Raw genomic sequence first — 57,671 nt, 5'->3', positions numbered from 1 at the left:
CACCCACACCGCAGGCGAGTTGTTTTGTGCTTTTACAGCCGCTCGCCGAACGATGGGCGCGCACCGCTGTGGAGTCGATCATCACCTGGGCCGGTGGGCCGCCCGCCGCCAACGCATGGAAGATGTCCTCCCGTACGCCCTTGGCCGCCCAGCGGACGAAGCGGTTGTAGAGCGTCTTGCGGGGGCCGTAGACCGGCGATGCATCCGCCCAGCGCCCGCCCGACTTCAGCACATGGACGATTCCGCTGATCACACGGTGATCGTCCACCCGCAGCTTGGCTCGGGTGTCGCGAGGAAGGTGCGGCTCAAGCCGTCCGAACTGCTCCACCGCCAACCAGAACTCACCGTCGCTCATCGCGCGCAACGTTGATTGGGACCTGATCCGCGGATCTCACCATGGCCCGCGGTCAATGGCGCCGCACCTCTGGAGGCCGGACACATGACCGCACCCGACCACTTCGCCACTTACTTCACTTTTCTTCTTGCACAGAGGCGGTCGTCCACACATGAATCACAACGGTTCCCTTCAGGAAAGGCTCTTTATGGGTCCGGACCCTAACGCATGGTGTAGGACCACGGCTCCGGCAAAAGATCATAGCCATCACGCCGCTGTACGACATGCGCAAACCCGGGGAAATCAATGTGGGAGCCGGCGATGAGAGTTTTCCTCGCAGAAACCTCTTCGAAGAGCTTTTTTCTCGTCTCCGCGGCGAGTTCCTGATCACAGTCAAATGTGAGCGTCACTTCCGGTCTGGAAATCTGTATTTCGGGAATATGAATTGTGTCGCCCCAAATCAGAAGCTCTTCCCCCTTCGATGAGATCGTGAAGCCGGAATGCCCGGGTGTGTGCCCCAGCAAGGGCCTCGACAGAACACCTGGGAATACTTCCGTGCGGCCTTCGAAAGCTTGAACGACGTCTTTATAAGGGGTGACTTGCTCGCGAGCGGTGTCGAAGAAGAAGCGCCGGTCCTGGTCGCTTGCCTTGGCCATCTCGACATCATCGAACCAGTGAGCCAACTCGTTCCGGTGGACCGCAAGTCTGGCATTCGCGAAGATGCGACGCCCGTCTGCCACGTCCGTCAAGCCCGCTGAATGATCTGGATGGATGTGCGTCAGAAGTATTGCATCGATTTCATCGCTCCTGATGCCGATGGCGCTGAGATTTCGCTGAAGCTGTCCGGCGGTCGGGCCGAAATAAGGGCCGCAACCGGTATCGATCAGAGCGATCTGTCCTTCCGAGTGAACGAGGTAGCAATTGATCGACGCCCGTCTGACCGGACGAAGCTTTTCCTCGAACAACAGCAGAGCTTCAGAAAGATCGATATTCCTCAAAGGTTCGATGCCTGCATCGGCATATCCGTCGGAAATCGCGGTTACGACGATATCACCGATTGCGCGATGATAGATGCCAGGAACCTGACCAAGCGGCTTTCGCGACATCATTTCCTCCTGCCATAATTTGAATCGCTCAGAACACGTTTTTGCTGTGCATGGCGGGAGTCCAGGTTCGGCGATCCCGCCACCCCCGGATTGTTACGGAGCTTCAGGCTCCGATGCTTTCCTTTGACTGCCCACTTCGGTGGCGGAGCGTGCCGCAAACCTTCTGACGCTCCGTTCCGCCGGCAAAAACGCGGGGTTGCCGTGCCACACCGACCAGCCCCAACACCGGGTTACAGAATGCGACCTTTCGGGCCTTTCCATCGCCTTGTCAGTGCTCTACGGACCATCGACCGCCGGGTTGGACGAACCGGTCCCGGTACATTGCTTCATAACTTTGTGCGGCGCTGAGAACGGACCTGTCGTCTCCTCTGGCCCCTATGATCTGAAGACCGATTGGAAGCCCCTGATGACTGAAACCGCAAGGCAGCGAGCAGGCGGGCTGTTGACTTAAGTTGATCGGGAAACTGAAGGACGACCACTCGACCCAGCTCCGCTTGTCGCCGTCTGGCGCGTTCCTCCCTGCTTCGAACGGCAGGATCGGCACGGTCGGCGAAACGATGAGATCATACTCGCAAAGCAAAGCGTCCATGGCACTGCCGAAACGGCTACGGCCGGCTTCAGCATTCATTCTCTGAGCGCCGCTGTATTTCTGGCCGACTTGCGCTGCGGCGACGAATCCCGGATCGAGTTCCGAAATTCGTCCGGAGTCGATTGTTGAAAGGCGGTTCGCCGCACCGACGCACCAATGCCGTGTATAGATTTCCAACAGATCGTCTTGATCGGGAAGACGCAATTCCTCGACGTGCGCGCCCTCCCTCCGCAGATCGGAAATGACGCCGTCTACGGCGTTCAGCACCTCGACATCCACATCTCCCACGCACGGTGTTCGCCAATAGCCAATCCGCTTTCCTTTCCAACCGTATTCGAAGACATCGAGATCGGGAAAAGGCATGGGAGGCTGGGTCCAGTCGCGCAAATCCCTGCCTGACATGATTTGCAGCATCACCGTGGCATCCGCGACCCTGCGCGCCATTGGCCCGATGTGGGCGACGGTGCCAAAGGAACTCGGAGGAGCGAACGCCACCCTGCCGTAGGAAGGCTTATGTCCGACGATCCCGGTGAAGGATGCAGGGATTCGCACCGATCCCCCACCGTCCGTGCCGACGTGGAGCACACCTGCGCCGCAGGCCGCCGCAACCGCGGCCCCGCCAGACGAGCCACCCGGTGTCAGTTTCGGGTTCCAGGGGCTTCTCGTGACGCCAAACGCAGGACTGTCGGTGACGGCTTTCCATCCATATTCCGGGGTGGTGGTTTGCCCGATGAAAACCGCTCCCGCTTGCCGCAACCTTTCAACTGCCGGAGCGTCTTTTTCGAAGGGGGCGGGATCCGTCACACGACTGCCATAACGAACCGACCAGCCCTCGACATGCAGGATGTCTTTGACCGTCGTCGGCACGCCATCGATGGGCGAGCGCGGTTCGCCTTTGCACCAACGACGCTCTGACGCTTCGGCGGCTCGCATCGCCCTGTCGAAATCGAGAAAGGTGAATGCGTTCAAATGGGAGATTTCCTCCGCGCGCACCAGCGCTGAGCAGACGACCTCCACAGGGGACAGCTCGCGCTTCCGATAGGCCGCGGAAAGCGTTGCGACATCCATCGCGTATAATTCCCCGGATCGGGAAGACGATTGATTTGGATTCTGGCACATGTGCCGCTTCCTTTACTTTTGGGGACGTCAGGCTGTTCGGATTGACAAAACCGAGACCTATGGGGCTATAGATCTCGGCATCACTACGAACGAAGTTACCGTTCGGCCAGCTCGGTCGCGTGCATGTTGGAACCGCCAATTTCGGTACCATCGGCCCGCGCACTGGAGGTGCCGATTTCCGCGAGATCCACTCCGGCCGTTTCGCGGATGATCAATCCGGCGGCAATCGCCACCAACCCCAAGAACATAACGTAGTAGTGATAGAGATTCTGTTGCCCTATGTCGGTAAGGTAAGCATTGAGATAGGGAGCTGTTCCCCCGAAAATTGCCACGGAAACCGAGGACACGAAGCCAACGCCCTGGGCCCGCGCCTGGGTGGGGACCTGTTCCGACAACACAGCGGGGAATATCGATGCAATCAACCCCCACGCCCCCAGCGCCATCAACTGGGCGAAGAACAGAGTGTGCGGTTCCGTCGTGACCATTGTGGCAATGGGGTAAGTGAGCGCGACGACCGATAGTCCCCAGGCGACCATCACGGGTTTCCGCCCGAAGCGATCCGATATCATCCCGCAGACCGGCAGCCAGAATACGCAGAGGGCCATGGCGATCAAGCTGGCGCGATAGGCTCCGCCAGGATCCATGCCGTTGGAAATTGCGGTCGCGGGTGCGAACGTCACCCAGGTGTAGTAAGCGACGTTCGTCGTGCAATTGAGCATGACGAGGTTGCGGGCGATGCGAAACATGTCGCCTCGCGACAATTTCTTCTCGGCAACCTTCTCCTGTTGCTCGAAGACGCGCGACTCTTCTACCGATTTCCGCATGAAGATGGCGTAGATGCCGAGAACGCCGCCGATCGCAAAGCCGATGCGCCAGCCGTAGCTGTTCATCGCGCCCGCATCCAGAAGCGCGGTCAGGGCGGCCGCAACGAGCGTGGCGGCGATCACACCGACGATGACACCAGCATAGACGCAACTCGACCACAGGCCACGGTGTCTTCTGGGCGCGATTTCGGCCACGTAGGTATAGGATACGCCCGTTTCTCCGCCGTGGGCCAGGCCTTGGAACATGCGGAAGACCAGCAGGGTAAAGGACGAGAACAATCCGCTGTTTTCATAAGTTGGAATGAGCGCAATTCCAAGGCTGCTGAAAGCCAACAGCAGCATCGTAGCGACCAGAACACCCTTGCGGCCCAATCGATCGCCCAGCCGCCCGAAGACGAGGCCGCCGACCGGCCGCGCGAAGAAGCCGGCTGCGAAGACTGCGAGCGTGGATAGCATCGCTGATCGCGAATCGGATTTGTCGAACAGGTTGTTGGCCAAGTATACAGAAAAAGTCGCATACAAGGTCCAGTCGAACCACTCCAGCGCATTCCCGACAGAGATTGCGCTCAGCGACCTCCAGTTCGTTGCATTTTTTGTCTGTTTCATTGTTGTCTCCCATCCTCGTCCGCAAACCGATGCGATCGGTCCGCCTTGGGTCCGAGCGAATTCGAACGCCATCCACCATTGCCCGTTTGCGCTGGACAACCTCAGGTGGTTTCGAACAAATATGGTAAAAAGTCGGTGATCATTCATACGCACCGACTTCGGCCGGCACGCATGAGGGTGACGATCTGCCCTATCGTCTTCCCGAAATCAGGAGGCGCAGCTGTTCCGCCAGGACGGCCAGAACAAGAAGTCCACCCAAGATGATCATCTGATAGTAGGAGGAAATATTCTCCAAATTCATGCCGTTGCTCAGTACGGCAATGAAGAGGGCGCCGAGGGCCGCACCGAAAAGCGTACCCTCTCCTCCGCGAAGCGAAATTCCACCGAGCACGCCCGCGGTGATGGATTGAAGGACGAAATTTCCGCCCAGGTTGGTGTCGCCGGTCGATACGCGTGCGCTCAGGAGGATGCCGGCAAGCGAGGCCAGCATGCCGCTGGTGATGAAGACGAGAACGATATGGCGCCTGACATTGATGCCGGACAATCGCGCAGCAACAGGATTGCCGCCCACAGCGTAAATGTAGCGTCCCGCCCGCGTTCGCGTCATCGTGAGATGCAGAGCGACGGCGAAGAGAACCGCAATGTAGACCGATGTGGAAATGCTGCGAAGATCGGGCGTTCCAAAGACCGCTATGAAATCCTCGGGAAGACCGGTGACCGGAGCACCCCCGGAAATTTGGTATCCTGCGCCAGCCGCTATTCCTGCAATGCCCAAAGTCACGATGAACGATGGAACATTCAGGTAGGCGACGGCGACACCGTTCACCATGCCGAGTATCAGTCCGACCGATAAGCCGCATGCGACGGAGATCGCGATGGCAAGCGGGAGATCGACCCCATTGGCCGCCAGAGCGATCATCAGCGTGGCCGAGACCACACTCGTGAGGCCGAGCAGAGCGGCCACCGCCAGGTCGAAACCTCCGCTGATCAGAACCAGACCCTGCCCGAGCGAGACGATCATCAGGTATGAGGACTGATTCAGGATATTGATGAGGTTATTGCTGTTCGTGAACCGGGAATTCGCCACGGCAAAGAAAGCAAACACCACAAGAACAAGCACGCTGATGATGCCGGTCGTTTTGAGGCGCGAAAGCATCCGGTCAGCAACGCGGCGCAGAGCAAACGGTTGGGCCGGCCGGGAAATTTGCTGCAAAGGCGTCATGCCGCCGCTCCTGTCTTTATGTCGCCTTCTTTCCGACCGACCGCGAAAAATGACGATAAGATCGCCGCTTCGCTGATCTCTTCCTGCTGGAACTCCGCGGTCTGTCGGCCGAAGGCCAGCACGTATGTCCGGTGCGTGAGGTGAAGGATTTCCGGGAGGTCCGATGATATGAGAAGGATGGCGGCCCCCGCCTCGCACAACTGCTTGAGAATCCCGTAAAACTCGAGCCTGGCTCCCACATCCACACCGACCGTCGGCTCGTCGACGATGAGAACCTTCGTTTCACGCAAGAATGCCCTGGCGAAAACGACCTTCTGCTGATTGCCTCCGGAATATGCCGAAACGTTCCGATCGAGAAGTGGCGGGCTGAGGTTCAAGCGGTTCAGAACCCGCTGCACCGCGTCGTCTTCGGATTTCTTCCTCAGCCATTGCCCGAAAGCAAAAGACCGCAGGTTGAGGCACGAGAGTGTCGCATTCTCCCGAACCGATCTGTTGAGAACGAGTCCTTGCCTGCGTCTGTCGGGCGGCAGGTAGACGACCCCGGCATCGAGCATCGATTGAGGCGATGGGGATCGCAGAGACTTGCCAAAAAGCTTCACCTGGCCGGCCGCCAGCCGCTCTTCGCCGAACAGGCTGCGACCGACCGCCGACTTGCCGCAACCGACCAACCCGGCTATGCCGACAATCTCACCGGCGCGGACGCTGATCGACACATTCTGGAAACGCCCCGACGCGGCGCTTGCCCCTTCCAGTGCGATGGCTTCATCCGCCGGTTTGAAAGCGATTGTCGGGTAGACATTCAGCGTCTCACGGCCGGTCATGAGCTGGATGAGTTCATCTTCATCCGTTTCCGACACGAGCTTGGTGGCGATGCGGCGACCGTCACGCAATATGCTGATGCGGTCTCCGATTGCCTGGATCTCCGCCATGCGGTGGGTGATGTAGATGATGCCGACACCGAGGCGCTTGAGTTCCGCTACGATCGCGAACAGTCTTTGGGTTTCGACATCGGTGAAGGCGGTGGTCGGTTCATCGAGGATCAGAAGCCGGGGATCGTTCTGCAGCGCCTTGGCGATCTCGACCATCTGCTGTTCGGCGCGCGAGAGGCCGGCAACCGGAGCCTGCGGATCGATTGCGATGCCGAGCCGAGCAAAAATCGCCGCGGCTTCCCTCGACATGGCGCCTTCATCGAGCAATGCCGACTGTCGCTTTTCCCGTCCAAGAAAGATATTGGCGCAAGCGGAAAGGGTCGGAATCAGACTCAATTCCTGAAAAACCACGCTGATTCCGGCATCACGCGCCGCGCGTGGCGATCCCGCCGGCAGGACCTTTCCATCGAAACGGACCGTGCCACCCTCGGGCGCGTAGTTTCCGAGGATGATGTTCACCAGAGTGGATTTTCCGGCGCCGTTTTCGCCGAACAGGACATGGACCTCGCCCGCTCGCACATCCAATGAAACGCCGTCGAGCACGCGTACGCCGGGAAAGCTCTTCTCTATGTCGCACGCTTCGAGGAGAGCACCGGGACAAGGGTCAGGGACGGGGGCCGATCGTTGAAATCCGCCCGCCATCATGGCCGCACCGAAAACACCGGCTTGAAGCCGTTTGGAGCGAAACCGGCCATTGCTGCGTCGGAAGCGGCGTTGTCTTTCGTCAGCTTCCGCGGAACAGGCCACACCTCGGTACCCGGCTCCAAAGTGCCGTCGACCGCCTTGACCGCCATATCAAGCCCGATCGACGCCATCAATGCGACATTGTCGCTGAGCGCCCACTCGATATCGCCTTTCTCGATGCCGTCTCTGACGGGTCCCGTCTGATAGGTCGATCCGATCTTGACCTTGCCCGAGAGGCCGGCCGCTTTCACAGCACCGCTTGCGGCGTCCGCGGCGACGGCGTTGCCGATGACCCAGTTCAGGTCCGGGAAGGCGTTCAGGGTATCTGCAACGAGATTGTATTGCGTGTTCTTGTCGGTGTCGCCGTACTTGACCGCGACGATTTCAATCTTTGAATCGGCAATCCCGACTTTGAATCCTTCGAGCGTGCGCGCCGCCCAGTCTGCGCCGGCGGGGCCGGGAAGGAGCGCCACTTTGACAGCTGCGTCCCCAATGCTTTCCCTGAGATATTTCGCACTCGCGATTCCGACCTGGTAATAGTCCAAAGTCGAACGGCCCATGAGATTGTCGGCGGCGGCGATCCGAGGAATGATGTTGATGACGGGAATACCGCTCTTCTTAAGAGAGGACACCGCCGAAGACACGCCCTCTGCGCTGATCGGGGCCACCAGCACGGCATCGGCTCCCTTGGCTGCGCAGTCGTTCAGCTGGTTGACCTGGGCGCTCAGATTGCTGAACGAGCCGGCGTTCAGGATGTCCACCTGCACGCCGAGACGTTTTGCTTCAGTGACGATCCCGTAATTGGCCGCAATCCAGTAAGGGTCCTGCATCGTCGGGAAGCTGACGCAAACATAGCTTTTCTTTTCGGCTTTCGCCGGGGGATGCCAGACCGACTCCGACACCGTTTTGACGTCGCTCTTGTCGGGGATGAATATTTTGATCGGCTTCGAGAAGATGGCGGATGGTTCTTCCGCGAAGGCGACACCGGCTGAGACAGCTTGATGGCATATCGCCGTTGTTCCGAGAAAAATCGCCGCATGCAGAATGTTTGAGGTCATTGCTCCCTCTCCAGTCGTTGAAGTCCTGTTTTCCAGCATTTTCTTGTTGTGACGCTCCTTTCCGGCCGTATCGGCCTGGGCGAGCGAAGTCCCTTTGCCTCTTGCGGGCCAGGCGGCCCGCTGCTCATGCATCAACCAGAGGCAAGGATTGAGCATGCCGCCGATCAGGGCTTCCGGCGGGGCCCGCGCATCACTCCGCAGCCTGCCTGGCTTCGCCGCTCCAGTATTTCTGGATGAACGTCAGGGCTTCCTGGTTGACCTCTTCGGGATTCGTCGCGCTCAGGAAGTGATGTCCGCCCTCGATGGCCTTGAACGACACGCTTTTCGCACGGGGGAACAGCTTCGCTTCTTTCTGCGCGTGCGAGACGGAATACACGACGTCTTCGGTTCCATGCAGCCACAGCACCGGGCTCACGACACCGTCAAGCCGCCCGCGCAGACCGTCCCGGTCGCGAAGGTTTATGGTACACATGCGCAGACGGCTGCGGCCGTCGTCGCCCTTGTAGTTTTCCTTCAGTCGAGACGTCCAGAAGGCACGCGTCTCCTGGTCGATGTTGACACCGAAGGCCGGATCGATGAGATCGTTGCAATATTGATCCGATGGCGCCCACGCCGAATCCACCTCCGTCGCCAGGTCGGCGATCCAAGGATCGCAGAAAGCGGGGGCGTCCCAGCATCCGAGGTCCCGGCTCGCGGCACTTTCGCAGTCCATCGACGTGCCCAGGGGGATGACGCCATCGATTTTCGAAGGGGCAAGAAGGGCCATCCGCATGGCGATCCAACCACCCTGCGACGTGCCCAGGACGAACGCAGACTTGATTCCAAGGCGATCGAGAACCTGGATGTTTGCGATCGCACTGTCCCAATAGGTGAATTGCTCGCTTGCCGTTCGCGTCGCTCCATGCCCGTACGGCTCGAGTGCGAGGAGATTGACCTTGCCGGTCAGATTCGCATCGGCGAATTGACGCCGGTACAGCTCCGATGAGGTCGTGAATGAATTGATCATTACCAGGGTCGGAAGCCGGGGATCGTAGTCTGTGGCGGTTCTGCAGCCGATCTTCGAACCGCCCAAGTGTGGGACGTCGATAGTCTGGAATTTTGTCATTGATGCCTCGGGTTATTCGGTCTGGTTCAGATGAACTCCGAGATTAAATAACACCGATCGCGCCGCCGGCCCTTTCGAGGATTGCGGAGTGTGGCAGCACGAATTGCGGTTCGTTGCGTCTCTTGTGCGGGATCAATGACGACCCGCAAAGTGGCCGAGGATTTGGCCTCACGCGGCGATGCCCGGGCACGGGATCGCCTTTATCACATCAGTTCAATAGATTAGCAGAATTCAGCCACACGATTCTCCGTCCATATCACCGAACGTCAACATCCCTAGGAAGAATTATATTGAAACTTATACAATCCTCTAGAGCATTTCGGCTGCGGTTGACATTTCAGTTACGGCCGTGATTGGGTCGCCTGGAGGTCGATACTCTCGCCGGTTTCGCTGAAAGAGGGAGGAGTGAGGGTGCGCGATTTCCTTTTTGGAAAGTCAGCCCTGGAGCTGGGAAAATTGCTGACCACGGGAGCGGTGACACCGTCCCATCTGCTGCATGCAACGCTGCGCCGCATTGCATCGGGTGACCCGGCTGTATTCACTCAACGGACTGTTGCGAGAGCAGAAATGGAAGCTGCGGCAGCGTCGAGGCGCTACGTGGAGGGCCGGCCGCTCAGCATGCTAGACGGCGTTCCCGTGGCCTGGAAGGATCTCTTCGATGTTCAGGGAGAGGTTACTCGCGCAGGCTCTTCGGTGTTGGACGATGGCCCTGCCCTTCGTGATGCGGAATTGGTGCGTCGGATCGCGGCCTGTGGTGCGGTCACGACCGGAAAACTGAACATGACGGAATTCGCATTTTCAGGACTGGGATTGAACCCGCATTTCGGGACACCCAGGAACCCATGGAGTCATGGCGAGGACCGCATTCCCGGCGGATCGTCGTCCGGCTCGGCGGTCGCGGTCGCGCTTGGGCTGGTTCCCATCGCGATTGGGACGGACACGAGCGGTTCCGTCAGAATTCCCGCCGCGTTCAATGGCGTCGTCGGCTTCAAGCCGTCAGGGGGGCGATGGCCGTTGGAAGGGGCATTTCCATTGTCCCGCACGCTGGATACCGCGGGTGTTTTGACGCGCACGGTCGCTGACGCGGTGGTCGTCGATGCGGCCGCATGTGGGCTTTCCCCGTCCGAGGTCTTGCCCCACACCGACGGTCGAATCCGTTTGGTCGTGCCGACCAATGCGGTCTGGGAAAGCGTCGACGCCGATGTGGCCAGAAACTTTGAGGAAGCTGTTCGCAGATTGGAAGATTTCGGTGTCGGAATTGAGCACCGCCGTTTGCCGGTCCTCGACGAGGTGCTTTCGGTCGCGTCACGGCATGGTGCGCTCGTGGTCAAGGAAGCCTTTGAGCTGCATAGAAGCCGGCTCGCTTCCCCCGACGCCGAGCGCATGGACCCTCGGGTGCGGACGCGGATGCTCCTCGGCAGCCATATGAGCGCAGCATCGGAGGCAATCGTCAGGCAAGCCCGGCTGGACTTGATTGATGCAATGGCGGACCTGTTCGACGGCACGACATTCGTCGCATACCCGACCGTTGCAATCGCAGCACCTCTTCTTGGACCCCTGGAACTCGACGATCACCTGTTCGCCACCACCAATATGCTTGTTCTAAGGAATACACTCATCGGCAGTTTTCTCGACTGGTGCGGTATTTCCATCCCAAATGGATTTGACGATAACGGTATACCAACCGGTTTTCTTTTGTCCGGCGGGCCTGGAAGTGATCATGCGCTGCTGGCTCTGGCCAACCGAATTGAGGCGGTAATTCGAGGAGGGCAATCCTTCGACTTCATTCGCCACAATCACAGCTGAGTGGACGCTGGTAGAAAAATATTACACGATCTTCCCAACAATTTTCCATAGCGTGTCAAGCTACTCAGGCCGATGATCGGCTGGCGCGGCAAGGCCATCTGTCGGGGAGAGCGGAGACCGTGGGCACATCCGAGCTGCTGCCGGGGAATATGAAATCGCTTGGATCCTTTTTGTGAGTGGACAGCAGGGTCGCACCGGTTTCCAGCGTGGTAACGTCAGGAGAAATGAATGTCCGCAGCATCTTCAGTGGCAGCCTCACGTCCAAGTTATCCGCTGAAATTTGGCATGATGCCGCAAGACGACCCGATTATCGGCTCGGTCGCTGGCAGTAAATATATCAAAGGAGGCAGCGAGCTTATCAAGGCGTCATCCAAGTCTGGAGATGTCAATTCCGTATGTGCCGAGATTTATCAACACAATCACCTTAACTGCATTTCTTTTGTGCAACCTGTTACGGAGATTGTGATTAACGTTTCCGGGAGCGCGAACTTTCGCAGGCGCGCCGACGGTGCCGAACAGAAATATCTTTCTCAGGTCGGCTCAGCCAGCATTTGCCCCGCCGGTGTGGAGGTACGGTATCTCCACATCGAGGCCGGTCCCCTCAAGTTGCTTCATTTTTATCTGCCGACGGATCTGTTCGGCGCCTTGCAATCCGTCGGCGATGGGACGCATATCGCGTGCCTGTTGTACAAAGGCGGGATCAGCGATCCCCTAATTCAGAGCATCGGCTTTGCGGTCGCGGAAGAGTTGATGCAGGAGGAGAGAAGCGAAAAAGTAACTCAAATGCTTTTGGAGTCGTTCGGGGTCGGCTTGGCGGCTCGCCTTATGCAGCGTTACACGCGCAATGATCAGCGTGGTTTGTCACAATCTTATTTCGATGCTTATTCAGGCAGGGGATTGGATCGTTGCCGCCTCAGCCGGGTGGTGGAGTTTATCCAGGAAAATTTGGAAACTGACATTTCCCTGGACGATTTGGCCAAAATCGCCTGTCTCAGTGTATTTCATTTTTGCCGGGCCTTTAAAACAGCGACCGGTGCGTCGCCATTCCGATACATCTCCGAGGTTCGGATCGCTAAAGCGAAAACGCTTCTAAAAGATCCATATATGACCATTGACGATATAGCGCTGTCGACCGGTTTCTCCTCTGGCGCAAACCTTGCGCGGGCATTCAAAAAAACTGTCGGTGTCTCTCCCACTCAATATAGATCAAAATGCTGAGGATGAAATTCCAGATGCTGGCATCGGGATTTAGGGCATCGTCACATTAACTTGATCGAGACCAAGAGGACGCCTGCAGGCAGCCGGTGGCTTTGTTCGGAATTGCGAATGGGATAGGTGAGCCGACTCAAGGTGGCAGCGTCAAAATCGCCGAGAGGTTAAACCTCCTATTGAGGCGCTCATGGCTGTGGTCCCTCCGGTGGATCACGCCGCCCTGCTCCTGGAGGTGCCGCTGAATGGGTCCTATTTCGCGAGATCTGTAGGGGATCAAAACTCAACACAGCACCTCGAATATCAACCTGTTCCACACGATTTTCACGCAGAACCTTTCATATTCACAAGCCATTAGCAGCTCTCACGCCTTTCCTTAATGTCGGTTGTAGCAAACCATTTTATGGTTCCAGCGAGTGCGTTATATGGGTGCTCTCGTAAGGTTTTATGGTTCCATCCAGACCCGCCATGCGCTTCGACCTGACCGATCTGCGGCTGTTCCTGCACATCGTGGAGACCGGCAGCATCACCGCCGGGGCAGAGCGCAGCGCCATGGCGCTCGCGTCGGCCAGCGCGCGGGTGCGCGGGATGGAGGAGGCGCTCGGCATCCCGTTGCTGGAGCGTTTCCGCCGCGGCGTCCGCCCCACCCCGGCCGGGCGCGCGGTGGTCCACCATGCCCGCCTCGTCCTGCACCAGCTGGAGCGGATGCGCGGCGAGCTCGCGGAATACGCCAAGGGGCTGAAGGGCCATGTCCGGCTGCTGTCCAACACCGCGGCGATCAATGAATTCCTGCCCGATGCGCTCGCCGGCTTCCTCGCCGACAATCCCAGCATCGACATCGATCTGGAGGAACGGCCGAGCCACGCCATCGTCGAGGCGGTGGCCGCCGGGCTGGCCGACCTCGGCGTGGTCGCCGACATGGTCGATCTCGGCGGGCTGGAAACCCGCCCCTTCCGCAGCGACCGGCTGGTCGCCGTGCTGCCGCTGGCGCACCGGCTGGCCGGGCACGACCGGATTTCCTTCGCCGACCTGCTGGACGAACCCTTCGTCGGCCTCAGCGCCGGCAGCGCCCTGCAGGACTATCTGAACGGCCATGCCACCCGCGCCGGCCGCAGCCTGTCCTACCGCGTGCGGGTGCGCGGGCCGGTGGCGCTGTGCCGGCTGGTCGAACGCGGGGTCGGGGTCGGCATCGTGCCGGAAACCGCGGCGCTGCGGGCGCTCGACAGCGGCGGCCTGCGGGTCATGCCGCTGAGCGACCCCTGGGCGCCCCGCCTGCTGGTGCTGTGCGCCCGGAATTTTGCCGATCTTTCCGCCCACGCCCGCCGGCTTGTCGATAGCTTGTCCGAAAACGCCCCGGCACCGATCTGAAACGCCATTAGGGCAGTATAACTTACCTGTTTTGCCGGTGGTTTTCCTGAATTTCCGCCGGTTTGCCGGTTCCGCCCCCCTCCCGCCGAATCGAGTCGGCCTCCCCCCTCCCAGCGCACCGATCCGCCCACCCCCGGATGCGGCGGATGGGCGCTGTGCGCCTTTGCCGCAGCATCGGCGAGGGAGGGGCGATGGCGGGGATGTGAATGCGCTATGGATAAATTCGGCGAAGATGTGACTGGGTTGTCCGAATCTTTGGGCAAATACCCCCAAAGGGGTGCGAATCGCCGCTTGGTCAGAAATCCTGCCGTTTATTTGCCGTCGAAAAGTCTCTGGGGGGGTGGTACTACCAATCAAAAGAAAAACGCGCCCAAAGCAAACACGCCCGAAAAACCCGAGAGGAGACAACCACCATCATGCGTACGGCGACGAAGGATCTGGCAGGCGACTTGCGGCAGCAACTGGCCGAACTGGTGCGCAGCCGGGTTCCGAACGCGCGGGCGGAGCGCTTCGTGAAGCGCTTCTACGCCAACGTGCCCCCCGACGACCTGCTGCGCGGCACCCCGGAACAGCTTTACGGTGCTGCCCTTGCCATGTGGCAGTGGGGCCAGCAGCGCAACGCAGGCACCGCCAAGGTGCGCGTCTACGCGCCGCGCCTTGACGAGCACGGGTGGCAGGCCGAACGCTCGGTGGTGGAGATCGTCAACGACGACATGCCCTTCCTGGTCGATTCCGTCACGGCGGAGCTGAACCGGCAGGGCGTCACCGTCCACCTCGTCATCCATCCCGTCACCCGCGTGGTGCGCGACGCCGACGGCCGCATCGTCGAACTGCTGGAGCCCGGCGAAGAGGCGGACGGCGCGCATGACGAATCCTTCATGCACTGCTCCATCGACCCGCTGTCGGACCCGGCCGCCCAGGCCCGCCTGCGCGAAGGGATCGAGCGGGTGCTGGCCGACGTCCGCGCCGCGGTCGAGGACTGGGCGCCGATGCGCGAGCGTGTGCGCGCCGCCCGCGACGACATCGCCCATGCCCCCGACGCCGAGGAATCGCAGGAGGCCGCCGACTTCCTGAGCTGGATCGACGACGGCAACATGACCCTGCTGGGCAGCCGCCTCTACACCGCCACCATCGGCGGCGCCGGCCAGGAGCCCCAGGAACCGTGGCTGGAGCTGGTCGAGGGCAGCGGCCTCGGCGTGCTGCGCGCGCCGGAGATCACCGTGTTCGACGAGCACGGCCATGCCGCCGTGCTGCCGGAGGAAATCCGCGCCTTCCTGCACCAGCCGCGCGCGCTTCTGGTCACCAAGGGCACCCGGCAGGCCACCGTGCACCGCTCGGTCCCGCTCGACGCCATCCTGGTCAAGCGCTTCGACGACCAGGGCAAGGTGGTCGGCGTCACGCTGGCGGTCGGGCTGTTCACCTCGGTCGCCTACAACCGCAGCCCGCGCGAGATCCCGTTCCTGCGCCGCAAGGTCGCCCGCGTCATGGGCCGCGCCGGCTTCGACCCGTCGGGCCATGACGGCAAGGCGCTGCTGAACATCCTTGAGACCTACCCGCGCGACGAGCTGTTCCAGACCCCGTCGGAGGAGCTGTTCGAGACGGCGGTCGGCATCCTCTATCTGCAGGAACGCCAGCGCCTCGCCCTGTTCGTCCGCCGCGACCCGTTCGAACGCTTCGTCTCCGCCCTGGTCTTCGTGCCACGCGACCGCTACGACACCGTGCTGCGCCGCAAGATCCAGTCGGTTCTGGAATCCGCCTTCCACGGCACCTGCACCTCCACCTTCACCCAGCTGTCGGACAGCGCGCTCGCCCGCCTGCACCTGATGGTGAAGACGGAGCCGGGCAAGCTTCCCCCCGTCGACATCGGCGAGATCGAGGCCCGGCTGGTCCAGGTTTCCCGCAGCTGGGCCGACCGCCTGCGCGATGCGCTGGTCGAGGCCCATGGCGAGGAGACCGGCAACGCCCGCCTGCGCCGCTACGCCGACGCCTTCCCGGCCGGCTACCGCGAGACCTTCCCGGCGGAAACCGCGGTCCACGACATCGACCGCATCGAACGGGCGCTGACCGAGCAGCGGCTCGGCATCGTGCTGTTCCACCCGCTGGAGGCCGACGGCGACGAGCTGCACGTCAAGATCTACCACCAGGGCCGGCCGGTGCCGCTGTCCGATGTGCTGCCGATGCTGGAGCACATGGACCTGAAGGTGATCACCGAACAGCCCTACGAGGTCCGCCCGGCCGGCGGCGTCGCGCCGGCTCAATCGGTCTGGATCCACGACTTCTCCGCCCGCACCCAGAACGGGATGCCGGTCGACTGCGTCAAGGTCAAGCAGACCTTCCAGGACGCCTTCGCCGACATCTGGGACGGCCGGATGGAGGATGACGGCTTCAACCGTCTGGTCCTGCGCGCCGGTCTGGCCGGGCGCGAGGTCACGATCCTGCGCGCCTACGCCAAGTACCTGAAGCAGGCCCGCTTCGCCTACGCCCAGGACACCATCGAGACGACGCTGGCAGCGCACCCGCAGACCGCCCGCCTGCTGTCCCGCCTGTTCGCCGCGCGCTTCGATCCCAAGAACCTTGTCGATGAAGCGCCGATCCTGGAGCAGATCGAGACCGCGCTGGACGCCGTCACCAATCTGGACGACGACCGCATCCTGCGCCGCTTCGTCAACCTGATCCGCGCCACGCTCCGCACCAACGCCTACCAGACCGGGCCGGACGGCGCGCCGAAACCGCATCTGTCCTTCAAGCTGGACAGCGGCTCCATCGAGGAGCTGCCGCTGCCCCGCCCGTGGGTGGAGGTCTTCGTCTACAGCCCGCGGATGGAAGGCGTCCATCTGCGCGGCGGCAAGGTCGCCCGCGGCGGCATCCGCTGGTCCGACCGCCGCGAGGATTTCCGCACCGAGATCCTCGGGCTGATGAAGGCGCAGATGGTGAAGAACACCGTCATCGTGCCGGTGGGATCCAAGGGCGGCTTCGTCGTCAAGCGTCCCCCACCCCCGAGCGCCGGCCGTGAAGCCGCTCTGGCCGAAGGCATCGAGTGCTACAAGATTCTGATGCGCGGCCTGCTCGACATCACCGACAATTTCGCCGCCGACGGCGCGGTGGTGCCGGCGAAGGACGTCGTGCGCCATGACGCCGACGATCCCTATCTGGTGGTCGCCGCCGACAAGGGCACGGCCACCTTCTCCGACATCGCCAACGGCGTCTCCATCGACCACGGCTTCTGGCTGGGCGACGCCTTCGCCTCGGGCGGCTCGGCCGGCTACGACCACAAGGTGATGGGCATCACCGCGCGGGGCGCCTGGGAATCGGTCAAGCGCCATTTCCGCGAGATGGGCACCGACATCCAGACCACCGACTTCACCGTGGTCGGCGTCGGCGACATGTCGGGCGACGTGTTCGGCAACGGCATGCTGCTATCGAAGCACATCCGCCTGCTGGCCGCCTTCGACCACCGCCACATCTTCCTCGACCCCGATCCCGACGCCGCGGCCAGCTGGGAGGAACGCAACCGGCTGTTCGCCCTGCCCCGCTCCTCCTGGGCCGACTACGACCGCTCCAAGCTGTCGACGGGCGCCATGATCGTCGAGCGCAGCGCCAAGACGGTGGAGCTGACGGCGGAGGTCCGCGCCCGCTTCGGCATCGAGCAGGCCCACCTGTCGCCGGTCGAGCTGATGCGCCGCCTGCTCACCGCCGAGGTCGACCTGCTGTGGTTCGGCGGCATCGGCACCTACATCAAGGCCGCGACCGAGACCAACGCCGAGGCCGGCGACAAGGCCAACGACGCGCTCCGCATCGACGGCGGCCAGATCCGCGCCAAGGTGGTCGGCGAAGGCGCCAACCTGGGCGTCACCCAGCGCGGCCGCATCGAGGCGGCGCAGAAGGGCCGCGACGGCAAGGGCGTGCGCCTGAACACCGACGCCATCGACAATTCGGCCGGCGTCGACACCTCCGACCATGAGGTGAACATCAAGATCCTGCTGGGCGACGTCATGGCGCGCGGCGACATGACGCTGAAGCAGCGCGACACCCTGCTGGCCGCCATGACCGACGAGGTGGCGGGGCTGGTGCTGGCCGACAACTACCGCCAGACCCAGGCCCTGACCATCGCCGAGGCGCAAGGGGCCGGCCTGCTGGAGGCGCAGCTGCGCTTCATCCGCAACCTGGAGCGCAACGGCCGGCTGAACCGCGCCATCGAGTATCTGCCGACCGACGAGGAGCTGGCCCAGCGGATGGCCGAGCGGCGCGGCCTGACCCGGCCGGAGCTGGCGGTGCTGCTGGCCTACGCCAAGATCACGCTGTACGACGACCTGCTGGCCTCGGAGCTGCCGGACGATCCGGCGACGGTCGAGGATCTGCTGCGCTACTTCCCGCAGCCGCTGCGGGACGGCCAGGGCGAGGCGATCTCGCGCCACCGCCTGCGCCGCGAGATCATCGCCACCGCCGTCACCAACAGCCTGGTCAACCGCGTCGGCCCCACCTTCGTCCGCGACATGGTGGAGAAGACCGGCCTCGGCCCGGCGGATGTCGCCCGCGCCTATGCCATTGCCCGGGACGTGTTCCAGCTTCGCCCGCTGTGGGACGCCATCGACGCGCTCGACACCGTCGTGCCGGCGGCCTTGCAGACGGCGCTGATGCTGGAGACCATCCAGCTGCTGGACCGCGCGGTGGCCTGGTTCCTGGCCCACAGCCCGCATCCGCTGGATCTCGGCCGCGAGTCCGCCGCCTTCCGTCCGGGGGTGGAGGCTCTGGCCGCCGGGCTGGACCGTTTCCTCGACGCCGAGGAATCCTCGCGCCTCGCCACCCGCATCGCCGATGCGATGGCCCAGGGCGTGCCGGAGGATCTGGCCCGCCGGATCGCCGCCTTGCCGGTTCTCGCCGCCGCCCCCGATCTGGTGCGCATCGCCGAGCGCACCGGCCGCGCGGTGGAAGGCGTCGCCTCGGTCTATTTCGGGCTGGGCCGCCGCTTCGGCCTGGAATGGCTGCGCGACCGCGCCGCCGGCGCCAAGGTCGACAACCACTGGCAGCGTCAGGCGGTCGCCGCCATCGTCGACGACCTGTTCGCCCACCAGAGTGCCTTGACCGTGCGCGTGCTGGAAAGCGAGGGCGACGAGGCCGCGGCGGTCGATGGCTGGATCGCCAGCCGCAGTCTGGTGGTCGAGCGGGTCGAACAGCTTCTGGCCGAACTGCGCGCCCAGCCGGCGGTCGATCTCGCCATGCTGGCTGTCGCAAATCGGCAGCTGCGCGGCCTGATCGCCGGGTAACCGTATCACAGGAATAGGAGACGCTCGGTTCGGATGGCTTGGCTGCACTGTCCTGCGCAGCTGGGCCATCCGGAGTGCCGGTGCCTTTACAGGCACGTTCGGGCGCCGGCTTTCAGTCTCCTCGCCTCGGGCGGATCCACGCACCCCGTGGATCCGCCCACTTTCTTTTTCGAAAGCAACTTTTACGATTTGTGGGCCGGCAGGCAATACAACCGTCATCGCCCTCTCCCGCCCCGGGAGAGGGAGGGGACCCACGAAGTGGGGAGGGTGAGGGGAAGCCCGAGAATCCCGAACCGCACGGCTTTTAGGATAACCCCTCACCCTTCCCACCGCTATGCGGCGGGCCCCTTCCCTCTCCCGGGGCGGGAGAGGGAGCACCCCTACCCCGCCGCCCCGGTCGCGGCCACCAAATCCAGAATGCGCCGCGCGGCGTCCATCGGATCGATGGCGGCGATGCAATGCGCTTCCGCCGCCAGACAAGACACAGTACAGGGCGGCACCGCCGCCTCGGGCCGCAACACCAGCGCCCGCTCCTCCCGTCCGCCGGTCCAGGGCCGGAAGCGCTCCGGCGCATGATAGTGGTTGGGATCGCCGCCCAGGGGATGGCAGGAGAACACCGCCACCGGCACCCCGGCTGCTGCCGCCAGATGGGCGGGCGCTGAATCCATGGTAATCGCCAGCGCCGCCTCCGCCATCACCGCGGCGGCAACCCGCAGCGGCGTGGCCCCGGTCAGGTCGATGGTCCGTCCCGGCAATGCCGCCGCGAGCACTGCCGCAGCATGACGCTCCGCCGCCGTGCCCAGCACGGCGACCCGCGCATCGAGCGCACCGGCGACGGCGGAGACCACCGCGGCCAGCCGGTCGGCTGGATAGTCGCGGCGCGGACTGGCCGCCCCCGGTGCCACCGCGATCAGCGGGCGGCCATCCAGCGGGCCGTCCCCGGACCAGAGCAGCAACCGCCGCGCCTCCGCCCTGTCCTCCGCCATCAGCGTCAGTTCCAGCGGCCCCAGAGCCGCCAACTCCGCCCCCGCGCCGAGCGCCTCCAGCAGGGCGGCGTTCTGTTCCACCTCGTGCCGCCCCGGCGGCGGGACCAGCGCCAGCCCATAGGCACGGTCGAAGCCCTGGTTGCCGTCGGCCTTCCATGGCGTGACCCGCTCGGAGAAACCGGCGACCAGCTTTGCCCGGCTGTTGGCGGCCAGCGTCGTCGCGCCATGGCGGTCGAAGTCGTAGCGCGGCACCAGCGCCAGATCGAAGCCGGCGCGGTAGCACTCGGCGAACCCTGCCAGCCCACCGGGGGTGATGCCGCGGAAGTCGATGCCGCCGCCCTCCTTCGGCCGCGGCGCCACCACCCCGTCGACCCAGCGGCAGGTCAGGGCCAGATCCGCCACCACCTCGCGCACCGCCAGCAGGATGCGCGCCTGCGGGGCGGCGGTGCGCAAGGCCCGCAGGAAGGGGGTCGCCATCACGAAGTCGCCGGCCTCGTCCAGCTTGACGACCAGGATGCTGCGGACGGCCGCCAGATCGCAGACGCTCATCACCGCCCCTCCCCGTCCACAACGTCGAAGGCCGCCACATCGAAAGCGACGGGAGCCAGCCCGGCACACCAGCGGCGCCACGCGGTGCGGTAGCCGGCCTCCACCGCGCGGGCATAGCCGGGCTCGTCCATCAGGGCCGACCGCCGCATCCGCTCGCGCAAACTCTCCCGCTGCGCGTCGAGGAAGGCGCGGTCGGTCGCCAGCCGGACACCCTGCGCCAGATAGGCCTCGTCGTCGCGCGTCACCAGCGCCGCCATCCCGACGGCGTCGAGCAGGGTCGCCCCCCAATGGCCGATCTTGGTCGGCCCGGTCCGGTTCAGCACCGGCACGCCCATCCACAGCGCGTCGCAGATCGTCGTTCCGCCATTGGCAAAGACGGGGTCCAGCGCCACGTCGATGGTGACGTAGTCCTGATAGGGATCCGGGGTGATGCCGCGCAGCTCCAGCCGCCCCAATCCGATGCCATGCCCGGCGAAGGCGGCCAGCAGGCGCCGGTCGGCACCGCCGCCGCTGCCCAAGCCCCGCCATTTCAGCACCAGCGTCGCCGTCGGCACCAGCGCCAGCAGCCGCGCCCACAGCGCGATGGTGGCAGCGTTCACCTTGGTGATGTTGTTGAAGGACCCGAAGGTGATGTGGCCGTTGCGCTCCACCGGCGGCAGGATCGGCGGCGCGAAGGCGGAGTCCGCCGGGCGGTAGCACAGAACGCAGCCCGGCAGCCGGATCAGCTTCTCCGCATGCAGCGCGTCCGCCCCCGGCGGAGCGACGCGGGCGTCGGCGATCTGGTAGTCGACGGCGCCAAGCCCGGTGGTGTTGGGATAGAGCGGCAGGCTGACCTGCACCGGCGCCGGACGGCGCGCCATCAGCGGCATGCGGTTGCGCGACATGTGGCCGCCGGCATCGACCAGGATGTCGATGCGGTCCTCCCGGATCCGCCGGTCGAGTTCCTCGTCGGTCAGCACCGCCACGTCGCGCCAGCGGTCGGCCGCCGCCTGGAAGCGGTCGGTGGTGGCATCCCGGTTGCGGTCGTTGTGATAGCAGGTGACCTCAACCCTCCCGCGGTCGTGCCCCTCGATCAGCGGCAGCAGGAAGTGATAGCCCGGCCCCGGATAGCGCTGGAAATCCGGCGACAGGTAGCCGATGCGCAAACGCCGCTCCGGATCGCGGCTCTCCACCGCATGGGGAGCGGCCGGGACCGCCGGCAGATGGCGTTCGAAGGCGCGATGCTCGCGGAAGACCTCGACCGGATCGGCCCGGTCGTCGAAGCACAGGCAGAACAGCATGTTGGAGCGGATCGCCGCATCGTCCGGCGTCCGGTCGAGCGCCGCGCGGAAGGCCGCCACCGCCTCCCCATGCAGCCCCAGCGCCATCCGGGCGACCCCGAGATTGGAGTTGGCGAGCGCCAGCTGGTCCATGTCCCGCGTGATGTCGCCGAGCCGTCCGGCGCGGTCGAGTGGCGGGATCGCCTCCTCCGCCGCGTTGGCCTCCAGCAGCAGGGTGCCGATGTTGACCCAGGCCGCCACATCGTCGGGCGTCAGCGCCAGCGCCCGCCGGTGCCAGGACAGCGCCGCCTCCGGCTGCAAGGCCAGCTGGAAGGCGGATCCGGCATTGGCGGCGAGCGCCGCGTCGCCGGGCGCCACCCGCACCGCACGCAGCACCGCCGGCACGGCACCCGCCATCCCCAGCGTCGCCCGGGCCAGTCCCAGCCCCGACAGCGCAAGGCCGGAGTCCGGCCTCAACGCCAGCGCGTGGCGGTATGCCCGCTCCGCCGCCGCAATCCGCCGCCGGCCATAGAGCCTGCCGGCCAGCGCCAGCACCGCATCGTCGGCCAGCGGCTCCAGCCGCGCCAGCCGTGCCAGCCAGACCGGATCCTGCGCCGGCCCGGTCTCCGCACTGCCCAGGCTGCGGACCGCCGCTGCCTGCGCCGGCACCAGCGCCAGCAGCCGGCGGGCCGCCGTCCCGGCGCCTGCGCCGTCGCCCAGCTGCTGGGAGAGCTGCATGGAGTGCTCCAGCGGCTCCACCATCTCCGGCGCCCGTCCCGCCAGCGCCCGGAAGGCCGCCGCCGCCCCGGCGATCCGGCCGGCGTCGCGCAGGGCCGCTCCCCGGTTGAAGGCCGCCAGCACCCGGTGCGGCTCCAGCGCCGCCGCCCGCCCGTACCAGTCCGCGGCCGGCAGGAAGCGCCCGCAGTCGTAGAGAGCGTCGCCCAGATCCGCCGCGGTCCCGGCATCCGCCGGCTCCAGCGCCATCGCCCGCAACAGCGGCGGCGCCGCCGCATCCTGCCGGGCCAGCTTTGTCCAGGCCGCCGCCTCCATCCGCGGCAGCGACGGGTCGAGCGGTGCCAGACGGCCCGCCGAGCGGAAGGCCGTCGCCGCATCCTCCCACTGTTCCGCCGCCTCCAGCAGCCGGCCCAGATTGGCATGGAAGAGCGGCTGGCGCGGGTCGGCCTTCACCGCCTGCCGGATCCGCTCGATCCCCTCCGTCACAGCACCGGTCTGCGCCTTGATCAGCCCCGACAGGTGCAGCGCGTCCGCCTGCTTCGGCAGCCGCTTCAGCACCTGTTCGTAGAGCGTCGCCGCCTCGGCCAGCTGCCCGGTCTGATGATGGTTGACGGCACGGGCCAGCAGCGCCTGTGCGTCGGCGGTCCCGGTCGGGCGATGCGGCGGGCGCTGGTTCGGTTTCATCCGCTGTCGGCACTCTCTGATGGTCCGGCGGATAATGCTGGTCGCCCGGCCCCCGGACAAGCAGGAGTTCGGTTGCGCGCCGAAGCCCAAGGTCGCGCTGCCGGTCCGCCAGTGTGGCTTCGCGGGCGCGGGTGCGGCGGCGCTGCTCCTCGGTGCGGGCGCGCAGCTGCTGTTCCTGGCGCAGCCGGGCCGCCAGCCGCCGCAGATCGTCGGCGGCGCGGCTTTCCACCGCCGGCGGCAGGGCGCCCAGCGCCTCGCGGAAGTCGCCCAGCGTCGGAAAGCGGCTCCAGCCGCTGCGGAAAGCCGACCACACCGCATCGAAGGCCGCCATCCAGCGGTCGGCCGGCCAGTCCGCCATCGCCCGCACGTCGGCCTCCAGCAGATCGGCGTCGGGCAGTTCCAGCGCGAAGCGGTCGGCCAGCTTCTCCAGCCCGATCAGCACATTCTCGATGCCGATCGGCGGGGTCAGCGTGCCGATGGCACGCTCGACCCGGTCGGCGAGCGCCCCGATCTCGTCGGGCGCCAGATCCTGGGTTTCGAACCGCAGATCCGCGGCATCAAGCCTGGCCAGCGAAGCGAAGCCGCAAGGCTGCGAGGGTTTCGCGGTTGCGCCCGGCGGCATCGGACGCAGGGCCGGCACGCAGGGCACTGCCTCGGAGTTCGGTGCGGCGGTCATTGCGGGGCTCCCGGCGGAGTTGAGGGGCGGAGGACTGGACAAATGGCTGAGCGGGGGACTGGGCGGGGGGTTGTTCGGCTGGCGCCACCAGCTCCCGGGCGATCCAGCGGCGCCATGCGGCCCCCGGATCCGGCGGGCGGTAGCCGTTGCGGCGGTGGGCCTTGCGGCACCAGGACACGAACTTCGCCGTCACCCGGCCGGCGTCGACCTCCGGACGCTCCAGCGCTGCCCAGGCCAGATCGGCGGCATCGGGCTGCCAGTCGGCCGGCAAAGCCTCGTCCTGCCGACCCATCCCCCCGCCCTGGAGGGAGGAGGAGGAATCAGGATTCTGGGAGTCTATGGAGATGCCGGCCGGCGAACCGCTGCTGTCAGCCGGCTGACAGGACATGCCGGCGGTGACACCCTCCATCCCCGCCAGCTGATAGGCGAATCCGCGCAGGCCCCGCCGCGGCTTGGCGCAGACCAGCGCCGCCGCGGACTCCGAAGGAGCGTCCTGCGCGGCTTTCTCCTGCAGGCCCTTCAGCACGGCGTTGAACCAGGCGCGGCTCTGCCCAAGCTCCTCGGCCAGCTCCCCTTGCGTGGCGGTGCAGACACCGTCGCGGTCGGCATGGGCGTAGAGCGCGGACAACACCGCGATGTCGGCGGCCTGGATGCCGGGCACGGCAATCCAGCGCCTGTACATGTCGATGTATGGCTTCATTGCATCACCCGTCTGTCGGTCGATCGGCGGACGGGTGAAGACAAAGGAAGAGCGTCAACGGATTCGCACTGAATCCGCTTGGCTTTGCGGGCCTGCCCTGCCATCATGGAGTCGCCAAACCGCCAGATGTGGGGTGCCCGGGTTTCCCTCGGTCTCCTCCGTCCGACACGAAGGGCCCGGAGCAATCCGGGCCTTTTGTGTTTTCGGAGGTCGGTCCTCCGTTACGTCATGATGCTCTCCGTCAAGATGCCCTCGTCGCGTTGCCTGGAGCCAATTTGCCCGGGTTCATGCCGCCCCTCACACCGGCGTGGCGCCGGCCAGGAGCTGGCATGGGCGCACGACGACGGCATAAGGGCGGTTTTCGCCCGTTTTTTGAAATGTGTACGTGGCGTTGCGCGTCTGTCCACGGTCTTGGAAGAATCGCCCTTGGACGGCATTTCGCGGACACCGGGCTGGATTCTTGCGGAGGAATCAAGCACTTGCCGCACCGCTCCTCCGGCCGTCCGGGTCGAAGTGTCGCCGTTGTGCCGAAAGATTCGGCTCCAAACGTCGCCGTTGTGCCGAAAGATTCTTGGCCATCGGCGGCTTGGGCGGACGGGATGGTCCCGTCGAACGTCGCCGTTCTGCCGAATGATGGAGCGGATTCCACCCCACCTCTCCCCTCCCCGCTATGGAATCGGCGTAGAATCGGACGGGAATCGGCCCTAAGGCGGATCGTCCGAACGTCGCCGTTCTGCCAGTCGATGCCCTCCCCGGGGGCCTTCCCGCCCGATCCGGGGCTTCCAAGCCATACAATAACCCAAGAAAATCAACATGTTGACTTGAGACTCCCCTGCCCCGTCCCCCGCCGGCACGGCAGAACGCAGACGTTGCCGCCACCGTTGGCCGGCCGGAGCGGCCCCCTCCCCCGCCGATTCCGCATCCGGCGCCTGTCCGACCGTCCTCGGCCGCAAAAACTGGCATAACGGCGACATTCGACCGGGCATTCGGCCCCGGCCGCGGGAATCTTTCGGCAGAACGGCGACGTTTGGCCCGGCAGTGTGGAACCGGGCGGCAGGCTTGTGGATTATGGGTTCAACCCACTTGAGGCCGCCCGGGACCAGCGGAGAGATCGCATGACCCAGACCATCAACGCCGAGCTGCTCGACCGGCCGCTGCAATTGGCTCTGCGGCTCGATTCACCGCTGACCGGCGACGTGCAGAACGACCGCCACATGATGGTCTACAGCCTGTTCGGCCTGTCGAAGGACAAGGCGGAATCGCTGCCGACCTACGATGACGGCAAGGTGCGGATCGAGGTGCGGGCGCCGAAGAACGTCGGCGTTGCGACGATCTGGGACAAGGCGGTGCTGCTCTACGCCATCTCGCTCCTGCGCGAGAAGATGGACTCCGGCAAGGGCTCCAAGCTGGGCGAGCTGCACTTCACCACCAGCGACCTCCAGCGCATCGTCGGCAAGACCGCCGGCGGCAGCGCCTACGACAAGATCGAAGGGGCGCTGGAACGGCTCCAGGGCACGCAGATCAAGACCAACCTGGAAACCGGCGGCGAGGGCGAGAGCGGCGCCTTCTCGTGGATTTCCGACTACAAGCTGCTCTACCAGCGCAAGAAGGACGGCGAGCGGGCGGTGCGCGGGCTGAAGCTGACGCTGTCGGGCTGGGTCACCCGCGCGGCGCTGGGCCACAATCTGCTGAGCTACGACGACCAGTATTTCGCGCTGAAGCCGGTGGAGAAGCGCCTGTACGAGATCGCGCGCGCCCACCTCGCCCGCGGCCACGCCTTCTGGATGGCGCTGGAGCCGCTGCGCAAGCGCGTCGGCTCCGACAACGACCTGCGCAAGTTCAAGAACGCGCTCAATCCCGTGCTGGCTGCCGACCGCATCCCCGGCTATGGCGTCCGCATCGTCGAGACGGCGGAATACAAGGAGACGATGAAGGCGCGCGGCGCCGTTCTGGGCCGCGTGCTGAACGCCGAACTGCCGGTGCTGTTCTGGAAGAAGAGCCAGGGCCAGCCGGAGAACTGGATCGACGTTCCCAAGGTGGAGTACGACGAGACGGTTTGAAATTTCCCTCTCCCGCCTCTCGCACAAACGAAGTTTGTGCCGATGGCGTCAGGCGGATCGAAGATCCGCTGAGAGCCCCGGGAGAGGGCCTAATCGCAAACACCCTCCCCCTTCGGTAGACACCCGTTGCCGGAGTCGCGACGACTTGCTAGGGTCGCTGCCGACCGGTGCCGGGGCAGGAGGACGGGGCGTGACAGGGGAACAGTTGAAGGCGTTGCGGGAACGGCGCGGCCTGACCCAGACGCAGATGGCGGCGTTCGTCAATGAACTGACGGGCCGCAAATACGACAAGCAGCGGCTCAGCAAATGGGAAACCGGCAAGGAAGCCCTGCCCCGCGACGTGCTGGGCCGGTTGCTTCTACTGGACCTCGAACGGCCGGAAAGCCCCCTACCCCGCCGCGGCACCACCGTCGCCGTCGGTTTGCAGAAGGGCGGCACCGCCAAGACGGCGACCTCGATCAATCTGGCCTTCATCCTGGCCCGTGCCGGCAACCGCGTGCTGCTGGTCGATGCCGATCCGCAGGGCAACGCCTCCGTCCATGTCGGCGTGCCGCAGACCGACATCGTCGCGCTGACGGAGGCGGGCAGGGTCCTCTACCATGCGCTGATGGGCAAGACGCCGCTCGACGCGGTGATCCGCCCCACCAGCGTCGAGGGGCTGGACGTCGTTCCTTCCAGCATCGCGCTGGCGAGCGCCGACACCGAGCTGCCGGGCAACCTGACCAACGCCCAGACGGCGCTGGCCGAGATGCTGGACGGGGTGCGGGACCGCTATGACGTGATCGTCATCGACTGCGCGCCCAACCTGGGTGCCGTGACGATCAACGCGCTGACCGCCGCCGACTATGTGCTGGTTCCCTGCCAGGCGGAGCCGCACGCCATCCTCGGCGTCAGCGCCTTCCTCGACACCGTCGCCAAGATCCAGCGCCGGCTGAACCCGCGGCTGGAGGTGCTGGGCATCCTGCCGACCATGGTGAACCCGCGCCAGACCCAGGACCGCTCGTCGCTCGACGACATCCAGCGCCTGTGGGGCGAAAGCCGCCGGGTGTTCCCGCCGGTGCCGCGCGCCACCATCTACGCCCAGGCCGCGGGCGCCAACGTCATCACGCTGGATGCCGACATCGGCGCGCCGGGGGTGGAGAGCTATGCCGCCATCGCCTCGGCGCTGCTGACCGCCATGGGCCGTTTGCAGGAGACCGTCGATGCCGCCTAAGAAGCTGACCCGGCAGACCGCCGCCACCGTGCTCCAGGCCAAGGAGGCCGGCTTCGCCGCCGAGACCGACCGCATGTTCGGGCTGAGCGGCATGCTGCCCCGGCTGGTCGAGGTCGATCTGGACGCCGTCGAGACCAATCCCGGCCAGCCCCGCACGGTGTTCGACGACGAGGCCCTGCGCTCGCTGGCCGACTCCATCGCCCGCCACGGGTTGCAGCAACCTGTCCTCGTCCAGGAGGGGGAGCAGAAGGGCCGCTACCGGCTGGTGGCCGGCGAACGGCGGCTGCGCGCCCACCGGCTGCTCGGCCGCGGCACCATCGCCGCCATCATCACCAAGGGCCGGCCCGAAGAGATCGCGCTGATCGAGAATGTCCAGCGCGTGGACCTCGACGCCATCGACCTCGCCCGCGGCCTGTCCCAGCTGATCGAGGCGCACGGCTACACCCAGTCGGAGGTGGCGGCGGCGGTCGGCTGTTCGGAGGCCGAGGTGTCGAAGCGGCTGAAGGTGCTGCGCCTGCCCGACGACATCCTGGCCGACTACCGCGCCAACCCCGACGCGGTGTCGCGTTCCGCCCTGGTCGAGCTGGCCTTCGTCGAGGACGAGGCGGAGATGCGCCGGCTGTGGCAGACGGCGCGCACCGGCGGGCTGACGGTGGGGGCGGTGCGGGCCGCCCGCCCGGCGGCCTCCAGCACGGCGGAGCCGATGCGCGTGCTGGGCAAGGCGATCAACCGGATGGACAAGGATCTGGCCGCCATCGACACCGTCGCCCAGGCCTTGCAGCGCGAGCATCGGGAGCGCTTGCAGGCGCTGCGCGACCGCATCGACGCCCTGCTGAATGCGTGAAGGTGGGGGGCGCCTGTCGTCGGACTTATCCCCCTCTCCCCCCCGGGGAGAGGGTCGGGGTGAGGGGGACGCACCGCGTGCCTTCCACAAAAATCCCGCCACGCGACCCCCTCACCCTAACCCTCTCCCCAGGGGGGAGAGGGAATCCAGTTTCGACTGCGAAAGCCCGCCCCGGTTGTTCCTCTCTCGAAAAGCGCGTTAAAGTTGCTTTCGATTGCGAAAGCATCTGGCGCTCGGCCAGGGTGACCGCCTGCCCTGCCCCGTGTTAAGGATCATCTGTCAGGTGATCGGGGGCATGGGGGTACGGGGCGGCGATGCAGGCGGTGCGGAGACGAGATTTCTTGAACCTGTCCGGCGGCCTGCTCGCGGCCGCCGGCCTGGCTTCGGCCCTGCCCCGGCCGGCGATGGCCGCCGGTACCCTGCGGATCGGCTTCAAGTCCCTGCCCGGCGGGCTCAATCCGCTGACCGTCAGCGATCTGGTCGCGCGTCAGGTCCTCGGCTCGATGTACGAGAGCCTGACCACGGTCGATACGAAGGGCCGCATCCTGCCCGGCCTCGCCACCGCCTGGGAGGCGTCCGGGGATGCGCGGCGTTGGCGGCTGACCATCCGCGACGGCGTCACCTTCCACACCGGCCGGCCGCTGACCGCGCTCGACGTCAAGCGCAGCTTCGAGGCGGCGCTGGGTGGCGACGGCACCAACTTCGCCGTGCTGGCGCTGTCGAAGGTGCGGGGCTTCCGCGAGCTGCGGGCGAAGACCGCCGCTGAGCTGTCCGGCATCACCGTGATCGACGACCGGACGCTGGAGGTGGTCTGCGACGAGCCCTGCGCCGTCTTCCCCTTTGCCCGGCTGAACATCGTCGATGTCGAGGCGGCCGGGCAGGCCGGTCCCGACTGGTTCCGCACCCTGTCGGCGGGAACCGGACCCTACCGGCTGGTGCGGTCGAGCGACGGCATCCGCATGGATGTGGAGGCCAATCCCGGCTGGCGCGGCGGCTCAGTGCCGTTCGAGCGGGTGTCCTTCCTCGCCACCGGCATCGGCAATGACGGCATCACGCTGTTCAACGACAGCCAGATCGACTTCACCTTCGTCGACACCGATGCGCTGCGCGGGGTGATGGACGATCCCGGCTTCAAGCGCTCGCTGTCGAACGTGCCGCGCATGCAGATGCGGGTGGTGGCGCTCGACCCCAGGCGGGTCAAGGCGTTCGGCGATCTGCGGGTGCGCCGGGCGATGTCGCTGCTGATCGACCGCAGCGCCATGGTGGAGCGCTTCTTCCGCGGGGTGGCGAGCGTCCACAACGGCATCGTCCCGCCGGCCCTGCTGTCGAATGAAAGGCTGGATCCGCTGGCCTACGACCCGTTGCTGGCCAGGCGCCTGCTGGAGGAGGCCGGCTATCCGGAGGGGCGCGGCATCGAGCCCTTCCAGGTCACCGTCGTGCCGGAATACCGGCGGGAGTTCGTCTATTACGTCTCGCAATGGAACAATGCCGGCATTCCGGCGAAGCTGGTGATGGCGCCGCGGCAGGAGTTCATCGCCCGCTCGCGCCGGCGCGATTACGATGCCTTCCTGTTCGGCTGGACCGCCACCTATCCCGATCCGATGAACTTCCTCGACGAGCTGTTCAGCAGCAGCAGCCGCTTCAATCCCGTCGGCTGGACCAGCGCCCAGTTCGACGGCCTGATCGAGCGGGCGATGGCGATCCCCGATCCCACCCTTCGGGCGGAGGTCTACAAGGACGCCGAATGTCTGGTGATGCAGGATTTGCCGGTGATTCCGCTGGTGGTGCCGGACTATGTGGCGCTGCGCGGCAATGTGCTGAGCGACAATTTCATCACGCCGTTCGGCGGCCTGAACTTCGGCTGACGCTGGCGAAGGGCAGGGGGCGAAGGGCAGCGGGGCCAAGGTCGCGCCCGCATGAAAAAAGCCCCTGTCCGCGGCCGGACAGGGGCTTTTCCGTCGTTACAGGGACGGGAACGTCAGGCGGCGCCCTGCGGCCGTGCTTCGCGCAGGCAATCCGCGGGCTTGGCCTCGCGCAGGCAGTCGGCCGGCTTGGCTTCACGCAGACAATCGGCCTGCGCGGCCTCCCGCAGACAATCCGCGGGCTTCGCTTCGCGCAGGCAATCGGCGCTCTTGGCTTCCCGGAGACAGTCGGCCTGTGCGGCCTCCCGCAAGCAATCCGCCGCCTTCGCCTCCCGCAGGCAGTCGGCGCCGGCGAGCAGGCGGGCGCTGTCGCTGCGGGCGGCGTCCATGCGTTCGGCCGGGGCGGTCACGCCGTTGTGATGGAGATACTCGCCATAGACCGCGTCGCAGAACCGGAAATAGGCGCGGGTGTCGGCGACGATGAACTCGTGCCACAGGTCGTCGCAGGCGGCCGATTGCGGAACGATGTCGCGGTCGGGATGCTCGGCGCAGGCCAGCAGGAATGCCTTCAGCTGGGCCAGCGCGATCTCGGACGTGGGGCGGGACATCCCCGCGGCGACCGCGCGGTCGACGACATAGCCGAAGTCGAAGCCGGCGATGATGTCATGGGCACGGGTGGTGTCGGTCTTGGTGGCGCCGCGCATGGGATCCTCCGAAGCTGCTTTTTCGGTTCGCTCTCTGATGGGGGACAGAGATATCCGAGAGCACCGCTCGGATGTTGTGACACAGCATAATCCGATATGTGAGATTATTTTTGGTCCTAAGCCCCAGGGTGGGGGTGGGGACCTCAAATCGTCGGAGTCTTATGCGGAGCGGCGATGTCGAGCGCCACAACCGCACCTGCCCCTGCCGGCCGGGCCGCCGTCATCTGCTCCACCAGTGCCGACAGGCGGTCGGGCATGATCGGCTTGGCGGCGACGATGACGCCCATCTCCGTCGCGCGGGCGGTCACGGCGCCGTCGAGCCGGCCGGAGATCAGCACCGCCGGGATCCTGAGGCCGAGCCGGCGCCAGACGGTGTCGATGAAATCCAGGCCGTTCTCGGTGGCGGACAGGTGATAGTCGGCGATCACCGCATCGGGCCGGATATCGCCGCCTTCCACCGCGCGCAACCCCTGGGCCACGCTGGAGGCGCCGACGACGCGATGGCCGGCGGTGTTGAGGAACATCGAGATGGCGGACAGCACGAACTGGTCGTCGTCGATCACCAGGATGGCGATCTCGCCGCTCTTCGCCGGTGCATCCGCCAGCGTCGCCAGCCCGGCGACCGCCGCCGGGGCGGGGGCTGGGGCAGGGGCAGGGGCGGGGACAGGCGGAACCTCGACCCGCCGCATCGGCTCCAGGGCGGGCTCCACCGGCGCCAGCGGCAGGGTGACCGAGAAGACCGAGCCCTTGCCCGGCGTGGAGCGCACCTTGACCGGGTGGTCCAGCACGCCGGCCAGCCGCCGGACGATCGACAGGCCGAGACCGATGCCGTTGTCGCGGTTGCGCTCCGGGTTGCCGATCTGGTGGAACTCCTCCCAGATGGCGTCCAGCCGGTCCTCGGGAATGCCGATGCCGGTGTCGCGCACCTCGACGATCAGGCTGCCGCCGGACTCCAGGCAGGCGACCTGCACTTGGCCCGTGGGGGTGTAGCGGATCGCGTTGTCGATCAGGTTGCCCAGCAGGCGCAGCAGCAGCACCCGGTCGGTCAGCACCGGGGCGCGGTACTGCGGCACGGAGAAGGCCAGCCCCTTGTCGCGGGCGACCGGCCCGTATTGCGAGTCCAGCGCGTCGAACAGGTCGGCGACCTCATGCACCGCAATGTTGGCGGTGACGCCGCCGGCATCGAGCCGCGATACCTCCAGCAGCTCGTCCAGCAGCTGCTTCAGCGTCATCACCACCTGTTCGATCTTGCGCGCCGACTCCGCCACCTTGGGGTTGGGGGCGGTGGCGCGCAGCATGGCGGTCAGCATCAGCAGCGACTGGGCCGGCTGGCGCAAATCGTGGCTGGCGGCGGCCATGAACTTCGCCTTCGACGCCACCGCCTGTTCCGCCCGCTCCTTGGCGATGTGCAGATCGATGGCGTTCTGGCGGAAGGTGTCGAGCGCCTTGGCCATGCGGCCGATCTCGTCGTCGCGGTGGCGCACCGGCACGGTCACCGTCACGTCGCCGGCGGCCAGATCGGCCATGGCGCGGGTCATGCCGGCAATCGGCAGCGTCACCCCGCGCGTCGCCCAGATCACGCCCAGCACCACCAGCAGAAGCGTGACGGCGCCGATGCCGCCCAGCACCAGCACATGATGGCGGATGGCCGCGTCGGTCGGCCCGGTGTCGAGCCGGACCAGCAGCGTGCCGATGGTGCGCGAACCGCCGCTGCGGTCCTGGCGGGTCAGCGGCACGGCCGCGGCGGTGGTCGCCGGATTGGCTCCCGTATTGACGGCCGCATCCGCAACGGCGGCGGAGCCCGGCTTGCGGTAGATGGCGAAGCGCTCGCCATGGGTGCCGAGGATCACCGCCTCGGCGAAGCTGTCGATCGAGCGCAGCGGGCTCAGCGCCGTCAGCGCCTCCTCCGGGTCGAGGTCCCACAGCGCATTCGTCACGTCGTCGAGCACGATGCGGGTCGCCATCTCCGCGCGGATCGCCAGCTCGGCCCTGGTGTTGCGCACGTCGGACTGGATCAGCACGCCCATCGGCACGGCGACCAGCACCGACACCAGCACCACCGCCGATGCGGTGGACCGGGCAACCAGGCTCCGTGAGAAGATTTTCAAGAACATGCCGAAGCCTACGAAAACACGACGACCACGAACGATGCGCGGCGGCATTCTATCCGACTCGGACGCCAAACACGACAGCGACGTCAATGCCAGCGGTCATGCGGCTGTCGTCCGTAGTAGTAGGAAAAAAGGCAGTATGACTGTTTCGAATCGTTTCTTCTTCTTCTTGTTAAGTTGCGCGTGTAAAAATTCCCGCCGGGTTCCGATACATTCGATTGGGAGCGGGGTAGCCGTTGGCGTAGCCGTCGGGGAGCGGAGCAATGGGAACGGGCATCATCATCGCCCTTGCGCATGGCGTCGGCCTGCTGGCGCTGGTTCTGCTTGGCTATCGCCATGTCCTGCGGCGGTTCGGCGCCCGGCGCGGCGCCTTCGCAGCACTCTCCGGCCTGCTGTTCGGCGTGGCCGCCGTCCTTTCCATGCTGGATGCCTACCCGGTCGCCGACGGGGTGCTGGTCGATTTGCGCAACGCGATGATCGGGCTGGCCGGCCTGTTCGGCGGCCTGCCGGCGGCGCTCCTGTCGGCCGCCATCGCCGGGGCGGTGCGGCTGTGGCTGGGCGGGGTGGGGGCGACGACCGGGCTTGCCGGTATGCTGCTGACCGCTCTGGTCGCCCCGCTGCTGGCCCGCCCGATGGAGCGGCGCGCCGCCGGCAAAGCCCGAAGAGGCGATGGCAAGGGCGCCTTCGGCTTCGGCCTCCTGGCGCTGTTCGGTCTGGCGCTTGCGCCGCTGACCCTGCTGGCCTTCCTGCTGCTGCCCGACTTCGACCTCGCCATGCGGGTGATGGAGGAGGCGGCGCTGCCGTTGATGGCCTTCACCACGCTGGGCATCGGCCTGCTCGGCACCATGCTGGCGCGCGAGCACCGGCGCTTCGCCGACGAGGGAGCGCTGGCCGAGAACGCCGCCCTGTTCCGCGCCGTCTTCGACAGCTCCGCCGACATCCATGTCGTGCTGCGCGTCACCCCCGACGGCGGCTTCACCCTGCATTGCGCCAACGAGGCCGCCGCCTGCGCGATGGGCGACCGGGTGGCGCAGGCGAAGGGGCGGCCGCTCGACGCGCTGCTGCCGCCCGATCTCGCCGCCAAGGTGATGGCCGACCTGCAATCCTGCATCGACGCCGCCGCCCCCACCCGCTTCGAGGAGCAGCACACCCACAACGGCGTCACCCGCTGGTGGGAGGTGTCGCAGGTGCCGATCCGCGACGAGAGCGGCGCCATCGTCCTGCTGTCGGTCGGCGCCCGCGACATCACCCGCCGGCACGAAGCGGAGCGGGCGATCCGCGCCAGCGAGGCGCGCTACCGCTTGCTGGCGCGCAGCGTCACCGACATCATCGGCCGCATCGGGCTGGACGGCGTGCGCCGTTTCTGTTCGGAGGCGACGCGCGACAGCCTGGGCTGCCCGCCCGCCGATCTGGTCGGCCGGCCGCTGGTGGAGCGGGTGCACCCCGACGACCGCGACGCCCTATCCGCCGGCCTCGCCCGCCTGACGCCCGACCGCCCGACCCTGAAGACCACCTACCGGCTGCGCCATGCCGACGGCCGCTGGGTGTGGATCGAGGCGGCGGTGCGGCTGGTCGCCGACGACTGGGGGGCGCCGCAGGATTACGTCAGCGTCGAGCGCGACGTCACCTCGCGCAAGATCATGGAGGCGGAGCTTCAGGACGCCCGCCACGCGGCGGAGGCGGCCAGCCGCAGCAAGTCCGAATTCCTGGCGAGCCTGAGTCACGAGCTGCGCACGCCGATGAACGCCGTCATCGGCTTCGCCGACCTGATCGCGCGGGAGTCGGAGGGGCCGGTCGGCAACGCCCATTACCGCGACTTCGCCGTCAACATCCGCGACAGCGGCCAGCATCTCTTGGAGCTGATCAACGAGATCCTCGACCATGTCCGCGCCGAATCCGGCCAGCTGATTCTCGACGACGAGCCGGTCGATCTCGACGCCGCCGCCGTCTTCGCCGTCCGCCTGCTGACCCCGCGCGCCGCCCGCGCCGGCATCGCCCTGTCGGCGCGGGTCGCCCCCGCCGCTCGCCACTTGCGCGGCGACGAGCGGCGCATCCGCCAGATCCTGCTGAACCTGCTGTCCAACGCGGTGAAATACACGCCGTCGGGCGGTTCGGTGTCGCTGACCGCCGATCCGGCGCCCGACGGCGGCCTGCTGCTGGAGGTGCGGGACAACGGCGTCGGCATCCCCGAACAGGATCTGGACCGCGTCCTGCTGGCCTATGCCCGCGTCGCCACCCCGGAGAACCGCCAGACCGAGGGCGCCGGCCTCGGCCTGCCGCTGACCCGCCGGCTGGTGGAGCTGCATGGCGGCACGCTGACCCTGGCGAGCCGGGTGGGGCAGGGCACCACCGTCACCATCCATTTCCCGCCCGAGCGCGCCACCGGCGCCATGGCCGGTGAGATGGCCGGCGAGGCGGGCGGCGAAGCGGCCGCTGCACCGGCGGCCCAGTCTGTGGGGGGCCGGCCCGGCCTGTCGATCCTGATGGTGGACGACGACCACAACATCCGCGAGAACGGCAGCGCCCTGCTGCGCAGCTGGGGCCACCGGGTGACCGCCGCGTCCGGTGCCGGCGAGGCCCTGGTGGTGCTGCGCGGGTCCGAACCGCTGGACCTGCTGTTCAGCGACATCGTGATGCCGCCGGGGATGAACGGGGCGGAGCTGGCGCGCGAGGCGCGGCGCCTGCGCCCCGACCTGCCGGTTCTGCTGGCGTCGGGCTTCGCCGCCCATGCGGTGGTTGCCGACGACGTGGCGATGGGCGGCTACGACCTGATCGCCAAGCCCTATGACCCGGCGGAGCTGCGCCAGCATCTCGACCGCCTGCGCCCGCGGCCGGTCCCCGCGCCGGCTGTCCCCGCTCCAGCGATCCCCTCTGCGGCCGTCCCCCCGCCGCCCGCGCCGTTTTCGCGCCCGGAGCCCCGGCCTGAGCCGGAACCCGCCCCGGCCCCCGCCGCCGAGCCGTCCCGAGTGCCGTCTGGAGTGCCGGCTCCCCCGCCGTCTCCGCCCCCGCTGCTCCCGCCGCCGGCCGCGGCCGAACCGCCGGCCCTGCGTCCCGCTCCCGCCCCGCCCGCGGGCGGGGCCTTGCGCATCCTGGTGGTGGAGGATGTGGAGATGAACCGCCTGCTGGTCGTCACGCTGCTGACGCAGGCCGGCCACCGGGTGGCGGCGGTGGAGAACGGCGCCGAGGCGGTGGAGGCGGTGGAGGCGGTGGCGCAGGCGGCCAAGGGGGTGGATGGGGGCGAGCCCTTCGACGCCATCCTGATGGACATCAACATGCCGGTGATGGACGGGCTGGAGGCGACGCGCCTGATCCGCGCCATGCCGGGTCCGGAGTCCCGCGTCGCCATCGTGGCCCTGACCGCCAACACCTTCCCCGACGACATCGCCCGCTGCTACGAGACCGGCATGGACTGCCACGTGCCGAAGCCCATCGACCGCGCCCAACTGCTGAGCGAGGTTGCGCGGTGCGTGGCATCGCGGCGGGCGGTGGGGGCGATGGGGTAGGGGGCTGGTCTGTCTTCGGCCCCGGTTCGGTTGTGACTCCTGTCTTCCATTCCGACATTCCTGCGACGGGCGAGGTGAAGCGATTTTCAGGGAAGAAAAGCGAGTGAGTGCTCACGCCCATTCCGATCAAAAACTTTGGAATGGTGCAGCTCTACTAACCGCGGCAGGATCAAATGGCAGAGGCAGAACCGAACTTCTGTGACTATCGGGAAAATTGCCAATCGGTGAATTTTTGGGTGATATCTGCTTTATTTCAAGTGCGGATATCACCCAGATTCTAAAGTCGGCGGAAAAGAAGAACTCAATTATGCCATGTTGGAAAGAACATCCAGAATAATGATGTCCTTGAAGATATTAATCATTGCGCTGTTTGAGACTCAGGGCGCTGCAAATTGAAGTGGCCCTGCAACTCAATGATAAGCTGGCGAAACTCGGCGAGTTCGCGTTCAGCCTCGGTTTGTGTCATCCGCGCTAAGTGTTGGGCCGCTTTTTGTTTTCCAGTGTCGCTGAATTTGAATTTAAGTCTCAAAGCGTCGTTAGGTTCAAGCCCTTCGAACGGGTTAGGTCCTCCCGCTGCCATAGCTCCGACCAGAGTAGTCGATAGAAGTGCACCGAGGTCCTTGACCGGTTCCAGCCACTTGCGGCTTTCCGCCCGCTGCCACAATGCGTCTGTGTAAAAGGCCTCTAGGTCAATGGAGAGTTGGAACCCTTGACGTGCCAGATTTCTCAGCCTAAGGGGTGTCCGAAGGGAGATTGCTTTTAATCCGTACGTATGCAGGTTGAGGCGGGTAATCTCTTCAGTGAGGGATTTGTGCGCGCGCCGCCCACTCGCATCTGTGTCGAAGATTGCTGCCGCTTTGGCTCTTTCTTGGGTTGGGCGATGACGTAACGTTAGTAGCCATGCCAGTGCGCGACTTTCGAGCGCATTGGCGCTACCGAAGGCTCCATCGCCAGCACATATATTGATTGTATCGACTGGAAATTCAGAGAATGTTTCCCAAGCTTTTGTAATTACTTTCCTATCACTCTCCCCCTCTACAAATACGGTAGGCCGTTTCTGTGTAGCGATGTCACGAACTTGCTCGAGTTGTTCACGCAGTTCGTCATAGCGAGCTTTTGCTTGCGCAACATAGGGCGCCACAATTGGCATTAAACCCATGCTTTCATCTACTTGGTCAGGTGTGCGTGTTTCAATACAAGTGTTTTTTCCGTCTTTTGAGACGAAGTGAGACACGAGCCACTCTGCCGCTTCAGGACGATGTTGATCGAGTCTATAGAATATCGGTGAATGTGTAGTAAAAAACAGTTGAAAATGGCTTGCTTCTGCAACTAAATCAACGAAATCGCTTGCCATACGAAAGGCAGACGACATTTCAACATTGTTCTCTGGCTCTTCGAAGCCCCAGATATGGGTGTATCTAACGCCTCCGCGTGTCAATAATTCGTCGCGCTTTACAGCAATAAACTTGAGAATCATTGGGATGTGCCGGATCTTGATCCCATCGCCACGACGGGAGAGCGGCACTTCACCAGAATTAATTTCTAAGTTTTCGAAGATCTGGCGAAGGTTTTCTGGTAAACGCATAGCTGCCTCTGCACCAAATGCGGTGCGCAGCGTATCGAGCAAATCGTGAAGTTGTTCACCCAACTGGGTCTGGAATGCGCCAGCCGATTCTTTAAGTGGCTCTTCCGCAACTGAGGATAGAACGTCATAGAGTCTACCTTGCAAGTCTGCAAAGAAAGCTTTGTCTTTAATAGCTGGAACGTAGGTAAATCGAATACGATCCATCAAAGCCGGTATTTTACTGCGCGGAGGAAAGTCTGTTCCATCAATAAAAGTACGTGTTTCCATGCGCTTTGCTTCGCCATCGAACCGCCATACTTTACGCCATTCGACCTCAGCTGGCGCGTCCTCGCGCAGATAACCGTCAGGCAACTTGAATACTATTTTAATTTCGATTTGCGGAGCCGTTCTTTGTCGCACCACCGCGAACTGATTGAAATCTCTAGAAAAATCAAACGACTCGCCTGGATTCGTCTCTCCGTTGAAGAATAGGTTGATGGCACGTAGCACATTTGACTTGCCGGCATCGTTTGAGCCAACAAGCGTTGTAATCCAATCGGCAGGAATCTCGGCAGCAGAGATTGAGCGAAAATTTCGAATCGAAATAGAGCTTATCAACGTTCCGTCTCCGTACAGGGTTATTCAGCAAGCGCTGAACGACCGTTCCAAACCCCTTTGGGTTGAACTAAACAATCTATATTGGATAGTATTTTAATAAAGCGTAAAGTGGTATCCGCCCAACGCCCAGAGCCTTCGGGCGGCAAGGATCGTCGATCTTGTGACTGACAAGGCCGCTCGTCAGCAATTTTTAAATAGGCACTTCAAGGTCCCCTCCAGTTCAGATCCGGCCGTTCTCTCATCCACCCACCCACACTTTTCCCAAAACCTCCCCGCACAGGAGCAAATTCCCATAATCTCTCCGCAATGCCCACTCATTCGCGGAGCCACGCCATGCCCCTCGACAGCCGCAGCTTCACCAACGACCAGTTCCCCCGCTGGGCCGAAGAGCCGCCGACCCCGTCGGAAAGCTCGCTGGTTCCCGGTTCGCAGTTCCATGAGGAACAGTGGATCATGGCCGCCGGCATGTTGGCGCGGGGCAACAGCTTCCTCCAGGTCTCGCGCGCCATGGGGTGCAGCCGGACGACGCTGTGGCGGGCCTATTACGGCTCCAAGGATTTCCGTCACAGGGTGTGGTGGGAACGGCAGGCGCTGAACCGCGAGGCCGAGCTGCGCCTGTCCTCGCTGCGGGTGCTGGTAGCCGAGCAGATCGAGCGGCTGGTTACGTCGGGCGATCCCGCCACCGTCCGCTGGCTGGCCGAGCGGCTCGGCCTGTTCGCCGGCCTCGACCTGCCCGCGGCCAAGCGGCAGGACGCGCAGCCCGACCGGCGCTCCGCCGGGCACGCCGCTCCTCCGCCCGCCGCCGAAGCGGCTGCCGGGCCCGCCGCGCACCCCGCCCCCAGGCCGGCCCCGAAGCCCGAGGACCCGCCCGCCGTCACCGTTCCCGAACTCGACGACGACGACATCCCCGGCGCCATCCGCGAGCGCCATCCGCCCAGCCCGGCGATGATCGCTGCCGTCGTCGCCCAGCCGGAGGCGGCGGGGCCGAAGGGCGTCTTCCCCTACACGCTCAACCAGTATGAGGAGTATCCCAACCTCAACCCCGGCCCGGTCGGCCGCCGCGCGGCCGGCGCCTTCTCCTGGCGCCGGTAGGGGGCGGCCGGACGATGGAACATCCGCCGGAAAGCGTTCCACGCCGTTCCATCCTCCGCCGGACGCGGGACCGCTCCCGCCGGGGGGACTGCCGGGGGGCGTGCCGGAGCGCTTGATCCGGCGGCCGAACTGTCCGACCCTGCGGGTCCGTTCGACTCCCGAGGATCATGCGATGACCGCCACCCCCGCCTTCACCTGCGTGCTCGATGCCCGTGCCAGGCTGGGGGAGGGGCCGGTCTGGTCGCTGGACGAGCAGGCGCTCTATTGGGTGGACATCAAGGGCAAGGCGCTGAACCGCTTCGATCCGGCGACCGGGGCCGCCCGTGCGATGGCCCTGCCGGAGGAGATCGGCTGCGTCGCCCCGCGCAAGGGCGGCGGCTTCATCGCCGGCCTGCGCTCCGGCCTGTGGCAGCTGGACGGGGAGGGGCGGCCGGTGACCTGCCTCGCCGCCAATCCGGAGGACCAGGGCGCCAGCCGCTTCAACGACGGCAAGACCGATCCCGCCGGCCGCTATCTGGCCGGCACGCTGGACGAGCCGAAGGCCGGCGGCAAGGCGCATCTCTACCGCTACGACCGCCGCGGGCTGGCGGTGCTGGCCGGCGGGCTGCTGACCTCCAACGGGCTGGCCTTCAGCCCGGACGGGCGGACGCTCTACCACGCCGACACGCCGACCTTCACCGTCCGCCGCTACCGCTACGATCCGGCGACCGGCGCGGTCTCCGACGGCGAGGTCTTTGTCCGGCTGGAGCCGAAGGACGGCGACCGCGGCCGGCCGGACGGGGCGGCGGTGGATGCCGAGGGCTGCTATTGGTCGGCGCTGTACGAGGGCGGGCGGGTCGCGCGCTTCTCGCCGGAGGGGGTGCTGCTGTCGGAACATCCGCTGCCGGCGCGCTGCCCGACCATGGTGGCCTTCGGCGGTCCCGACCTGCGCACGCTCTACGTCACCACCGCCAGCGCCGGCCGCCCGGCCGACGAGCTGGAGCGGCTGCCGCAGTCGGGCGGGCTGTTCGCCATGACGGTCGATGTGCCGGGCCTGCCGGTCCCGCCCTTCGACCCGGCGGCCTGACGGCAGGGGAGGGGGCCGATGTTCCGCAAGTTCGTCTATCTGCTGGCCCTGGCGCGCGAGAAGCATTTCGGCCGCGCGGCGGAGAGCTGCCACGTCTCGCAGCCGACCCTCTCCAACGCCATCCGCCAGCTGGAGGAGGAGCTTCAGGTCCCCATCGTCGAGCGCGGCCAGAAGTTCGAAGGCTTCACGCCGGAGGGGCTGAAGGTGCTGGAATACGCCCGCCGCATCGTCGGCGAGCGCGACAGCCTGCGCCACGAGCTTCTGGCGCTGGCCCAGGGCGTCACCGGCCATCTGCGGCTGGGCGCCATCCCCACTGCCCTGCCGGTGATCCCGCATGTGCTGACGCCCTTCACCACCCGCTTTCCGCACATCCGCTCCAGCGTCGTGTCGCTCAGTTCGCGCGAGATCCAGCGCGGGCTCGACGAGTTCGAGCTGGACGCCGCCATCACCTATCTCGACAACGAGCCGCTGAACAACGTCCGCACCCTGCCGCTCTACACCGAGCGCTACCACCTGCTGGCCCGCCGCGACGACCTGTCGGACGAGCTGATCGCGCAAGGGGCGGTGCCGTGGGAGAAGGCGGCGGGCTTGCGGCTCTGCCTGCTGACCCCGGACATGCAGAACCGCCGCATCGCCGACACCGCCTTCCGCATGACTGGGCGGACGGTGGAGCCGGCGATGGAGACCAACTCCATCGTCACCCTCTACACCATCGTCCGCGCCGGCACCTGCGCCAGCATCGTCCCCGGCCAGCTGCTGACCTTCGTGCCGCCGCATCCCGACATCGTCGCCCTGCCGCTGGTCGATCCGGAGCTGAGCCACGTCGTCGGGCTGGCCTATGCCGACCGCGACCCGCCGCCGCCGCTCGCCAAGGCGCTGGCGGTGGCAGCCGCCGACGCCGACATCGCCCAGCGCGTCGCCATCGGCGTCGCCGACGCCATGATCCCCTGGCGGCTGGCGATCCGCTGAGCCGTCGTCGCGGCGCTTGATAGCCAAAAGCTATCACGCCATCAGAAAATACAATTTGCTGGTATACCGTATCCTCCGCCACTCTAACGGTGCCGGGCGACGAGAGACGTCCGGAAAAAGCCAACAGAGCCAAGCCAGAACGACGCCGACCCCAAGAGCGGCGCGGACGATCGCAAGGAGGGACACCCGTGAACGCTTGCCATCCGTGGAGCGCTGAGCGCGCCATGACGATTGTCGAAGACAATCGGCATCTGCGCGGCGCCCTGCTGCCGATCCTCCACGCCCTGCAGGAAGAGTTCGGCTACATCGACGAGGAAGCCATCCCCCTGCTGGCGACGGAGCTGAACCTCTCGCGCGCCGACGTGCATGGCGTGGTGTCCTTCTATCACGAATTCCGCCGCGAAAAGCCCGGCCGCCACACCATCAAGGTCTGCCGGGCCGAGGCCTGCCAGTCGATGGGCGCCAACGCGCTGGTCGACCACATCAAGACGCGGTTGCAGGTCGATTTCCACGGCACCACCGCCGACGGCGCCTTCACGTTGGAACCGGTCTTCTGCCTGGGCAACTGCGCCCTGTCCCCCGCCGTCATGATCGACGAGAACCTGCACGGCCGGGTCTCGCCCGACCGCTTCGACGAGCTGGCGGCCGAGACGCGGGCCAACCCGCACGCCCACAACCAGATCCCCCGCGCTCTCAGCCACTCCCATAAGGGTCACGCGCAATGAGCGGCCACCTGATCACCGTCTTCGTCCCGCGCGACTCCGCCGCCCTGTCGGTCGGCGCCGATGCGGTCGCCGCCGCCATCCGGGCCGAGGCCACCAGGCGCGACCTGCCGCTGCGCATCGTCCGCAACGGCTCGCGCGGCATGCTCTATCTGGAGCCGCTGGTCGAGGTGGAGACTGCGCAAGGTCGCGTCGCCTACGGCCCGGTCACCCCGGCCGACGTGCCCGGCCTGTTCGACGCCGGCTTCCTGACCGGTGGGGAGCATGCGCTGGGCCATGGCCTGACCGAGGAAATCCCCTATTTCAAGAAGCAGGAGCGGCTGACCTTCGCCCGCTGCGGCATCATCGATCCGCTGTCGGTCGAAGACTACCGCGCCCATGGCGGCTTCCGCGGGCTGGAGAACGCGCTGGCGATGTCCCAGGCGGAGATCGTCAAGGCGGTGACCGACAGCGGCCTGCGCGGCCGCGGCGGCGCAGGCTTCCCCACGGGCATCAAGTGGAACACGGTGATGCAGGCACCGGCGGACGAGAAGTTCGTCTGCTGCAATGCCGACGAGGGCGACAGCGGCACCTTCGCCGACCGCATGATCATCGAAGGCGATCCCTTCTGCCTGATCGAGGGCATGACCATCGCCGCCATCGCGGTGGGGGCGACCTCCGGCTACGTCTACATGCGCTCGGAATACCCGCACGCCACGGCGACCCTGCGCCACGCGATCAAGCTCGCCTATGACGAGGGCTGGCTCGGCGACAACATCCACGGCACCGACCGCACCTTCCACCTCGACGTCCGCGTCGGCGCTGGCGCCTACATCTGCGGCGAAGAGACCGCCATGCTGGAAAGCCTGGAAGGCAAGCGCGGCATGGTGCGCGCCAAGCCGCCGCTGCCGGCGCTGGAAGGCCTGTTCGGCAAGCCGACCGTGGTCAACAACGTGCTGTCGCTCTGCTCGGTGCCGATCATCCTCGACAAGGGCGGCGACTATTACCGCGACTTCGGCGTCGGCCGGTCGCGCGGCACGCTGCCCTTCCAGCTCGCCGGCAACATCAGGAATGGCGGCATCGTCGAGAAGGCCTTCGGCATCACCCTGCACGAGCTGCTGTACGAGTATGGCGGCGGCACCATCACCGGCCGGCCGATCCGTGCGGTGCAGGTCGGCGGTCCGCTGGGCGCCTACCTGCCGCCCTCGCAGTTCGACCTGCCCAAGGACTACGAGGCCTTCGCGGCGCAGGAGGCGATGGTCGGCCATGGCGGCATCGTCGTCTTCGACGACAGCGTCGACATGGCCCAGCAGGCCCGCTTCGCCATGGAGTTCTGCGTCGCCGAGTCCTGCGGCAAATGCACCCCCTGCCGCATCGGCTCGACCCGCGGGATGGAGACGCTGGACAAGATCATCGCCGGCAAGAACGTCGATGCGAACTTGGACCTGCTCGCCGACCTCTGCGACGTGATGGTGGACGGCTCGCTCTGCGCCATGGGCGGCATGACGCCCTATCCGGTGCGCAGCGCGGTGAAGCACTTCCCGGAAGACTTCCGCAAGAAGCAGCACGCCGTCCGCGTCACCCACATCGCCGCCGAATAACGAGCGACCCCAGGAGCACCCGAGATGACCCTCATCCACGAGACCGACTACGGCACCCCGGCCCGCGTCTCCGAGACCCTGGTGACGCTGGAGATCGACGGCCGCGCCATCACCGTTCCCGAAGGCACCTCCGTGATGCGCGCCGCGATGGACGCCGGCATCACCGTGCCGAAGCTGTGCGCCACCGACAGCCTGGAGCCCTTCGGCTCCTGCCGCCTCTGCGCGGTGGAGATCGAGGGGCGCCGCGGCACCCCGGCGTCCTGCACCACTCCCGTCGCCCCCGGCATGAAGGTCCACACCCAGACCGACAAGCTGGCCAAGCTGCGCCGCGGCGTGATGGAGCTGTACATCTCCGACCATCCGCTCGACTGCCTGACCTGTGCGGCCAACGGTGATTGCGAGTTGCAGGACATGGCCGGTGCCGTCGGCCTGCGCAACGTGCGGTATGGTTTCGAAGGCGAAAACCACCGCGCCGCCGCGAAGGACGAGAGCAACCCGTACTTCACCTTCGACGCCTCCAAATGCATCGTCTGCTCGCGCTGCGTCCGCGCCTGCCAGGAAACCCAGGGCACCTTCGCGCTGACCATCGACGGACGCGGCTTCGCCTCCTCGGTGTCGCCGGGCGCCAACGAGAGCTTCATGGACAGCGAGTGCGTGTCCTGCGGCGCCTGCGTCCAGGCTTGCCCGACCGCGACCCTGACCGAGAAGTCGATCATCGAGCACGGTCAGCCCGAGCACAGCGTCATCACCACCTGCGCCTACTGCGGCGTCGGCTGCTCCTTCAAGGCCGAGCTGCAGGGCACTACGGTGGTCCGCATGACGCCGTGGAAGGACGGCGGCGCCAACGAGGGCCATTCTTGCGTCAAGGGCCGCTTCGCCTGGGGCTACGCCACCCACAAGGACCGCATCATGAAGCCCATGGTGCGCGAGAAGATCACCGACCCGTGGCGTGAAGTGTCGTGGGAAGAGGCGGTCGCCTACGCCGCCGAGCGGCTGAAGGCGGTGCAGGCCAAGTACGGCCGCGGCTCCATCGGCGGCATCACCTCGTCGCGCTGCACGAATGAAGAGGTCTATGTCGTCCAGAAGATGATCCGGGCCGCCTTCGGCACCAACAACATCGACACCTGCGCCCGCGTCTGCCATTCGCCGACCGGCTATGGCCTGTCGCAGACCTTCGGCACCTCGGCCGGCACCCAGGATTTCCGCAGCGTCGACAAGTCCGACGTCATCCTGGTCATCGGCGCCAACCCGACCGACGGCCACCCGGTGTTCGGCTCGCGCATGAAGAAGCGTCTGCGCGCCGGGGCCAAGCTGATCGTCGTCGATCCGCGCCGCATCGATCTGGTGCGCAGCCCGCACGTCCAGGCCGAGCACCATCTCCAACTCCAGCCCGGCACCAACGTCGCCGTGGTCAACGCCATCGCCCACGTCATCGTCACCGAGGGGCTGGTCAACCGCCCCTTCGTCGAGGGGCGCTGCGATCCCAAGGAGTTTGCGAAGTGGGAGGCGTTCATCGCCGAGCACCGCAACTCGCCGGAATATCTGGAATCGCGCACCGGCGTTCCGGCCGATCAGGTCCGCGCCGCCGCCCGTCTCTATGCCACCGGCGGCAACGCCGCGATCTACTACGGCCTGGGCGTGACCGAGCACAGCCAGGGCTCCAGCACGGTGATGGCGATCGCCAACCTCGCGATGGCGACCGGCAACATCGGCCGCGAGGGCGTCGGCGTGAACCCGCTGCGCGGCCAGAACAACGTGCAGGGCTCCTGCGACATGGGCTCCTTCCCGCACGAGCTGCCGGGCTACCGCCATGTGTCGGACGATGTCGTCCGCCACGAGTTCGAGACCGCCTGGGGCGTCACGCTGGATCCGGAACCCGGTCTGCGCATTCCCAACATGTTCGACAGTGCGCATGACGGCAGCTTCCGCGGCCTCTTCGTGCAGGGCGAGGACATCGTCCAGTCCGATCCCAACACCAACCACGTCACCTCGGCCCTGGAATCGCTGGACATCGTCATCGTCCAAGACCTCTTCCTGAACGAGACGGCGGCCTTCGCCCACGTCTTCTTCCCCGGCACCTCCTTCCTGGAGAAGGACGGCACCTTCACCAACGCCGAGCGCCGCATCAACCGCGTCCGCAAGGCGATGCCGTCGAAGGTGGGCCGGGACGAGCATTGGGTCGCCTGTGCGCTGGCGACGGCGATGGGCTATCCGATGCACTACGAGACCACGTCCGAGATCATGGACGAGATCGCCCGTCTGACCCCGACCTTCCGCGGCGTCAGCTTCGAGAAGCTCGACCGCGTCGGCAGCGTCCAGTGGCCCTGCACCGGCTTCGAGGACGACGACACCGGCATGGCGATCATGCATGAGGAGAGCTTCGCCCGCGGTCTCGGCCGCTTCGTCATCACCGAGTATGTGCCGACCGACGAGCGGACCACGCGGATGTATCCGCTGGTGCTGACCACCGGCCGCATCCTTGCCCACTACAATGTCGGTGCCCAGACCCGTCGCACCGCCAACGTGGCCTGGCATCCGGAGGATGTGCTGGAGATCAACCCGGTGGACGCCGAGATCCGGGGCGTGAAGGACGGCGACATGGTGTCGCTCGCCAGCCGCATGGGAGCGACGACGCTGCGCGCCGTCATCTCCGACCGCATGCCGGCCGGCGTCGTCTACACCACCTTCCACCATCCGGTGACCGGGGCCAACGTCATCACCACCGAGAATTCAGACTGGGCGACCAACTGCCCCGAATACAAAGTGACGGCGGTGCAGGTCGCCCGCAGCAACCAACCGTCGGACTGGCAGGTTGACTATGCGAAGAACGACATCGAGCGCAAGCGCATCGCCGCCGCCAACGTGATCGCCGCCGAGTGACGGCCTGAGGAGTGGGAAGCATGACCGCGATGCCTTCTGGGTCCATCCGTCCGGACGACAATTCCCCCCTCTCCACGGCGATGTGCTCCATCGCCGTCACCGGCACCGGCTTCTCCGCCGGTGTCGGGATGGAGGAGGGGGCGGACGTCGAATGGCAGGTGCCGGAGGAAACCGCGGTCGCTTTCGAATACAACGGCCGCTCCCATGCCGTGATGATGGCGACCCCCGCCGATCTGGAAGACTTCGCGCTGGGCTTCAGCCTGGCCGAGGAAATCGTCGGGACCGCTGTCGATATCGAGAACATCGCCGTGCGGGAAACGCCGCTGGGCTTCGTCGTCAACCTGACGGTCGATCCCCTGCGGCTCCTGCGCGGAAGTCTGCGCAGCCGCTCCATGGAGGGGCGGAGCGGCTGTGGCCTGTGCGGCGTGGACAGTCTTGTCCACGCCGTTCGGGAGCCCCGCAAGATCGAGACCTCGCTGGAGGTGGACCCGGCCGCCGTGGCCGCCGCCTTCCGCGCCCTGCCGGATCACCAGCCGATGAACCGGGCCAACCGCTCGGTCCATGCCGCCGCCTGGTGTGCGCCCGACGGCGCCGTCCGTATGGCTCGCGAGGATGTCGGCCGCCACAACGCGCTGGACAAGCTGATCGGCGCCGTCGTGCGCTCGGGTGCCGACCCGGCCACCGGCTTCGTGGTGATGACCAGCCGTTGCAGTTTCGAACTGGTGCAGAAGACCGCCGCGGTGGGCATCCCGCTGCTGGCGACCATCTCGGCCCCGACGGCGCTGGCGCTGGAACTGGCGCGCAACGCCAACCTGACCCTGGGTGCGCTGTCGCGCCGCGACACCGTCATCCTGTTCCGTTGATTCAAACCCAGTCCGGAGACACCGATGAGCCACACGAACCACGCCAAGGATCTGGTCCGGATGGCGAACCAGATCGCCGTCCATTTCGCCACCTACCCCCATGAGGAGGCGGTGACGGAAACCGCGACCCACATCCGCAAGTTCTGGGATCCGCGCATGCGCGCCGGCCTGTTCGCCCATGTCCAGTCCGGCGGCGAAGCCGACCTGCACGAGGTCGCCCGCGGCGCGGTGGGTGTGCTTCAGACGCGCTGAGATCGGTCGGGCGTCGCTGGGGGCCGTCAGACCTTGCGAAAGGCGAACATCGCCGTTTCGTAGGGAAAGGCGACCTCGGTGGCGCCCGCCAGTTCCGGTGTGTTCGCGATCAGCATGCGGACATCCCGTTCGACCTCCGCTTGCAGGTCGGAGGCAAGTGCTGCAATGAAGCTGACCGAAAGCGTCCGCCTGACGATGACGTCGTCCGGGCTTCCGACATGGGCATGGCGGACATGGCGCTCGTCGATGGCCTCGAAGCCCGGTGCCGGGAAGGCCCGGCGCCAGTCGCCGGTCCGGTAGCGCGGGGTGCCGGCCTCCCAGGGATCGGTGATGGCGGACAGCGCCGCCACCCAGGGCCTGCTTTCATCCCGCACGTTCCAGATCAGTCCCAATCGGCCGCCCGGCGCCAGGACCCTGCGCATTTCCTGCAAGGCGGCGGCCGTGGCGAACCAGTGAAACGCCTGCGCGCAGACCACCGCATCGACGGAGCCGTCGGGCAGGGGAATCGTCTCGGCCGTCCCGGCCAGGACGGTCAGGTCGGGGAAGCTGTGGACCAACTGCTCCCGCATGCCGGCAATCGGCTCGACGGCGACGATCTCGCCGCCGCACTCCTTCAACACCGCGACGAACTTGCCGGTGCCGGCGCCGACATCCAGCGTTCTGCGGCCGGGTCCGACGCCGAGAACGTCACGAAGCCACACCGTGGCTTCGGCCGGATAGCTGGGGCGGCCTTTGACATAGGCCGCGGCCCCGGTTTCGTAGCCCTTGGAAGAGTGATGAACAGACATGGCGTCCCCGATCCTTCCAGTGTGCTTGAAAGCGGGCCCTCAGAGGTAAGTGGCGATCTCGACCAGATTGTCGTCGGGATCGCGGATGTAGACGGACAGGATCGGCCCGGTGGCGCCCGTGCGGTTCACCGGGCCTTCCTCTATGGCGATGCCGCGGGCCTGGAGTTCGGCGATCACCTGCTCCAGCGGCGTGTCGGCGATCAGGCAGAAGTCGCCGCTGCCGGCGGTGGGGCGGGCGGCCTTCGGCTCGAACTCCCGTCCGACCTCGTGCAGGTTGATCTTCTGCGCGCCGAAGGACAGGGCGCGACGGCCGCCGGCGAAGGTGACGACCTCCATCCCCAGCACGTCGCGATAGAAGGCGCAGGTCGCCTCGATGGAGGCGACCGTCAGGACGAAATGATCGATCCGGCCAATCTGCACGCCAGCCTCCTGTACCCCTGCCTCACATGCCGGTCGAGGTCGGCAGCGGCTTGGCCGGAGCCGGGATCGACGCCGATGACAGCGACGTCGGCGCATGGGCGGTGGGCGGAACCGGCAGCGGCGCCGGCTTGGACAGCGGGCGCGGCGTCGACACCGGCGTCACCGGGCTGGCCGACGGCGGGTTGCCCGACATCGCCGGTGCCGCAGAGCCCGACTGGCCCGACGGCGTCGCCAGCGTGGGCGGATCCTCGTAGATGTCGGGATGGACGCGCACGACACCGGCGGTGTCGACCGAGGCGTTCCAGTAGACGAAGCGCACGGGGATGGCGTTCGGCAGCCGGATCGTCTTGGTCTCCCCGGTGTCGAGCTGCTGGCCGATGCCGGCCGGCGTCACCTTCGCGGCACCCAGCAGCGTCTCCGCCATCATCCGGGCGTCCTCCAGCCGGACGCAGCCGGAGCTGGCGGCGCGCAGGTCGCGGCTGAACAGGCGCGGGTCGTTGGTGCCGTGCAGGAAGATGCCGTCACCGTTGGTCAGGTTGAAGCGGAAGCGGCCCAGCGCGTTGTCGTCGCCCGGCCTCTGGACGATGCGCACGCGGCCGGGGTCGACCGACCACCAGTTGACCGACTGGGTGTTGGCGACCTCCGACCCGTCCAGATAGACGGCGGCGTTCTTGATGCCGGTGGTGCCCTTCTTGCGCAGGGCCGGCAGCTTGTCCTCGCTCAGCACCGTCGGCGGCACGGTCCAGGTCGGGTTGATGGTGACGCTGGTCACCTTGTCCTGGAGCAGCGGCGTCTTGCGCGACGGCCGGCCGACCACTGCACGCATGGTGAAGGCCGGGCGGCCATGCTCGATCAGGGTGACGGACTGGCCGGGCAGGTTGACCAGGATGGTGGTGTCGGGAATGGAGGCCTGCTGCGCCCGCATCGCCGCGGCGGCGCGGCGCAGAAGCGCCACGGTCTGGGCGGGCGTGCGGTCCATCGCCTGACGGGTCACCTCGCCGACCTTGCCGTCGGGTTGCAGCCCCTCGGCGAGCTGGAAGGCGCGCACGGCGGTCTCGACATCGTCGTTGAAGCTGTCGGTCCACTTGTCGGCTGACAGGAAGCCCATCTCGATCAGGCGGCGCGACACCTTGCCGACGCGGTCGGCCAGCGGCGAGCGCACGGTGATGACCACCGGCGGCGCCGGCTCCACCGGTTCCAGGCCGGGCAGGGTGGGGGCCTGCGCCTGCTGCACGTCGGCAGGGGGCACGTCCATCGCCGGGGCGACGCTCTCGACCACGCCGCCGTCGCCCTTCTTGACAACGGCGCCGTAGCCGATGCGGGTGACCTGTGCCTTGGGCGCGTTCTGCACCTCCAGCGCACGCTGTTCCAGCGCCGCGGCCCAGCCGGCAACCAGCGGCGGCTTGGCGGCATGCACCGCTTCCTTCGCCGCTGCGGCAAGCGCCGGACCGCTCAGGACGATGCCGGCCAGTCCGCCGACCATCAGCAGGGCGGCGGAGCGTCGGGAGATCGGGTGGCGGACATCATGCATGGCGACGGGACCGGAACGTGAACGGAAAGGATCGTGCGCTGTATCCTTCGACGAGGCATTCCAGATCCGCAAGCGACATTTGGTGTCGGCAGCTCTGCTGTTCACACTGTTGCTCCCTTGCATCGCCATCTTACCCGTAGAGGGCTGTTGCCGTTACACGCGCTCATCCACTGGTTGGACGCCGTGGCGGCGGATTTATTCCGAACCTTCGCCGGAGGTAACACCGCGAAGCCGGCCATGGAGCCGGGGGCGTGGCCGTATGTGTCATTTGACGTAGATACCGCCTTTCGCATGCGCGTTAGCTTTTCCCTCGACGATGTGGCGAAGCCCCGGAGCAACCGGGGCGCCAAAGGAAGGGGGCAACTTCATGCGGACCAAGCAACTGACGTCGAGCTTCGGGATCGGCGCGCTGGCCGGTCTGGCCATGGGTGCGATGGCATCCTTCGCGATGCCCGCCCAGGCGGCGGACGACACCATCAAGGTGGGCATCCTGCACTCCCTGTCCGGCACGATGGCAATCAGCGAGACGACGCTCAAGGACGTCATGCTGATGCTGATCGACGAGCAGAACAAGAAGGGCGGCCTGCTGGGCAAGAAGCTGGAGCCGGTGGTGGTCGATCCCGCCTCCAACTGGCCGCTGTTCGCCGAAAAGGCGCGCGAGCTGATCAGCAAGGACAAGGTGTCGGCCGTGTTCGGCTGCTGGACCTCGGTCAGCCGCAAGTCGGTTCTGCCGGTGTTCGAGGAACTGAACAACATCCTCTTCTACCCGGTCCAGTATGAGGGCGAGGAGTCCTCCCGCAACGTCTTCTACACCGGCGCCGCGCCGAACCAGCAGGCGATCCCGGCCGTCGACTACCTGATGTCGAAGGAAAAGGTCCAGCGCTGGGTGCTGGCCGGCACCGACTACGTCTATCCGCGCACGACCAACAAGATTCTCGAAGCCTACCTGAAGAGCAAGGGCGTCAAGCCCGAAGACATCATGATCAACTACACGCCGTTCGGTCATTCCGACTGGCAGTCGATCGTGGCGGACATCAAGAAGTTCGGGTCGGCCGGCAAGAAGACCGCGGTGGTCTCCACCATCAACGGCGACGCCAACGTTCCCTTCTACAAGGAACTGGGCAACCAGGGCGTCAAGGCGCAGGACATTCCGGTCGTCGCCTTCTCGGTCGGCGAGGAAGAGCTGGCCGGTATCGACACCAAGCCGCTGCTCGGCCATCTGGCTGCGTGGAACTACTTCCAGTCGGTCGAGACCCCGGCCAACACCGACTTCATCAAGGCCTGGAAGGCCTACACCAAGAACGACAAGCGCGTCACCAACGACCCGATGGAAGCCCATTACATCGGCTTCAACATGTGGGTGAAGGCGGTCGAGGCGGCCGGCACCACCGAGCAGGACAAGGTCATCGACGCCATGGTCGGCGTGGCCGTGCCCAACCTGACCGGCGGCTATTCGGCGATGCTGCCGAACCACCACATCACCAAGCCGGTGCTGATCGGCGAAGTGCAGGAGAACGGCCAGTTCGACGTCGTCTCCAAGACCTCGGGCCTGGTGCCCGGCGACGAGTGGTCGGACTTCCTGCCGGACAGCAAGGACCTGATCGCCGATTGGCGCAAGCCGATGTCCTGCGGCAACTTCAACGTGAAGACCGGCAAGTGCGGCGGCAAGGGGTCGTGAGGACCGCCTTCCCTCTCTGACCTGTCCTTATCTGAGCTTGAGTGGTTGCGACGCTTGCCCTTTCCCCTTTCCCGCCGGGCGGGGGAGGGGAGAGGGCAAGCGTTTCGCGTTTCCAGCTCCCCGCACCGCTCCTCCCGCACCGCCCCTGGATCGCCCCTGCACCGAAGGACTCCCGATGCGACGCGCTCTCCGCTGGCTGATGGCCGTCTGTGTGGTGGTTGCCACATCGACCGCCGCCTATGCCGCCGATCCCCGAGCAATTGATTTGCGCCCGCTCGTCCAGGCCCTGGGCAGCGGCGGCTATTCCGGAACCGAAAAGGCCCTGACGCAACTGTCGGAGGCCGGTGACCCGGCCGCCGTGCCGGTGATCGAGGCGCTCCAGGCCGGCGACCTCTATGTGCGCAAGGCCGACAGCACCGTCGTCGTCGCCCGCAAGGCCGGCGACGCCTTCACCCTGACCGACCCGCTGACCCGCGCCGCGCTCGGCGATGCGCCGGCCGCCGCGGTCGAGAAGATCCGCATCAACAATTCGCTCCGCCGCGCCATCAGCGCTTCGCTGGGCGCCCTCACCCTGATGAGCCCCGATGCCGGTGTCCGCCGCTCCGCCGCCGATGCGGTGTTCAAGAGCCGCGACGCCTCCGCGCTGGAGACGCTGAACGCCGCCATCGCCAAGGAGCAGGACAAGGGCGTGCGCGCCGCCATGGAGCAGGCGCGCGCCGCCATCCTGCTGACCGGCGAGGCCGCGTCGAAGATGACCGACGCCGAAATCCAGTCGGCGACCGACACGCTGACCGCCCGCGGCGACCGCGACGCGCTGGTGCTGCTCAACATGGTCGCCGGCTCCGGCGCATCCGACGTCACCAAGCGGTCGGCCGCAGCCGCCGTCTCCACCCTGGAACAGAAGCTGGCCTTCTGGGCCGCTCTGCAAAATCTCTGGTACGGGCTGTCGCTGGGCTCGGTGCTGCTGCTGGCCGCCATTGGCCTCGCCGTCACCTTCGGCGTGATGGGCGTCATCAACATGGCCCATGGCGAGATGGTGATGATCGGCGCCTACACCACCTTCCTGGTGCAGGAGTTCTTCCGCGCCCATGCTCCCGGCCTGTTCGACCTGTCGATCCTGGTGGCGCTGCCCGCCGCCTTCCTCGTGTCGGGGGGCGTCGGCATCGTCATCGAGCGCAGCGTGATCCGCTGGCTCTACGGCCGTCCGCTGGAAACGCTGCTCGCCACCTGGGGCCTGTCGCTGGCGCTCCAGCAGGCCGTCCGCTCCATCTTCGGCCCGACCAACCGCGAGGTCGGCGCGCCGAGCTGGATGTCCGGCGCCTTCGAACTGGGCGGCCTGACCATCACCTACGGCCGGCTGTGGATCGTCGTCTTCGCCTTCGCCGTCTTCGCGGCCCTGCTGGTGGCGCTGAAGCGCACGTGGTTCGGCCTGTCGATCCGCGCGGTGACGCAGAACCGGCCGATGGCCAACGCCATGGGCATCCGCACCGCGCGGGTCGACGCGCTGACCTTCGGGCTCGGCTCCGGCATCGCCGGGCTGGCCGGGGTGGCGCTGAGCCAGATCGACAATGTCAGCCCGAACCTCGGCCAGGGCTACATCCTCGACAGCTTCATGGTCGTGGTGTTCGGCGGGGTGGGCAACCTGTGGGGCACGCTGGTCGGTGCGCTGACGCTGGGGACCATGAACAAGTTCCTCGAACCCTATGCCGGGGCGGTGCTGGGCAAGATCCTGGTGCTGATCTTCATCATCCTGTTCATCCAACGGCGTCCGCGCGGCCTGTTCGCGCTGAAGGGCCGCGCGGTGGAGGCCTGACCGATGCTGCTGCGCTTTTTCCTGATGGGTCTGGACCGCAAGGCCGGGATCGTCCTGGCGATCCTAGCATTCCTGGCGGTCGCCGTGCCGGCGATGACGCTGTGGGTGCCGGCGGACTCGCCCTTCCACCTGTCGATCTTCACCGTCTCGCTGCTGGGCAAATACCTGTGCTTCGCGCTGCTGGCGCTGGCGCTCGATCTGGTGTGGGGCTATTGCGGCATCCTGTCGCTCGGCCACGCCGCCTTCTTCGCGCTCGGCGGCTACGCCATGGGCATGTACCTGATGCGGCAGATCGGCCCGCGCGGCGTCTACGGCAACCCGGTCCTGCCCGACTTCATGGTCTTCCTGAACTGGAAGGAGCTGCCCTGGTACTGGCTGGGCTTCGACCATTTCTGGTTCGCCGCCATCATGGTGCTGGTGGTGCCGGGTGCGCTGGCCTTCGCCTTCGGCTGGTTCGCCTTCCGCAGCCGCGTCACCGGCGTCTATCTGTCGATCATCACCCAGGCGCTGACCTTCGCCCTGCTGCTTGCCTTCTTCCGCAACGACATGGGCTTCGGCGGTAACAACGGCCTGACCGACTTCAAGGACATCCTCGGCTACGACATCCAGGCCGACACCACCCGCGTCGCGCTGTTCGTGGCGACGGTCGTGGCCCTGGCGCTCTCCTACATGATCGCGTCCGGCGTCATCGGCTCGAAGCTGGGCAAGGTGCTGGTGGCGCTGCGCGACGCCGAGAGCCGCGTCCGCTTCATGGGCTACGACACCGAGAGCTACAAGCTGTTCGCCTGGACCCTTTCGGCCTGCATGGCCGGCGTGGCCGGCGCCCTCTACGTCCCGCAGGTCGGCATCATCAACCCGTCGGAATTCGCCCCGGCCAGCTCGATCGAGGCGGTGATCTGGGTCGCCGTCGGCGGACGCGGCACGCTGGCCGGCGCCATCCTCGGCGCGGTGCTGGTCAACATGGGCAAGAGCTATTTCACCGGCGCCCTGCCGGAGCTGTGGCTGTTCGCGCTGGGCGGCCTGTTCGTGGCGGTGACCCTGTTCCTGCCCAAGGGCCTGCTCGGGCTGGGCGCGCAGCTGAAGGCGAAGCTGCCCGGCCGCAAGGCCTCCCCTCTCCCCAACGCCCAAACCGCGAACCAAGCCACCGGCCAGAAGGGAGCCTGACCCATGAGCGCGGAATCGACCCTTCTCTATCTCGACGGCGTGTCGGTCAGCTTCGACGGCTTCAAGGCGCTGAACGGCCTGTCGCTGGTGATGATGCCCGGCGAGATGCGGGCGATCATCGGCCCCAACGGCGCCGGCAAGACGACGATGATGGACGTCATCACCGGCAAGACCCGCCCCGATACCGGCACCATCCTGTTCGAGGGCGATACCGACCTGACCCGCCTGCGCGAAGCGGCCATCGCCAACCTCGGCATCGGCCGCAAGTTCCAGCGCCCGACTGTCTTCGAGCCGCACACGGTGTGGGACAATCTGGAACTGGCGCTGAAGGCGCCGCGCCGGCCGCTGAAGACGCTGACCTACGCCATCAGCCGCGACGACCGGGCCCGCATCGAGGAGATCCTCGACATCACCCGCCTGTCCGCCCTGCGCAGCCGGCAGGCCGGCAGCCTGTCGCACGGCCAGAAGCAGTGGCTGGAGATCGGCATGCTGCTGGCCCAGGACCCCAAGCTTCTGCTGGTCGACGAGCCGGTCGCCGGCATGACCGACGCCGAGACCGAACAGACCGCCGAACTGCTGTGCAGCATCGCCGGCAAGCATTCGGTGATCGTGGTGGAGCATGACATGAGCTTCGTCCGCGCGCTGGGCGTCAAGGTGACGGTGCTGGCCGAGGGCTCGGTCCTCGCCGAAGGCTCGCTGGACGCGGTCAGCGCCAATCAACAGGTCATCGACACCTATCTCGGCCGCTGACGGGAGATCCCATGATGCTCGACGTTCGTTCTCTCGATCTGCATTACGGCGCTGCCCAGGCTCTGCGCAGCGTGTCCATGAAGGCCGAAATCGGCAAGGTCACCTGTCTGGTCGGCCGCAACGGCGTCGGCAAGTCCAGCCTGCTGCGCGCCATCGTCGGGCTGAAGCCGGTGTCCGGCGGCTCCATCGGCTGGGACGGCGCCGACGTGACGAAGATGGCGCCGGCCGACCGGGCGCGGCGGGGCATCGCCTATGTGCCGCAGGGGCGCGAGATCTTCCCGCTGCTGACGGTGCGGGAAAATTTGCTGACCGGCTACGCCCCGCTGCCGCGGGCCCAGCGCTCGATCCCCGACGAGGTGTTCGAGCTGTTTCCGGTGCTGAAATCCATGCTGGAGCGCCGCGGCGGCGACCTGTCGGGCGGCCAGCAGCAGCAGCTCGCCATCGGCCGCGCCCTGGTGACGCGCCCGCGCCTGCTGGTGCTGGACGAGCCGACCGAGGGCATCCAGCCGTCGATCATCAAGGACATCGGCCGCGCCATCTCCTACCTGCGCGACAAGGGCACCATGGCGATCCTGCTGGTCGAGCAGTATTTCGACTTCGCCCGCGACCTTGCCGACGACTGGGTGGTGATGGAGCGCGGCGAGGTGATGCTGTCCGGTCCGCGTAGCGGCCTGGACGAGCGGGAGGTCCGCAAATACCTGACGGTATAACACCGATGGCATGGCCTTCCGGCCGGTGACGGGCGGAATATCCGCGGTCCCATTGCGTCCTCGATTCATCGGGCCTGCCGTCCGGCGGGCCTGTTTCGGGAG

38 protein-coding genes and 1 pseudogene are annotated in these 57,671 nt (G+C 66.1%); 22 read left to right on the top strand and 17 right to left on the bottom strand.

Features of this window, described 5'->3' with window-relative positions:
* Positions 1-7: 7 nt before the first annotated feature.
* The 8 genes and pseudogenes from CRT60_RS14760 to CRT60_RS14725 form a co-directional block, all read right to left on the bottom strand.
* Positions 8-355, bottom strand: a pseudogene (locus CRT60_RS14760) (transposase); the annotation flags it as partial.
* A 200-nt stretch (positions 356-555) separates the two neighbouring features.
* Positions 556-1,443: an MBL fold metallo-hydrolase gene (locus tag CRT60_RS14755; RefSeq protein WP_098737182.1), complete on the bottom strand. Its 888-nt coding sequence runs from the start codon at positions 1,441-1,443 to the stop codon at positions 556-558.
* A 265-nt stretch (positions 1,444-1,708) separates the two neighbouring features.
* Positions 1,709-3,097 carry an amidase gene (locus tag CRT60_RS14750; RefSeq protein WP_244592509.1) on the bottom strand — a complete coding sequence of 463 codons (1,389 nt, stop codon included), beginning with the start codon at positions 3,095-3,097 and terminating at the stop codon, positions 1,709-1,711.
* 146 nt (positions 3,098-3,243) lie between these two features.
* On the bottom strand, positions 3,244-4,578 hold the full coding sequence (locus tag CRT60_RS14745) for an MFS transporter (RefSeq protein ID WP_098737180.1): 1,335 nt from the start codon (positions 4,576-4,578) through the stop codon (positions 3,244-3,246).
* Positions 4,579-4,768: 190 nt separating this feature from the next.
* Positions 4,769-5,800 carry an ABC transporter permease gene (locus tag CRT60_RS14740; RefSeq protein ID WP_098737179.1) on the bottom strand — a complete coding sequence of 344 codons (1,032 nt, stop codon included), beginning with the start codon at positions 5,798-5,800 and terminating at the stop codon, positions 4,769-4,771.
* Positions 5,797-7,272, bottom strand: coding sequence for a sugar ABC transporter ATP-binding protein (locus CRT60_RS14735; RefSeq protein ID WP_161958058.1), 1,476 nt, complete (start codon positions 7,270-7,272; stop codon positions 5,797-5,799). The genes CRT60_RS14740 and CRT60_RS14735 overlap by 4 nt, the downstream gene beginning before the upstream one ends.
* A 98-nt stretch (positions 7,273-7,370) precedes the next feature.
* A complete protein-coding gene (gene torT, locus CRT60_RS14730) occupies positions 7,371-8,627 on the bottom strand; it encodes a TMAO reductase system periplasmic protein TorT (RefSeq protein ID WP_098737177.1) in 1,257 nt (418 codons plus the stop codon).
* 34 nt (positions 8,628-8,661) lie between these two features.
* Positions 8,662-9,576 (bottom strand): alpha/beta fold hydrolase, encoded by a 915-nt coding sequence (locus CRT60_RS14725; RefSeq protein ID WP_098737176.1) that lies wholly within the window; start codon positions 9,574-9,576, stop codon positions 8,662-8,664.
* Positions 9,577-9,987: 411 nt separating this feature from the next.
* Here CRT60_RS14725 and CRT60_RS14720 point away from each other — a divergent pair, with 411 nt between their 5' ends.
* The 4 genes from CRT60_RS14720 (at position 9,988) to CRT60_RS14705 (ending at position 19,223) form a co-directional block, all read left to right on the top strand.
* A complete protein-coding gene (locus tag CRT60_RS14720) occupies positions 9,988-11,382 on the top strand; it encodes an amidase family protein (RefSeq protein ID WP_204561923.1) in 1,395 nt (464 codons plus the stop codon).
* A 228-nt stretch (positions 11,383-11,610) separates the two neighbouring features.
* Positions 11,611-12,600 (top strand): helix-turn-helix domain-containing protein, encoded by a 990-nt coding sequence (locus tag CRT60_RS14715; RefSeq protein ID WP_098737175.1) that lies wholly within the window; start codon positions 11,611-11,613, stop codon positions 12,598-12,600.
* Between the two features lie 459 nt (positions 12,601-13,059).
* Positions 13,060-13,959, top strand: coding sequence for a LysR family transcriptional regulator (locus CRT60_RS14710; protein ID WP_098737174.1), 900 nt, complete (start codon positions 13,060-13,062; stop codon positions 13,957-13,959).
* 416 nt (positions 13,960-14,375) lie between these two features.
* Positions 14,376-19,223 (top strand): NAD-glutamate dehydrogenase, encoded by a 4,848-nt coding sequence (locus tag CRT60_RS14705; protein ID WP_098737173.1) that lies wholly within the window; start codon positions 14,376-14,378, stop codon positions 19,221-19,223.
* Between the two features lie 380 nt (positions 19,224-19,603).
* On the opposite strand, the gene CRT60_RS14700 is transcribed toward CRT60_RS14705, so the two are convergent.
* From CRT60_RS14700 to CRT60_RS14690, 3 genes are all read right to left on the bottom strand, one after another.
* Positions 19,604-20,758 (bottom strand): glycosyltransferase family 9 protein, encoded by a 1,155-nt coding sequence (locus tag CRT60_RS14700; protein WP_098737172.1) that lies wholly within the window; start codon positions 20,756-20,758, stop codon positions 19,604-19,606.
* Complete coding sequence (locus CRT60_RS37065; RefSeq protein WP_280177224.1) at positions 20,758-23,436, bottom strand: tetratricopeptide repeat protein; 2,679 nt, start codon at positions 23,434-23,436, stop codon at positions 20,758-20,760. Before CRT60_RS37065 ends, CRT60_RS14700 begins: the two co-directional genes overlap by 1 nt.
* Positions 23,437-23,993: 557 nt before the next feature.
* The gene (locus tag CRT60_RS14690) at positions 23,994-24,812 is read right to left on the bottom strand and encodes a MarR family transcriptional regulator (RefSeq protein WP_098737170.1); all 819 of its coding nucleotides are present in this window, start codon (positions 24,810-24,812) and stop codon (positions 23,994-23,996) included.
* Positions 24,813-25,927: 1,115 nt separating this feature from the next.
* Between CRT60_RS14690 and CRT60_RS14685 the strand changes: the two genes are divergently transcribed.
* The 4 genes from CRT60_RS14685 (at position 25,928) to CRT60_RS14665 (ending at position 30,794) form a co-directional block, all read left to right on the top strand.
* A complete protein-coding gene (locus CRT60_RS14685) occupies positions 25,928-26,872 on the top strand; it encodes a replication initiator protein A (protein ID WP_098737169.1) in 945 nt (314 codons plus the stop codon).
* Between the two features lie 190 nt (positions 26,873-27,062).
* Positions 27,063-28,085, top strand: a complete 1,023-nt coding sequence (locus CRT60_RS14680) for an AAA family ATPase (protein WP_098737168.1) — start codon at positions 27,063-27,065, stop codon at positions 28,083-28,085.
* Positions 28,075-28,929 (top strand): ParB/RepB/Spo0J family partition protein, encoded by an 855-nt coding sequence (locus tag CRT60_RS14675; protein WP_098737167.1) that lies wholly within the window; start codon positions 28,075-28,077, stop codon positions 28,927-28,929. The genes CRT60_RS14680 and CRT60_RS14675 overlap by 11 nt, the downstream gene beginning before the upstream one ends.
* A 341-nt stretch (positions 28,930-29,270) precedes the next feature.
* Positions 29,271-30,794: an ABC transporter substrate-binding protein gene (locus CRT60_RS14665; RefSeq protein WP_244592508.1), complete on the top strand. Its 1,524-nt coding sequence runs from the start codon at positions 29,271-29,273 to the stop codon at positions 30,792-30,794.
* Between the two features lie 113 nt (positions 30,795-30,907).
* On the opposite strand, the gene CRT60_RS14660 is transcribed toward CRT60_RS14665, so the two are convergent.
* Together CRT60_RS14660 and CRT60_RS14655 are read right to left on the bottom strand one after the other, a co-directional pair.
* Positions 30,908-31,495 carry a glycine-rich domain-containing protein gene (locus CRT60_RS14660; protein WP_098737164.1) on the bottom strand — a complete coding sequence of 196 codons (588 nt, stop codon included), beginning with the start codon at positions 31,493-31,495 and terminating at the stop codon, positions 30,908-30,910.
* 143 nt (positions 31,496-31,638) lie between these two features.
* Complete coding sequence (locus tag CRT60_RS14655) at positions 31,639-33,609, bottom strand: hybrid sensor histidine kinase/response regulator (protein ID WP_098737163.1); 1,971 nt, start codon at positions 33,607-33,609, stop codon at positions 31,639-31,641.
* Positions 33,610-33,869: 260 nt separating this feature from the next.
* Here CRT60_RS14655 and CRT60_RS14650 point away from each other — a divergent pair, with 260 nt between their 5' ends.
* The gene (locus CRT60_RS14650; RefSeq protein ID WP_098737162.1) at positions 33,870-37,109 is read left to right on the top strand and encodes a response regulator; all 3,240 of its coding nucleotides are present in this window, start codon (positions 33,870-33,872) and stop codon (positions 37,107-37,109) included.
* A 358-nt stretch (positions 37,110-37,467) separates the two neighbouring features.
* Here CRT60_RS14650 and CRT60_RS14645 read toward each other — a convergent pair whose 3' ends face one another.
* Positions 37,468-39,291: an ATP-dependent nuclease gene (locus CRT60_RS14645; protein ID WP_143273264.1), complete on the bottom strand. Its 1,824-nt coding sequence runs from the start codon at positions 39,289-39,291 to the stop codon at positions 37,468-37,470.
* A 333-nt stretch (positions 39,292-39,624) separates the two neighbouring features.
* On the opposite strand from CRT60_RS14645, the gene CRT60_RS14640 reads away from it, so the two are divergent.
* The 8 genes from CRT60_RS14640 (at position 39,625) to CRT60_RS14605 (ending at position 48,715) form a co-directional block, all read left to right on the top strand.
* Positions 39,625-40,383 (top strand): hypothetical protein, encoded by a 759-nt coding sequence (locus CRT60_RS14640; RefSeq protein ID WP_098737160.1) that lies wholly within the window; start codon positions 39,625-39,627, stop codon positions 40,381-40,383.
* A gap of 172 nt (positions 40,384-40,555) precedes the next feature.
* Positions 40,556-41,449 (top strand): SMP-30/gluconolactonase/LRE family protein, encoded by an 894-nt coding sequence (locus tag CRT60_RS14635; protein WP_098737159.1) that lies wholly within the window; start codon positions 40,556-40,558, stop codon positions 41,447-41,449.
* 18 nt (positions 41,450-41,467) lie between these two features.
* Entirely contained in the window at positions 41,468-42,418 is a 951-nt protein-coding gene (locus tag CRT60_RS14630) for a LysR family transcriptional regulator (protein ID WP_098737158.1), read from the top strand.
* Positions 42,419-42,606: 188 nt separating this feature from the next.
* Positions 42,607-43,143 (top strand): formate dehydrogenase subunit gamma, encoded by a 537-nt coding sequence (locus CRT60_RS14625; protein ID WP_098737157.1) that lies wholly within the window; start codon positions 42,607-42,609, stop codon positions 43,141-43,143.
* Complete coding sequence (locus tag CRT60_RS14620; protein ID WP_098737156.1) at positions 43,140-44,720, top strand: formate dehydrogenase beta subunit; 1,581 nt, start codon at positions 43,140-43,142, stop codon at positions 44,718-44,720. The genes CRT60_RS14625 and CRT60_RS14620 overlap by 4 nt, the downstream gene beginning before the upstream one ends.
* A gap of 24 nt (positions 44,721-44,744) precedes the next feature.
* A complete protein-coding gene (gene fdhF, locus CRT60_RS14615; RefSeq protein ID WP_098737155.1) occupies positions 44,745-47,600 on the top strand; it encodes a formate dehydrogenase subunit alpha in 2,856 nt (951 codons plus the stop codon).
* Between the two features lie 20 nt (positions 47,601-47,620).
* Positions 47,621-48,463 carry a formate dehydrogenase accessory sulfurtransferase FdhD gene (gene fdhD, locus CRT60_RS14610; protein WP_098737154.1) on the top strand — a complete coding sequence of 281 codons (843 nt, stop codon included), beginning with the start codon at positions 47,621-47,623 and terminating at the stop codon, positions 48,461-48,463.
* 24 nt (positions 48,464-48,487) lie between these two features.
* Entirely contained in the window at positions 48,488-48,715 is a 228-nt protein-coding gene (locus CRT60_RS14605; RefSeq protein WP_098737153.1) for a formate dehydrogenase subunit delta, read from the top strand.
* Between the two features lie 26 nt (positions 48,716-48,741).
* Here the strand turns inward: CRT60_RS14605 and CRT60_RS14600 are convergent, their stop codons facing one another.
* Genes CRT60_RS14600 through CRT60_RS14590 form a run of 3 tightly spaced genes read right to left on the bottom strand, consistent with a single transcriptional unit; the run spans position 48,742 to position 51,454 of the window.
* Positions 48,742-49,503, bottom strand: a complete 762-nt coding sequence (locus tag CRT60_RS14600) for a class I SAM-dependent methyltransferase (protein WP_098737152.1) — start codon at positions 49,501-49,503, stop codon at positions 48,742-48,744.
* A 39-nt stretch (positions 49,504-49,542) separates the two neighbouring features.
* A complete protein-coding gene (locus CRT60_RS14595; protein ID WP_098737151.1) occupies positions 49,543-49,923 on the bottom strand; it encodes a VOC family protein in 381 nt (126 codons plus the stop codon).
* A 22-nt stretch (positions 49,924-49,945) separates the two neighbouring features.
* Entirely contained in the window at positions 49,946-51,454 is a 1,509-nt protein-coding gene (locus CRT60_RS14590; protein WP_098737150.1) for a L,D-transpeptidase family protein, read from the bottom strand.
* Positions 51,455-51,821: 367 nt separating this feature from the next.
* Here CRT60_RS14590 and urtA point away from each other — a divergent pair, with 367 nt between their 5' ends.
* The 5 genes from urtA (at position 51,822) to urtE (ending at position 57,569) form a co-directional block, all read left to right on the top strand.
* Positions 51,822-53,132, top strand: coding sequence for an urea ABC transporter substrate-binding protein (gene urtA / locus CRT60_RS14585; protein ID WP_098737149.1), 1,311 nt, complete (start codon positions 51,822-51,824; stop codon positions 53,130-53,132).
* Positions 53,133-53,307: 175 nt separating this feature from the next.
* Complete coding sequence (urtB, locus tag CRT60_RS14580) at positions 53,308-54,945, top strand: urea ABC transporter permease subunit UrtB (protein ID WP_098737148.1); 1,638 nt, start codon at positions 53,308-53,310, stop codon at positions 54,943-54,945.
* Between the two features lie 3 nt (positions 54,946-54,948).
* Positions 54,949-56,109: an urea ABC transporter permease subunit UrtC gene (urtC, locus tag CRT60_RS14575; RefSeq protein ID WP_098737147.1), complete on the top strand. Its 1,161-nt coding sequence runs from the start codon at positions 54,949-54,951 to the stop codon at positions 56,107-56,109.
* A gap of 3 nt (positions 56,110-56,112) precedes the next feature.
* Positions 56,113-56,859 carry an urea ABC transporter ATP-binding protein UrtD gene (urtD, locus tag CRT60_RS14570; RefSeq protein WP_098737146.1) on the top strand — a complete coding sequence of 249 codons (747 nt, stop codon included), beginning with the start codon at positions 56,113-56,115 and terminating at the stop codon, positions 56,857-56,859.
* 14 nt (positions 56,860-56,873) lie between these two features.
* Positions 56,874-57,569, top strand: coding sequence for an urea ABC transporter ATP-binding subunit UrtE (gene urtE, locus CRT60_RS14565; RefSeq protein ID WP_098737865.1), 696 nt, complete (start codon positions 56,874-56,876; stop codon positions 57,567-57,569).
* The last annotated feature ends 102 nt before the right edge of the window (positions 57,570-57,671 follow it).

Source organism: Azospirillum palustre (genome assembly GCF_002573965.1).
GTDB classification, from domain to species: Bacteria; Pseudomonadota; Alphaproteobacteria; order Azospirillales; family Azospirillaceae; genus Azospirillum; species Azospirillum palustre.
The sequence above is the reverse complement of the archived record's forward strand: the minus strand, read 5'-3'. Positions and strand labels throughout refer to the sequence as shown.

What these genes read in the sequence shown, in the direction of transcription:
- CRT60_RS14640 (WP_098737160.1), top strand. Translation starts at nt 39,625, where the DNA reads ATGCCCCTCGACAGCCGCAGCTTCACCAACGACCAGTTCCCCCGCTGG.
- urtC (WP_098737147.1), top strand. Translation starts at nt 54,949, where the DNA reads ATGCTGCTGCGCTTTTTCCTGATGGGTCTGGACCGCAAGGCCGGGATC.
- CRT60_RS14635 (WP_098737159.1), top strand. Translation starts at nt 40,556, where the DNA reads ATGACCGCCACCCCCGCCTTCACCTGCGTGCTCGATGCCCGTGCCAGG.
- CRT60_RS14745 (WP_098737180.1), bottom strand. Translation starts at nt 4,578, where the DNA reads ATGAAACAGACAAAAAATGCAACGAACTGGAGGTCGCTGAGCGCAATC.
- CRT60_RS14685 (WP_098737169.1), top strand. Translation starts at nt 25,928, where the DNA reads ATGACCCAGACCATCAACGCCGAGCTGCTCGACCGGCCGCTGCAATTG.
- CRT60_RS14600 (WP_098737152.1), bottom strand. Translation starts at nt 49,503, where the DNA reads ATGTCTGTTCATCACTCTTCCAAGGGCTACGAAACCGGGGCCGCGGCC.
- CRT60_RS14590 (WP_098737150.1), bottom strand. Translation starts at nt 51,454, where the DNA reads ATGCATGATGTCCGCCACCCGATCTCCCGACGCTCCGCCGCCCTGCTG.
- CRT60_RS14740 (WP_098737179.1), bottom strand. Translation starts at nt 5,800, where the DNA reads ATGACGCCTTTGCAGCAAATTTCCCGGCCGGCCCAACCGTTTGCTCTG.
- CRT60_RS14675 (WP_098737167.1), top strand. Translation starts at nt 28,075, where the DNA reads ATGCCGCCTAAGAAGCTGACCCGGCAGACCGCCGCCACCGTGCTCCAG.
- CRT60_RS14630 (WP_098737158.1), top strand. Translation starts at nt 41,468, where the DNA reads ATGTTCCGCAAGTTCGTCTATCTGCTGGCCCTGGCGCGCGAGAAGCAT.
- urtA (WP_098737149.1), top strand. Translation starts at nt 51,822, where the DNA reads ATGCGGACCAAGCAACTGACGTCGAGCTTCGGGATCGGCGCGCTGGCC.
- CRT60_RS14620 (WP_098737156.1), top strand. Translation starts at nt 43,140, where the DNA reads ATGAGCGGCCACCTGATCACCGTCTTCGTCCCGCGCGACTCCGCCGCC.
- urtB (WP_098737148.1), top strand. Translation starts at nt 53,308, where the DNA reads ATGCGACGCGCTCTCCGCTGGCTGATGGCCGTCTGTGTGGTGGTTGCC.
- CRT60_RS14605 (WP_098737153.1), top strand. Translation starts at nt 48,488, where the DNA reads ATGAGCCACACGAACCACGCCAAGGATCTGGTCCGGATGGCGAACCAG.
- CRT60_RS14660 (WP_098737164.1), bottom strand. Translation starts at nt 31,495, where the DNA reads ATGCGCGGCGCCACCAAGACCGACACCACCCGTGCCCATGACATCATC.
- CRT60_RS14655 (WP_098737163.1), bottom strand. Translation starts at nt 33,609, where the DNA reads ATGTTCTTGAAAATCTTCTCACGGAGCCTGGTTGCCCGGTCCACCGCA.
- CRT60_RS14710 (WP_098737174.1), top strand. Translation starts at nt 13,060, where the DNA reads ATGCGCTTCGACCTGACCGATCTGCGGCTGTTCCTGCACATCGTGGAG.
- CRT60_RS14700 (WP_098737172.1), bottom strand. Translation starts at nt 20,758, where the DNA reads ATGAGCGTCTGCGATCTGGCGGCCGTCCGCAGCATCCTGGTCGTCAAG.
- CRT60_RS14725 (WP_098737176.1), bottom strand. Translation starts at nt 9,576, where the DNA reads ATGACAAAATTCCAGACTATCGACGTCCCACACTTGGGCGGTTCGAAG.
- CRT60_RS14755 (WP_098737182.1), bottom strand. Translation starts at nt 1,443, where the DNA reads ATGATGTCGCGAAAGCCGCTTGGTCAGGTTCCTGGCATCTATCATCGC.
- CRT60_RS14650 (WP_098737162.1), top strand. Translation starts at nt 33,870, where the DNA reads ATGGGAACGGGCATCATCATCGCCCTTGCGCATGGCGTCGGCCTGCTG.
- fdhD (WP_098737154.1), top strand. Translation starts at nt 47,621, where the DNA reads ATGACCGCGATGCCTTCTGGGTCCATCCGTCCGGACGACAATTCCCCC.
- fdhF (WP_098737155.1), top strand. Translation starts at nt 44,745, where the DNA reads ATGACCCTCATCCACGAGACCGACTACGGCACCCCGGCCCGCGTCTCC.
- urtE (WP_098737865.1), top strand. Translation starts at nt 56,874, where the DNA reads ATGCTCGACGTTCGTTCTCTCGATCTGCATTACGGCGCTGCCCAGGCT.
- urtD (WP_098737146.1), top strand. Translation starts at nt 56,113, where the DNA reads ATGAGCGCGGAATCGACCCTTCTCTATCTCGACGGCGTGTCGGTCAGC.
- CRT60_RS14690 (WP_098737170.1), bottom strand. Translation starts at nt 24,812, where the DNA reads ATGAAGCCATACATCGACATGTACAGGCGCTGGATTGCCGTGCCCGGC.
- CRT60_RS14750 (WP_244592509.1), bottom strand. Translation starts at nt 3,097, where the DNA reads ATGGATGTCGCAACGCTTTCCGCGGCCTATCGGAAGCGCGAGCTGTCC.
- torT (WP_098737177.1), bottom strand. Translation starts at nt 8,627, where the DNA reads ATGCTCAATCCTTGCCTCTGGTTGATGCATGAGCAGCGGGCCGCCTGG.
- CRT60_RS14715 (WP_098737175.1), top strand. Translation starts at nt 11,611, where the DNA reads ATGTCCGCAGCATCTTCAGTGGCAGCCTCACGTCCAAGTTATCCGCTG.
- CRT60_RS14705 (WP_098737173.1), top strand. Translation starts at nt 14,376, where the DNA reads ATGCGTACGGCGACGAAGGATCTGGCAGGCGACTTGCGGCAGCAACTG.
- CRT60_RS37065 (WP_280177224.1), bottom strand. Translation starts at nt 23,436, where the DNA reads ATGAAACCGAACCAGCGCCCGCCGCATCGCCCGACCGGGACCGCCGAC.